Raw genomic sequence first — 57671 nt, 5'->3', positions numbered from 1 at the left:
ATCCGCAAGACGGTGGATGGGACATGGCGGGTGTCCAATCCGCGGATTGCGCAGCAATATCGCCTGAATATCGGAACGATTGTCGAAGCGCCGGAGCTGAACGTCCGGCTCACACGCGGCGGTAAAAAGGCCGGCGCCTATGGTGGCCGGGTTCTGGGCCGGATCGAAGAATATTTTCTGGAGACGATGACACCGGGCGATACTTTCCTTTTTGCCGGAAAGGTGTTGCGCTTCGAAGGCATTCGCGAAAACGAATGCATCACGACCAATGCCGCCGGACAGGATGCGAAGATACCGGTCTATGCAGGCGGAAAATTTCCGCTTTCGACCTATCTCGCTTCGCAGGTGCGGGCCATGCTGGCTGACCGCACACGCTGGCAGTTTTTGCCCGAGCAGGTGCGTGAATGGCTGGAAGTACAGGAATTCAAATCCGCTCTGCCGCGTACCGATGAATTGCTGATCGAGACTTTTCCGCGTGGCGGACGGTTCTACATGGTGGCCTATCCGTTTGAGGGCAGGCTTGCCCATCAGACGCTTGGCATGTTGCTAACGCGCCGACTGGAGCGTATGGACGCACATCCGCTGGGCTTCGTCGCCACCGATTATTCGCTGGGTCTGTGGGGGCTCAAGGATATGGGCGCGATGATCCGCTCCGGCTCGCTCAATCTCACACGCCTGTTCGATGAGGATATGCTGGGCGACGATCTCGAAGCATGGCTCGACGAAAGCTATCTTTTAAAGCGTACTTTCCGCAATTGTGCCGTCATTTCCGGCTTGATCGAGCGGCGTCATCCGGGATTGGAAAAGACTGGGCGGCAGGTGACCGTTTCCACCGATCTGATCTATGACGTCCTGCGCGGCCATGAACCGGACCATATCTTGTTGCAGGCGACACGGGCGGATGCAGCGACAGGACTTCTCGATATCAAGCGCCTCGGCGACATGCTGGCGCGCGTGAAAGGACATCTCTTGCACAAGCCGCTTGATCGTATTTCCCCGCTGGCCCTGCCGGTGATGCTGGAAATCGGGCGCGAACGTGTGGCGGGCGAGGGCGATGAAATGCTGCTCGAGGAAACGGCCGATGATCTCATCCGCGAGGCAATGGAATGAGGACGGGGGGAATGAGGACGGGGGAATGAGGATCGGGAAATGAGAACCGCTGTCTGGAGCAATGGCGAGGCTTATAGTCTGGCGCATATGGAAGTGCGCGGGATTGCTGCCGTTTGCGACCCTTCAGGCGCGCTTTTCCTGCCGGATATGAACATGCTGGTCGTATCCGATCTGCATCTTGAAAAGGGCTCGTCCTTTGCGCGACGCGGGCAACTCATCCCGCCTTACGACACGGCGGCTACGCTCGACATGCTGGCTGCGGCGGTTGCCCGTTACCAGCCGAAAACGATCATCAGCCTCGGCGACAGTTTTCACGATCCCAAAGCCAGCGAACGTCTGCCGTCGCTTTATGCCATTCGGCTGAAATCGCTGATGGAACACCGCGACTGGTTCTGGATCACCGGCAATCACGATCCTGAACGTCCGGTCGGTCTGCCGGGCGATTGTGTGGAAGAGTTGGCGATCGGACCGCTGGTGTTCCGACACGAACCCTCGCGCAAGCTTGGGCAGGGCGAGATCGCGGGCCACTTGCATCCGGCTGCGCGTATCGTACGGCGCGGGCGCTCGGTGCGCCGCCCCTGTTTCGTCAGCGATGGCGAAAGGCTGATCATGCCCGCCTTTGGCGCCTATACCGGCGCGCTCAATGTACTGGATCGCGCTTTTCGCGGCCTTTTCGTGGATGAAACACTACGTGCTTATATGTTGGGGCAGGGCAAGGTCTATCCAATTGCCCGTGGCGCACTACATGGCGGGTGAGTTTTTGTAAGTACGCATTATCCGACGCATCGAAGCGGGATCAGAAATCAGTCCAGTGAACTGATTTCCCCGCGTAGGCGCTTCGCACTTTTGCTGGAAATGCTCTAGTCCTTCCGGAACAGGATACGTCCGAACCAGCCTGTGAAGACCGCAAGGAAAACCGCGAACAAACCATAGAGCAGGCTATATTGGTGGGCGGCGTTATAGACGCTTTGTTCCAGACCGGCCTTGACGATTTCGAGGCTGGCATTGGCCTCGCGCAGAAAGACGCCATTACGAAACAGGAGTGCGCGCGCTTTGTGCCTCCCCACCGGAACATTGGCGGGCAGGTTCAACGTTGCGCGAAACAGGGTGCGAGACACGAATTCCACGCCGCCGATGCGCTGGCTATAAAGCCCCTGCCGGATCTTCATTTCGCGAAGTTCGGTGCCGAATTTTGGAATATTGCCTGAAAGGCTCGAAGGGTCTTCCGGGTTCAGATAGAAATTGCGAACCCCGACTGAAAGCTGGCGGTAGATTTTTTCATCCGCAATATCCTGCAGGTTGCGCGTCGAGGCGAGCGAATAAGACAGCGGAACGCCGAGAAAGGTTTCGGAGCTGGCATTGATCCAGACGCCCAGATAACGCTCCTTCTTGCGCACCACAAGATTACGCTCCGGTCCTTGCAAGACCACAACGATATCGTAGCGTCCCTGCCGCTGGATCATCGGATCGGCATTGTCCAGCGCGCCGAAAATCGTCAAATCCGTGCCACCGAAATTGGAGGTAATGGCGATGGTTTCGGTCGAAAGGCCAATATCGATGGTTTCTTCCGCAGGGGTTTGCAATTGCGGCACCGTGTTGCCGTCACCGCTGGCGTTGACCTGCGCAAAAGCTGCGCTCGCGATCAGCGATAGCGCGATTGCCGAAGTGAGAGCAGCGGCCCGCATCTCAAAAATCCGCTATCGTGATCGAGAACAGATTATCCGGCCGCACGAACAGGCCAAAAGCGAGGCGTAGCGCGACGGCCAGAACCAGCAGCGCCAGCAAAAGCCGCAACTGCTCGCCGCGCAGCTTCTGTCCGGCGCGCGCGCCATATTGCGCACCGATCACGCCACCCACCATCAGCAGGAAGGCTAGCACGATATCGATGGATTGGTTCGTCGTTGCCTGCATGACAGTGGTGAAGGCGGTGACGAATGTGATCTGAAAGAGTGAGGTGCCCACGACCACATTGGTCGGCACATGCAGCAGATAGATCAGCGCGGGCACCATGATGAAGCCGCCGCCGACGCCCATCACCGACGACAACAGGCCGATAAAGAATCCGATGCCGAGAACCGGGATGATGCTGACATAGATCGTCGAGGCGCGGAACCGCATCTTGAATGGCAGCTTGTGGATCCATGTGTGCTGGCCGGGGCGGCGCACCGCGCCGCCTTTCTTGACCCGCCGCAAAGCGCGCAGGCTTTCCACCAGCATCAGCCCGCCGACGCTGCCGAGGAAAAACACATAGAGGATCGAAACGATCAGATCGAGCTGACCCAGTTCGCGCAGCCACGAGAAGACGAAAATACCGAGCAGCGATCCGACAATACCGCCAGCCACGAGAAACAGGCCGAGCTTGATATCCAGCGTTCGCCGTTTGAAGTGGACGAGCGCGCCGGAAACGGACGAAGCGATAACCTGATTGGCGCCAGTCGCAACGGCGATGGCAGGTGGAATATTGTAAAAGATCAGGAGTGGCGTGATCAGAAAGCCGCCGCCAACACCAAACAATCCGGAAAGAAAGCCAACCGCAGCGCCCATGCTGAGCAGAACCAGCATGTTGACCGATAATTCTGCAATGGGAAGATAAATACCCAATTCCGAACCCGGCTCTGACGGACGCATACGCTCTACGGCCCGCTGCGGTCGCGCAATTCCGCGAGGCCTGTTCGCCTACCGTCTTGCGCTGCCAGGACCGTTAAGTCAAACGCCGATTGTCATTACGGTTACCTTGCGCCGGACGTGTTACTTTCCTGCAATGGTATGCCACGTTTAGCGGCATTTTCTGAACTCTGTGCGACAAATCTTACGTGTTCTTCTGCAACAGCAGCTGAACCAGCTTCTGATCGACATTACCGGTCGGCTGCAGACCATTGGCCTTCTGGAACGAGGCAATGGCCGTGCGGGTCTTGCCGCCCATCACGCCGTCAGCGGTGCCGACATCATAGCCGTTCTTCTGAAGGATGAGCTGGATGTTACGAACCGCCTTTTTCATGTCGACCGAGCCGGTGGTGGTTGGCTTGGCTTCCGTCCATGCATCCGGCACATCAATGGAGTTGGTGGCTTCGTTCAGCGGCTTCGGCTTCCAGGACTGGACAGCGGCCTTAGCCTGCTCCAGTTGTTCCGGCTTTAGCGCTTCGGCAATCTGATCGCGCTTCTGTGCCGCGTCCTTGTCACCGGAATTGGCGGCAAGCGCAAACCACTTGTAGCTCTCTTCCAGATTGACCGGAATGCCGAGACCCTTGGCGGCGAGAATGCCAAGATTGAACTGGCTGTCCTTCACGCCGAGATCGGCAGCTTCGGTAAACCAGCGAGCGGCGGACGTATTGTCCGGCGCGCCATTCGCGCCGGTTGCAAACAGAACGGCGAGATTGTGCATCGCGCTTGCATTGCCCTGCTGCGCGGAGAGCTGGTACCAGGTCTTGGCCTTGTCCAGATCGCGGGGCATGCCGAGGCCTTTTTCATTGAAATTGCCAAGGCGATACTGTGCCGGGGCAAAGCCCTGACCGGCGGAAATGTCATACCACTGCGCGGCTTTGTTAAAGTCAGCGGTAACACCGCGACCTTCCATATAGCGGTTGCCGATTTCGAACAGGGCGCGTGCATCGCCCTTGGCGGCGGCTTCGCGCAGAGCTGCCGGGCCAGCTTCTTCCGGAATGGCCGGGATAGCGACCTGAGCCTGTGCCGAAGGCGAAGCGGCCTGTTCAGGGGCAGAGACTTCGACCGGCGTGGTCGGCGCGCTGGCGATCACCGTTTCAATGGTGGGTGACTGGTCCGATGCAGCAGGCGCTTCGGCCTTTTCCTGACGCGGCTCGGTAACTTGTGGTGTCTCGGTCTGGACCGGTGCTTCAGCCTGTACCGGAGCCTGCGGTGCTGCTGGCGTTTCGACGGCAGGTGTTTCCGGCTGAGGAGCCAGATCGACAGTCGCGTCGGTCGGTTCATCGCGGGTAAGGAACGCACTGCCGACTTGCAGACCTGCCATGGCGATCATGACAGCGCCAATTGCCATCAGGATCGGCTTGCGCTGACGCTGCATAATGTCGCCGACGGACTTTTTCTTCTTACCTGCGCCCTTTGCGGAACCCTTCTGGAGATGCTCGGATTCAGCGGCGGCAAGCTGCGCGGCGCGGCGGGCCGCGGTGATGAAATCAACCTTGCCGTTGGCTGCCAGAGCAGCATCGGCTGCATCTTCGCGCTGGCGGCGTTCTTCACGCACGCGCTTCATGATGGAGTTGAGGTCGGGCATGTGATCGCCGCCAAACCGGGCGTCTGGTTCGTTCTCGACGATTGGCTCGACAGCGGCCATTTCGCTTTCGAAAGCCGGGGCATCGGTCTTGTCAAAGCTTTCGGCCTTGAGATCGTTGTCGGTATTGAGATCGTTCTTCTCGGTGCGACGTCCGCGCATGGCCTTGGCAAGACCACCGAACAGCGACGACTTGCCAGAGGCTTCGCCAGTCGGTGCGGTCACAACGGCGCTTTCGCCCTGAATGGTTGCGAAGGCGGCTTCGGCAGCAGCCGTCGCAGGCGAGCGAGGGGTGTTCAGGCGTGGTGCATTGGTGTCCGGAGCAGCAAAGCGTGGTGCCGCTTCCTCGGCCAAAGCCATTGCCGGGCGTGTATCGTCTTCACGCTTGTCGAGGCTGCGATTGGCGAAGCTGTCAGCGTTGACGCTCTGGCTGCCCATATCCTGTTCAAGCCGGGACAGGCGATCCACAATCTTGACCAGCGTGTCGTGAACGGCTTCAAAGGTCTTGCTGTTGCGCTCGTCCGTGTTGCGGGCCAGCATTTCCAGCGACTTCATATCGTCGGCGAGCTGACGGGCAATGGCCGTATCGCCCTGATTGCCATGCTGGAGAACCCGCGCGACAGCGCTTTCCGCAGCTTCGCGGGCCGCATCCAGAACCGTTTCGCGGTTCGTCGTGATAGAGCGCTCGATGGAGTCGAGGCGCGGCTTGATCTGGGCGAGCTCGGCTACCGGCTGGGCGAGATGGTGGGCGATATTGGCGATCTGGTCTTCCAGATTGCGGATCGCTTCGCTGTCAGCCAGATTTGGCATTTCATATTGCGGCGCTTGCAGCAATCCGAGAGAAATCTGCTGCGAAATATCGTCAAGACGTCCTTCGAGCGTATGGATGGCGTCGCTGTCGATGGAGCGGTTGCCATATTGCGCGTCCAGACGTTCGGTCAGTTCTGCAAAGCGGCGGTCAATGGTGTCGAGAACGGCAGGGTCGGGCTCATGGCTGCGGCGTTCGGCATTTTCCAGCTTCTGACCAATGGCTTCGAGGCGCGCCTCAACGCTGCGATAATCGGACTGGCTCAGATTTTCCGTAACCTTGGCAACCTGATTGGCCAGAAGGCTGATCTGATGCGCAAGCTGCTCGGCAATCCGGTCGGGCAGGGCCTGTCCGGTGGAGAGCACGTCTATGCGCTGCGAAAGATCGCTGAGCTTCTGGAACAAGACATCGGAGTTCTGGCGGGAAGCCGAACCGTCGATCTGGTCTGCAAGCTCGGCAAGACGCTTCTCGATGCGTTCCAGACGGCGCGCATCTTCCTGATCAGGGCGCTGTGCGCGGCTGGTTGCGATGATCGCGCGGCTGATCTCATCCAGCCGGGTGTCGATCTGGTTCAGCATGTCCTGCTCGAAAGGCGCGGCATTCTGCGGGTTCAGCGCATCTTCGATGGAATGAGTCAGGCGACCAATCCGCTCTTCAATCGCGCTGAAAGCGTGGGACTGCGGCAGGGTGCCGATGGCTTCGCGCATCTGCTCCAGGCGCGAGCCGATAGCATTCAAGGCCGGGTTAACGGCATCGTGACGCTTTTCGAAAGCCTGCATCTGCTCGTCGAAGCGATCCCAGCGGTTGTCGAGACGGCGCAGGGTTTCTTCACGGGCAAGCGTGTGAACAGTGCGGTTCAATTCGTCGAACTGACGGCGCAGAGCCTGTGCATTGGCTTCGCTGCTGCGTTCCGCAAGCAGGTGGACGCTTTCGCTAAGACGATCGAAATCGTCACTCATACGCTGCGAGAAACCTTCTTCGCTGGCAGCGCGCTGCATACGCGACATTTCGCGGCTGGCGTCGCTGATTTCGCTGCTTGATGCGAAACGCGGCTGTGCCTGTTCCTGCTGCTGGCGCTGGCTGTCACGACGGCGGCGCAGATTATCGGCGATCTCTGCGAGACCAGCTGCTGTGTCGTCGGCATAGCGCGGGGCGGCGGGCTGGTGAGCGGCAAAGGAGGGTGCGTTCGGATGCGGTGCTTCGGGTGCGTCCTGTTCCAGCTCCATCAGACGGCGCTCAAGACCGGCAAGGGTGCGGTCGAGCTCCCGCATGGCTGCGGACGCGGGACGGCGCTCGCGATGCGCGTTCAAATCATCAATTCTGGAACGCGAACCGGAAGCTAGCTCTGGATTTGCCATGAGAAATTCACTTTTCCAAATGATAAGGGTCGCCGGACGCAAATTCAGGAACGCAGAACCGCAGAAACTTGCTGCACCTACATTTGTACAAACGTAGTAAACAAGTCGTTAATATGCGGGTTTTCAGCTTGTTTTTGAACGCAATTTGTCCGGTCTGATGGCCTGAGCAGGTGTGGTAGGCACCAAATTGCCCGGGTTCGGAAGTGACCGGGTCTGTCATGACAGTATGGGCAACCAGAATCGACGGGCTGGCCCGGTCATTTTGTGACCGAAGCTTTGTCCTGAGTCGGTTCTCAACGAGGTTCTATCGCGCTCCGGTGCGGTGGACGGGCGTTTCCGGGGGCGGAAACAGGGATGAATATGAGTGAAACGGCCATTGAGCCTGTAACGATAGCGGAGCTCCTGACCGGGAGCAGCTTGAAGGTCAGAGAAGAAAACCAGCAACGCAGCCAATTGTTCAGAATTGGCGATCTTGCGCACGAATTCGGGCTTTCGTTGCGCGCGTTACGTTTCTACGAGGATAAGGGATTGCTGAGCCCAAGGCGGGCCGGGGTCACGCGTCTTTATGACCGTGAAGACCACACACGCCTGCGTCTCATTTTGTTCGGTCGTCAGATCGGCTTTACGCTCGCAGAGACGAAACAGCTTATCGATCTCTGGAAAGAAGGCGCAAGCGATCTGAGCCAGCTCGACGACTTGCGTGCGACGCTTTCCGGAAAACTCGGTGAACTTGAGAAAAAGAAGCTCGAAATCGACCGTTCGATAGAGGAGCTGAAAACGCTTCTGAGACGGCTGTTGGCGTCGTCGACGTAAGCAGTGAATGACATGCCGCCCTTTCGCGGGGGCGAAAAGGCGGCCTTTGTCTTTTATGCGACGTCTTCGACCTGATCGAGATAATCGCCATAGCCTGCCGCTTCCATCTCTGCTTTCGGAACGAAGCGTAGGGAGGCGGAATTGATGCAATAACGCAGACCGCCACGGTCCACCGGGCCGTCCGGGAAGACGTGTCCGAGATGGCTGTCGCCATGGGCTGAACGCACTTCGGTGCGAACCATGCCGTGCGACATATCATTCAATTCGCTGACATTGGCGGGTTCAATCGGCTTGGTGAAGCTTGGCCAGCCGCAATGGGATTCGTATTTGTCGCTGGAAGCAAATAGCGGCTCGCCGGAAACGATATCGACGTAAATGCCGGCTTCCTTATTATAGAGATATTCGCCCGTTCCCGGGCGTTCCGTGCCGCTTTCCTGCGTAACGCGATACTGTTCCGGTGACAGCTTGGCGATGGCCTCCGGATTCTTGCTGTAGCTCATGGGTATACTCCCTGTCATTCGGCTTGAATCTAGGCCGTCCGGGACAACTATTCCAGAGGGCGGCACAGGAATTTGAAGTGTTTCAGCTGTCCTGCGGGACCAGAGCGAATTCCGCTGTACGCGTGACTTCCTGAAGCACGAAAAGCGCATTTTCCAGCGATTGCCGGTCGATCTTTTCAAGAAGCTCGGCGCGAATGTGATGGGTCACATCCTGAAGTTCGCGAACCTGCTCCTGCCCTTCCGCGGTCAGCTCGATGCGCTTGGCGCGACGGTCGCCTTCCACAGGAACACGGCGGATAAGCTCCTGTTTTTCAAGGCCATCCAGCAGGCGAACAACGGAGGGATGCTCGATTTCCAATGCATCGGCCAGTTCGCGCTGGTTCCAGTCGCGGTCCTGCGCAAGCAACAGCATCACACGGGCGCGTGACAGTGTGAGGCCAAGCGCGCGGACGCGTGAATCAAAAAGGTTGCGCATTTTTCGGGCCGCAGTGGATAGGCCCATGGTGAACGCAGCGTGCAGTTCCTGTTTTGGGTCGTACATTACTTAGCAATCTAAAATATGGGTGTGCTATATATATAGCGATCCCCGGCATGATCGCAAGGGCATGGCTGGTTCATGCCAGCTTTCAGTAAATCTGAAATGACAACGTTTGTACAATTTTGCTTTACGTACCTCAGATCGAAAGTTAAGCTCCCAATTGTGAGGCTTTGGGAGGAGTTCACGTGCGATCTGATTATCAGGATCAATGGCTGGGAGGCTTTGGCCGCAAGCGTGGCGCATCGAATGGTGCGCGCTTATGATTTCGGCTGCAAAAACCAATAAAGCGGCGCTTCTTGAAGCTCGATCCTTGTCGAAATCTTTCGGCCCTGTGCAGGTGCTGAAGAATATCAATCTGCAGATTTACGGCGGCGAAGTTCACGCGATCATCGGCGAAAATGGCGCCGGAAAATCGACGCTGATGAAGCTTCTTGCGGGCAATGAACGCCCGACAGCGGGTGAAATCCACATTGATGGCAAGCCAATCGCGTTTGCCAATCCGGTTGAGGCGGAAGCGCAGGGCATCGTTCTTGTACATCAGGAAATATTGCTCGCGCCCGATCTGACGGTTGCGCAGAATATTTACCTCGGCCGAGAGCTGACGAACGGCATTACCGTCAACGACCGTGCTATGCGTGAGGGTGCACGCAAGGCAATCCGGGATCTCGGTGCGGACATCGATCCTGATGCGGTGGTCGGCAGCCTGTCGATAGCACAGCGTCAGCTGGTACAGATTGCGCGTGTTCTGCTGGTACCGCACCGCGTGGTGATCTTCGACGAGCCGACAGCATCGCTGACGCCGGTTGAAACGGAAGCCTTGTTGAAGGTTATTCGAGACATACGCGCCAAGGGCGTTGCCATCCTCTACATTTCGCATCGTTTGCCGGAAGTGAAGGAAATTTCCGACCGGGTAACGGTGTTGCGTGACGGTACGCTTGTTGCTGCGCATCTGGCGTCAGAGCTTCAGCCCGCTGATATGGCGCGGCTGATGGTCGGGCGCGATGTGGCGAAGCTTTACCCTGACCGCACAACGCAGCATGGCGGTGAGGCCGTGCTGGAAGTCAGCGGCTTTTCCGTGCCCGGCCATGTGAAGGAAGCGAGTTTCCGCCTCAACAGAGGTGAAATACTCGGCTTCGCAGGGCTGGTTGGTGCAGGGCGTACTGAACTGATGGAAGGTGTCGTGGGTCTGCGTCCCGGTAAGGGGGACGTGCGCCATAACGGCAAGCCCGCGCATTTCCGCGATGCCCATGACAGTCTGACGGCAGGCATCGCTTATCTGAGCGAAGACCGCAAAGGTAAGGGGCTGTTGTTGACCAAGGATCTGGGCATCAACCTGACGCTTGCCTCGCTGAAAAAATTTGTCAGCCGCTTCCAGATCGACCGCAACAGGGAGCGGGTGGCGCTGGATGATGCGATCCGCGATTTCGACATTCGTACAGGGAGCAAGGATATTCTGGCCGGGCAATTGTCCGGCGGTAACCAGCAGAAGCTGCTTCTGGCCAAGATGATGATGCTCGATCCCTCTATCGTCATCATCGACGAGCCGACCCGCGGCATCGATGTCGGGACCAAGGAACAGATTTATCAGTTCATCGCCAATCTGGCGGACGAGGGCCGTTCGATCATTGTTGTGTCATCGGAAATGCCGGAACTGATCGGTATTTGCGACCGTATCGTCGTGATGCGTGAAGGACGTATCGCCGGGGAAGTCACGGGCGAGCGGATGACAGAACATGACATCGTCGTTCTGGCGACCGGCGTTGATGCAGCAGAAGCGGCCTGAACGGCAATAAACAGAAAAAGACAATGAGTGGGAATTCAATGACACAGGTTGCGACTGACAAAAGCCGGGCGCCGAAAACGTCCAAGGACTGGGACCTGAGAGCCATCGCGCCGTTCATCGCGCTCGCCCTGTTGCTCGTTCTGGGAACAGTCGCCAATCCCAATTTCATCAGCATCGACAATCTGCTGAATGTCGCCACGCGCAGCGCTTTCATTGCCATTATCGCGCTCGGCGCGACCTATGTGATCTCGTCTGGCGGGCTCGATCTTTCCGTTGGCGCAATGGTCGCCTTTGTGGCCGGCATCATGATCCTGTTCATGAATAGCGGCGTCATTGCCGATCCGGTGCTGATGCTGATCGCCGCCGTCATGTTGGCGGTTGTGGTCGGCGCGGCCTGTGGTCTCCTGAACGGGTTGATTACGACAGTTGGCGGGATTGAACCTTTCATCGCAACGCTTGGTACGATGGGCATCTATCGCGGCCTGACGACATGGCTGTCGCAGGGCGGCGCGATTACGCTTCGAAACCCGGAGATACAGTCGCTCTATCGCCCGGCCTATTTCGGTACGGTTTTGGGCGTGCCAGTGCCGGTGATCGCCATTTTCGTCACGGCGGCGATTGCAGCCTTCGTCCTCTATCGCACGCGTTATGGACGTCATGTGATTGCGGTCGGCTCCAGCGAGGATGTTGCCCGTTATTCCGGCATTTCGGTCAAGCGCGTGCGCACGATAGCTTATGTTGTTCAAGGGCTCTGTGTGGCGGTTGCCGTGCTGCTTTACGTGCCGCGTCTGGGGTCTACATCGGCCACGACCGGCATCCTTTGGGAGTTGCAGGCCATCACGGCTGTTGTGGTTGGCGGAACGGCGCTGCGCGGCGGTGTCGCCCGGGTTTGGGGGACGATCTGCGGCGCGTTCATTCTGGAGATCGTCGGCAACATCATGCTGCTGTCGAATTTCGTCAGCGAATATCTGATCGGGGCCATTCAGGGCGCGATCATCATCATCGCCATGCTGGTGCAGCGGTCACTGTCACGGCGATGACATACAGGAATTGGCGGGATTGCAGGGGCGATTCCGGCAAAAGGGGTATGTCTCCCGAAACCGGATACGGTGCTGGGAACAAGGCATGCGTCCATTGAAAGAGACAAGCCCCGTTTTTTGGGAGGAAAACATGCGAAGGAAATTTTTGGGCGTTGCTTTCGCCGCTTTGGCTGCAAGCGCCATGGCATTTACCAGTGTTGCCAGCGCGCAGGACAAGAAGGTCACCATCGGCGTTTCAATTCCGGCTGCCGACCATGGCTGGACGGCAGGCGTCGTCTATCACGCCGAGCGCGTGGCAAAGCTTCTGATGCAGGAGCATCCGGGTTTGAACGTTATCGTCAAGACCTCGCCGGATGCGGCCAATCAGGCCAATGCCTTGCAGGATCTGGCGGTACAGGGCCTCGATGCTCTGGTGGTGCTGCCGTCTGACCCGGATCCACTGGTCAATGCGATCAAGGAAATCAAGGACAAGGGCACGTTTGTGGCGCTTGTTGACCGTGCGCCGAGCAACAATGACAACTCGATCCGCGATCTTTATGTCGCCGGTAACAATCCGGCGCTTGGTCAGGTCGCAGGCGAATATATCAAGAAGACCACCCCGGATGCGCAGGTTGTCGTTATTCGCGGGATGCCGATCCCGATTGATCAGCAGCGTCAGGACGGCTTCGACAAGGGCATTGAAGGCTCCAACGTCAAGATTCTTGACCGTCAATACGGCAACTGGAACCGCGACGACGCTTTCCGCGTGATGCAGGACTTTCTGACCAAATATCCGAAGATCGACGTGGTCTGGTGTCAGGATGACGACATGGCTGTGGGCGTGCTCGAAGCCATCAAGCAGGCCAACCGCAGCGACATTCAGTACATCGTTGCTGGTGCTGGTTCCAAGGACATGATCAAGAAAGTCATGGACGGCGACAAGCTGGTGCCGGTCGACGTGCTCTATCCGCCTGCGATGGTGGGCACAGCCATGCAGCTCACCGCCGGTCATTTTTATGACCAGACTCCGGTCAGCGGCAATTACATCCTCGATGCAACGCTCGTCACGAAAGACAATGCCGAGCAGTTCTACTTCCCGGATTCGCCATTCTGATCCGTTGCGTGCGCCCGCCATTTTGGCGGGCGCATTCCATTCTGGGGCCCGGTTTGATCTGACTACATCAGATCGGTACTCTAACTATTTGTTTTGAGGCACATTTTACTCGACACCACGTCATTCTTTTCGGGATGTGCTTTTCTGGAGGAGTTTCGATGAAGACGATCAAGGGGCCGGGGATTTTCCTCGGGCAGTTCGCCGGCGATGCAGCGCCGTTCAACACATGGGACGGCATAACCAAATGGGCCGCCGAAAAAGGTTATCTCGGCGTGCAGGTGCCCACCTGGGCAAGCCAACTGATCGATCTTAAAAAAGCTTCCGAATCAAAGGATTATTGCGACGAATTCGCCGGTGTGGCGAAGGAAAACGGGGTGGTTGTCACCGAGCTTTCCACCCATCTGCAAGGCCAGCTTGTTGCTGTTCATCCGGCCTATGACGAAGCCTTTGACGGCTTTGCCGTGCCGGAAGTGCGCGGCAATCCCAAGGCCCGACAGGCCTGGGCCGTCGAACAGGTCAAGATGGCAATCAAGGCATCGCGCAATCTCGGCATTGGTGCACATGCGACCTTTTCGGGCGCGCTTGCATGGCCGTTTATCTATCCATGGCCGCAGCGACCTGCCGGTCTTGTCGAAACGGCGTTTGACGAACTCGCACGCCGCTGGACGCCGATCCTCGACCATGCTGACGAGCATGGCGTCGATATCTGCTACGAAATTCATCCGGGCGAAGACCTGCATGACGGCGTGACATTCGAGATGTTTCTGGAGCGTGTGAAGAACCATCCGCGCGCCAACATGCTCTACGACCCGTCGCATTATGTGCTGCAATGTCTCGATTATCTCGACAATATCGACATTTACAAAGACCGGATCAGGATGTTCCACGTCAAGGACGCGGAGTTCAATCCGACCGGACGACAGGGCGTCTATGGCGGCTATCAGGGCTGGGTCAATCGTGCCGGACGTTTCCGCTCGCTGGGTGACGGGCAGGTTGATTTTGGCGCTGTCTTCTCCAAAATGGCCGCGAATGATTTCGACGGCTGGGCCGTGGTCGAATGGGAATGCGCGTTGAAGCACCCGGAAGACGGCGCACGCGAAGGCGCAGAATTCGTAAAGGCGCATATCATACGCGTCACCGACAAGGCATTTGATGATTTTGCATCGGGCGGCACCGATGATGCTGCCAATCGCCGTATGCTGGGTCTTTGAGACGAAATGAGGAATACATGACGATTGAAGCCAAAACCAAGGAAACTGCAACGCCGCGCATCCGTCTCGGCATGGTTGGCGGCGGAGCGGGTGCCTTCATTGGCGGCGTGCACCGCATGGCGTCACGGCTCGACAACCGGTTCGAACTGGTTGCGGGCGCACTCTCCTCATCGCCGGAAAAGGCGCAAGCCTCGGGGCATGAACTGGGGCTGGCGGCAGACCGGATTTATTCGGACTTCCGGGAGATGGCGATCCGTGAAGCACGATTGAAAAATGGCATTGAAGCCGTTTCCATCGTGACGCCCAACCATGTTCACTACGAAGCCGCGAAAGAGTTCCTGAAGCGCGGCATTCATGTCATTTGCGACAAGCCTCTGACCTCCACGCTGGCCGATGCCAAAAAGCTGAAAAAGGCTGCTGATGAGAGCGGTGCGCTGTTCGTGTTGACCCATAACTATACGGGTTATCCGATGGTGCGGCAGGCCCGTGCTATGGCGGCCAGTGGTGAACTCGGCGATCTGCGGGTCGTGCAGGTGGAATATGCGCAGGACTGGCTGACGGAAGCCGTCGAAGCCACCGGCGCGAAGGGTGCTGTCTGGCGGACCGATCCGGCCCAATCCGGCCTTGGCGGCGCCACGGGTGACATTGGCACCCATGCCTTCAATCTGGCCTCCTTCGTGACTGGACTGACACTCGATAGTCTGGCCGCCGACCTCGACAGTTTCGTCGCGGGGCGTCGTCTTGACGACAATGCTCATGTGATGTTGCGATTTGCGGGTGGCGCGAAAGGCATGCTCTGGTGCAGTCAGGTTGCTCCCGGTAATGAAAATGCGCTTCGTCTGCGTGTCTATGGCACAAAGGGCGGCATTGAATGGGCGCAGGAAGACCCGAACCGGCTATGGTTTACCCCCTTCGGTGGCGAAAAGCGGCTCATCACGCGCGGCGGAGCCGGTGCCGGGCCCGAAGCTGCGCGGGTAACGCGTGTGCCTGCCGGTCATCCGGAAGGTTATCTTGAGGCTTTTGCGACGATCTATACCGAAGCGGCCAATGCCATTGAGGCGCATCGCGAAGGCAAAAAGCCGGACAGTGCGGTGGTTTACCCGACCGTTGACGATGGGCTGCTGGGCGTGAGCTTTATCGACGCTTGCGTACGCTCGTCCAAGAGAAATGGCGCCTGGGTCAGTCTCTGACGGCTTGCCGAAAATGTTGTGGGGCGACCGTGGCGCGGTCGCTCCGCCGTAGAAAAACCATTTTAATTTCATTTTTGTAAGCGAACGCTTGCGAAGGCGTATTGGTCATATTGATCTGCCTGTTTTGCGGCAGGTCCTGCAAAAAGCCGCTTGAGACATACGCCATGCAGAAATTCCGTCCCACAATCGCCAGCGGCCCATTGTGCCTTCTGACGGTGCTTTATGTTTTCATCTTCACCAATGCTTCGTTCTGGCACGCAATAGGTTCTTACTATGCGGATTCGCCTTGGAAACTCGCAGGCATAGCGGCAGCTCTTCTGCTGCTACATACCGCTCTGCTTCTGATCTTTTCTGCGAAATATGTCATCAAGCCGATCCTGATCCTGTTTGTCCTGATCGCAGCTGGCGGTTCCTATTTCACCGATACATTCGGGACGATCATCGACAAATATGTGGTCGAGGCTGCGCTGACGACAACGCAGGCCGAGTCCGGTGCGCTGCTGACGCCGAGCTTTGCATGGCACATGCTGCTGTTCGGCGTGGTGCCGTCGCTGCTGATTGTCTGGGTGCGGGTCAAACACCGGCCTTTGCTGGGCAAGGTGGCGGTCAATACCGGCATTATCCTTGCCTGCCTGCTGGCGACGATCGCCATATTGGGCGTTAATTACGCAGCCTATTCGTCGATGTTCCGTGAACATAATGCCGACATCATGCAGAAGCTGATGCCGGGAACCCCGATCACCAGCACGGTTCAATATGTGGCGCATACGATCAAGAACCGCGACATACCAATGGAGCCGCTTGGACTGGATGCCAAGCAGACGGCAACGAAACTGCCTGCGGATAAAAAGCTGCTGACGATTGTGGTTGTCGGCGAAACCGCACGCGCGCAGAATTTTAGCCTCAACGGCTATTCGCGGGAAACCAACCCGGAATTGAAGCAGCGTAATGTCGTTGCTTTCACAGACACGACGAGCTGCGGAACGGAAACTTCTGTTTCGGTGCCGTGCATGTTCTCACCTTTCACGCGGGAGGAGTTTTCAAACACCAAGTTCCGTGGATCGGAAAATCTGATGGACGTGCTGCAACATGCGGGCGTGCAGGTTGCATGGTATGAAAACAATACCGGCAGCAAGGGCGTTGCCGAACGCATCAAGTTGATCGACCTGCAAAACGCCAAGGACACGCGTTACTGCGAGGGTGGCGAATGTATCGATCAGATTCTGGTCGACAGTCTGGATAAGGAACTGAAAGAGCTGACGGGTAATGCCACCATTGTCCTGCATATGACAGGCAGTCATGGCCCGGCTTATTACCGCCGCTATCCGGAAGAATTTGCGAAGTTCAAGCCCGATTGCCGCTCGAACGACTTTGCCAAGTGCTCGCATGAAGAGATTGTCAATGCCTATGACAATTCGATCCTCTATACGGATCACATCCTGTCGGAAGTCATCGATCTGCTGAAAGCGAACGAAGACAAGTTTGCTTCATCGATGATCTACATGTCCGACCACGGGGAATCTCTTGGCGAAGACGGTCTTTATCTCCATGCAGCGCCTTATTTTATCGCGCCATCACAGCAGACCCATGTGCCGTTCATCACGTGGTTTGCGCCGGAATATGCCTCCGACACGGGCCTTGATGTCGATTGCCTGAGGAAGACCGTTGCCGAACCATCATCGCATGACAATCTGTTCCATACCGTGCTTGGGATGATGCAAATCAAGACAACGGTTTATGATCAAAAGCTCGACCGCTTTGCCGCCTGTCGCACGCCTCATAGCGTGGCGTTGAACTAAATCCAAAACCTCGCCGGAAGGCGGGGTTTTGTTATCCAGTCTAGTGGATTGAATTTGACGTTTGAATCCCGGCTGTCACATAAGCTGCTTCAATCGTCAAATTCGAAAAATCCACTAGATACATATAGTTGCTAGTGGTCTTTTTGATTCCAACATTTGCTCAGCGCTTGGAACTCAGGGGTGAAAATGTTGGAATCAGCCCATTAGCCAGCCAGTGAATGCAGGGCCGGGTAGAGTGCGCGATAGCGCTGATAGGCTTCGTCATAAGCGGAGAGAAGCGCCTGTTCAGGCTCGATAGTGCGAGCGGTGCGCGGCGGCGTGCAAATTGCGAACGGATCGGCCCCGCTGGCCGCAATCAGCCCCAGACGCGCCGCGCCGAAGGCAGCGCCAAAATCGCCTTCTTCCGGCAGCGAAACGGGCGTGTTCAGCGCTGTGGCAATGGACTTCAACCAATAGGTAGAGCGGGAGCCGCCACCGACCGCAATGAGAGAATGGATTTCCGTGCCTGCGGATTGAAGCGCGGCGAGACTATCGCGGATGGCAAAGGAGACGCCTTCCAGAACGGCCTGTGTCATGGCGTTTCGGTCGGTTTCATGCTCCAGACCGTTAAAGCTGCCGCGAATTTTCGCGTCATTATAAGGCGTACGCTCGCCGGACAGATAGGGTAGGAAGGTTACACTGCCGGGCGCTTTTACGGTGTCGCCCAGTTCCTGATCGAGCACATGCGGCGTTGCGCCGACAACGCGCGCGAACCAGTCAAGCGCGCTTGCCGCCGAGAGAATTACGCCCATCTGATGCCATGTGCCAGGCAGCGCGTGGCAAAAGGCATGGACGGCACTTTCAGGCTTTGGCTGATAGGCGCCATTGGCGGCAAACAAGACGCCGGACGTGCCAAGCGACACGAAAGCATGGCCGGGTTTCACCGTTCCCATGCCGCAAGCCGAGGCGGCGTTATCGCCTGCGCCGCCTGCGACCACAGGGCGACCGTCGATGCCCCAACGCACTGCCAGCTCCGCACGCAACTGTCCCGTAGCGTCGCTGCCTTCCGCAAGTCGTGGCATCTGGCTTTCGGTCAGTCCGGTCTTTGCAAGCAATTCGGATGACCAGTGACGTCCGCCGGTGTCAAGCCAGCTTGTTCCGGCTGAATCCGACATGTCTGATACGTGTTCGCCAGTCAGCCAGAGGCGCAAATAATCCTTCGGCAACAGGATCTTGCGCGTCTTGGCGAAAGTTTCGGGTTCATTGCGGGCAACCCACACGAGTTTGGGTGCGGTAAAGCCGGGAAAGACGATATTGCCGGTAATAGTGCGGAAGGCTGAATCAGCATCAAGCTCTGCGGCCTCACGATAGCTTCTCGTGTCGTTCCAGAGGATACAGGGGCGCAGCACTTGATCGGCATCGTCCAGCAATGTCGCGCCGTGCATCTGGCCTGAAAGGCCGATGCCTTTGATGGCTCCGAATTCTTTCGGATGAGTTCTCCGCAAGGCGTCTATAGCGGTTTCAGTGGCGCTGATCCATTGGGAGGGGTTCTGTTCGCTCCAGCCCGGATGCGGGCGGAATACGTCCAGTTCGCCATGCGCCGAGCCGACAAGCCGCTGATTGTCGTCGATCAGAAGCGCTTTGACGCCGGATGTTCCAAGATCGAGGCCGAGATACATGGTTGCTCCTGTCGGAAGTTCACGATGGCCAACGGTTTAGCAGAACTGCGGCAGGTTATCTTTGAGAAAGATTTCGATGCGAATATGTTCCTGCCCGGCAATAATCGGCAGCCGATCGGCAGAGGCTTTCAGGATGCGAATGGCGCTGCGAATTTCATGCCCGGCATCCTGTGCCAGAACGCCATGCACCAGCCCTTGTTCCAGCGCCTGCGAGGTCGCGTCGTCGCGCTCATGGGCGATCACCAGAGGACGCTTTCCGGCATGGGTGGCAAGCGCACGAAGCAATCCGCCATTGCCAGCGCCAAGGCTGTAAATGCCCGCAATATCGTTGCGTTCGCGAAGCAGGGTGCGCACCAGATTTTCCACCCGCGCATCTTCATCGAGCCCTTCAAGGGCAGGGAGGATGGAGCGTTCGGGGAAATTGTTCCGCATAGCCGAGGTGAAACCATCGAAGCGCTCGCGATGATCACGCACCTTCAACGAGCCGGTCAGAATGGCGATGACGCCTTCGGTTCCATTCGCGAAAAGACCGAGAAGTCGAGCAGCCGTGCGTCCGGCCGCAGTATTATCCACGCCGACATAGTGTTCGCGGGCCGAGTGGCCGAGATCAGAAACCAGCGTCACGGCATGCACGCCGCTTGCGCGCAGCCGGTCGCAGGCCGCCCGAACCGGATCGGTATCGAGCGCGACGAAAGCCACGCCGTCAGGTTTGCGTAGGGCGCTGGCGTCGAGCGCCGCGACCAGTGCAACCTCATCAAATGCAGGAACCAGAATGAGATTTATCGAGACGCGCTCGGCCAGCGCTCGCTCAGTCGCGATAGCGATCTCTTCGCGAAGGCTCAGCATGAAGGTGTTGTCATTGTCGGGCACAATGAAATCGAACTGATAAAGCCGGCTGCGCGCCAGATTGGCGGCTCCCACATCGCGGACATAGCCAAGCGTATTCATGGCATCCACCACCCGCTCACGGGTTTTGGATCGGACGCCAGGACGGTCGTTCAAAACGCGATCAACCGTGGCGAGGCTGACGCCCGCAGTGCGCGCTATATCATGAACGGTGGGTTTCATTCCTGCTCCTCCAAACAAACCATAGGAGCAAAGATGAGGTACGTAAATCAAAAAATTTCAGCTTCGATTTTCGTTGCGATATCAATAGGGTTTAGCAAGGAACTGAAATTGCGTGCAGCGGAATGAGCGAGGCGTTGACAAGAGAAAGGGCGGCCTTGGCCGCCCGATCGTATGGCTTGAAATCAGTCCCAATAAGGGCGCGGTCTGTGGCGCGGTGGCCGGTCCCGATATTCGTCGCGCCAATGGTGACGACGCCAGTCTCTCGGTGGCGGTCCCCAGCCCCAGCGTGGCGGAGGCGGTGGACCCCAGCCCCAACCGGGAGGTGGTGGTGGGCGGCGATAGCCGGGAACGCATACACCGTCATAGGTCATGCGCCAGCCGCGACCGCAGCGGTAATCAGCCTTTTGCACCAGTCCGGATTGCACGGTTGCTTGCAGATTGCTGATCGGGGTAGCTTCGGCATTAAAGGCGAATACAGCCAGTGCCGCAGCTAAAGAAAGTACCGACACTCTCATGCCGTTTCTCCATATCGTTTAACGGCCTCAGTCTGATCTTGCATTTGGGACTATTCGCGGCAGCTGAAATCAATTTGCCTGTACGGCGGTTATAATCGCGCTACCAGTGAGTCATCTGACTATTGGCCGCCCAATCGTTTCATGGTCTTCTTCAATGTCGAAACGCTTTGATAACCCGCTTCGACGCTGGCGATGGCAAGCGGCATGCCTTCTGCGCGTTTGCGCATGACATGGGATACACGCAGACGCTGCCGCCATTCGACAAAGCTCATGCCTGTCTGGAGACGGAATTTGCGCGTCATGGTGCGACGGCTCATGCCGACTTCGTCCGCCCAGTCATCAATTGTGAGGTCGAGGCCGGGATTGTCGAGCAGGCTGCGGCAGAGCTTGCGCAATTGCTTGTCGGTCGGAAGCGAAACGACATAGGGCTGCTCCTGTGCCGAGCGAACCTCGTCCAGAATAAGCGCTGTCAGATGTTGGCCGCGTCCGTTTTCATCATAAAGCACCGGTTCCTCAGCCAGAGCCTGCACGCTGGCGTCCAACAGGGGAGAAACTTTCAGAACGCGCGTCGGCTCCCAGTGCTCGCGCAAGACCGATTCTTCTATAAAGACGGCATGCATTTCCACTGCGCCATAAATGTCGACAGTGTGTGGCACATCGGGCGGAAGAAGCACGGCATAGCCGCTCGGCAGCATGAAAGCGCCATCTTCTGTCTGCGCCGTCATATAGCCACTATTGCTATAGAGAAGTTCGCCGCGCCGGTGACTATGCCAGCCGGACGAGGCGCTTTTCTTATAGTCGCGCCGCATCACCGCCAGAGGGCGTGCAATGTCCTGATAGTCGATGGCGTGTTTCGGTCGCGTGCGAATTTCCATTTTGGCCCAATTTGACTGAAATTGTCATATTTAAATGGAATTGCAAAATTTTGACCCGAATGCAACTCAGATTGGCCTGACTCACCAAACGGTCCCGAATATATTCGCTCGCGCAACACATTGAATTGTGTGAGTAAATTAGAATTATTCTGAATTCTGGACTTACGCAACAATAAAAAATAATCGCTATAACCGCTGCTTTGACGGGCCGCGGGCAGTAGCCGTTTTGCAGAAAACGGCAGGAGAACAGGGTTGAAGACGAGCAGGGACACCGTGCGTAACACAGATCGCATTCACAACAGCGGGCACGCCGGATCGCTGCTCAAAACCGTGCTTCTCGGAAGCGTGGCGCTTGGCGCCGTCGCGGTTCCGGCGATGGCGCAGGATACGGGCGTTATTCAGCTCAACACCATCGAGGTGCAGACCTCCGGTGACAAGGGACCTCGCGTCCCGGTCAAGGGTTACATCGCCGAGTATAGCCGCGCAGCCACCAAGAGCGACACGCCGATCCGTGAAACACCGCAATCGATTTCTGTCGTCACACGCGACAACATGAATGATCGCGCTGTTTCGTCGGTGAGTGAAGCGCTGCTTTACAGCGCTAATGTGAATGGTCAGCGTTACGGCGCGGATGTGCGCTCGGATTACTACACTATTCGCGGCTTCCCGGCTGATCTCTATCTGGATGGTATCCGCAGTCCGCAGATCGCCAACCAGACCGGCGGCTATTCGGGCTTTGTGGTCGAACCCTATTCGCTCGAAAGCGTGGAAGTTCTGCGCGGTCCAAGTTCCGCGCTGTTCGGCCAGAGCAATGTCGGTGGTATCGTCAACATGGTCAGCAAGCAGCCACAGGCTGAAGCGTCCAATGAAGCCTATCTGCGCGGTGGCAGTTTCCAGCGCAAGGAATTCGGTTTCGATCTGACAGGTCCGATCAACAACGATCCGCGTTTCACCTATCGCCTCAACGGCATGATCCGCGATGCCGATACGTCTTACGATCTGGGCAAGAACAACCGTATTGCGATCAATCCGAGCTTCGCCTGGCGTCCGGATGCTGATACCAGCCTGATTGTTTCTGGCGGCTATCTCAAGGATGATCTGGGGCAGGCGGGTGTGATCATTCCGGCTTATGGCAGCGTGTTGCCGAACCCGACCGGCCAGAGCATTCCGCGCGATTTTACCGATGGTGATCCGCGCAGCGCGACCTATAAGAAAGAAATCGGCTATGTCGGTTATCAGTTCGAGCATCGTTTCAACGATACGTTCACGCTGCGTCAGAACTTCCGCTATTCGCATCTGAAGACCGATTACCGCAACCTGTTTGCAGGCGTGCTGCCAACCAGTGGCTGGAATGGCACAACGCTGCCGCGCACCAATTATCTGGCCCAGCCGGAACTCGATGCCATCGCCTTCGATACGCAGCTTGAATCACGCTTCGATACGGGGCCGCTGGAGCACACTTTGCTGGTCGGCGTCGATCAGCAATGGCAGCGTCTCGACAATTATACCGGCTCGGCGACCGGTCCGTCGCAGGACCTGTTCAACCCGACCTTCAATCAGCCGCTGACGCCGGTCAAGGCCACGACGCGCCTTCTTCAAAACCAGTATCAGACCGGCATTTATGTGCAGGATCAGATCGAGGCAGGCAATCTGCGCGTGACGCTTGGCGGTCGCAAGGACTTTGTGAAGGTTGATTCCGAGCAGACGACGCTCTCGTCGGGCCGCACGGTTGACTACGAACAGGACCCGGAAAAGTTCACGGGTCGCGCGGGCGTAGCCTATGTGTTCGACAGTGGCTTTGTGCCTTACGCGCTTTATTCGACTTCATTCCTGCCGACGCTGACACTGGCGGATACGCCGCTCAAGCCAACCACCGGCACGTTGAAGGAAGTGGGCGTGAAATATGCCCCGGAAGGTGCGAATTACAGCGTAACGCTTTCGGCTTTCGAAGCTGAACAGCAGAATGTCGTCAATCGTATTTCCGGCGTCTATTATCAGACGGACGAAGTGCGGGTGCGCGGCGTCGAGCTGGAAGGCACTGCCCAATTGTGGGATCGCCTGAACCTGACGGCTGCGATGAGCTTCCAGGACCCGGAAGTCAGCGAAAGCCAGACCCCGGCCCAGGTTGGCAAGCTGCCTTACACCGTGCCGAAGGACCAGCAGTCGCTGTTTGTAAGCTATAACGTGCCGCTTCCGAACAATATCGATGGCAATCTCGTTCTCGGCGGCGGCGTGCGCCGCATCGGCAAGACCGCAGGCGACACGCTGAATACGTTCTTCGTACCGTCCTACACGCTGGTTGATGCCTTCTTGCGCTATGATCTTGGCAACTATCGCCTTCAGGTGAATGCCTATAATCTTGGCGACAAGAAATATGTGGCAGGCTGTAATTCGACCAGCCAGTGCTATTACGGGCAGGGCCGCTCCATCGTGGCGACAACGAGTGTGAAATGGTAGTGAGTTTCTCACGACGTGAATTTCTTGTGGGGGCGGCTTTGGCCGCCCTTACGTCTTCCGTTCGGGCTGAAGCGCCGCACAAGATCGTAACCCTTGAATGGGCGGAAACGGAAATTGCGCTTTCGCTCGGCATTCGCCCGCTGGGTGTCGCCGATCTGGCGGGCTATCGCCAATGGGTCAATATCGAGAATGATGGGCTCGCCGATGCGACCGATGTCGGTGGGCGACAACAGCCGAGCCTCGAAGCGCTGACGCGGCTGAAGCCGGAGTTGATCCTGACCTCCGCGCTGCGCCACAAGGCGATTGCCGAGCGCCTCGAGGCCATTGCGCCGACTGTGCTGCTGGATGGCGCGTCCGATAGCGCCGATCTCTATCAGGATATGAAATCAAATCTCGCCGCTGCCGCAACCGCTCTCGAACGCGAGGCGGAAGGCAAGGCCGAATGGCAATCTTTCGAAGATGGTCTGTCAGCGGCACGGGCGAAACTTTCCGGCCCACTGCCTGTCGTGATTGCGCAGCCCTTGCCCGGCGTGGCGCGATTGAGAATATTCACGACCAATTCGGCAGTGATGAAAACACTGGTGCAGGCTGGTTTCTCGGAAGTAGTTGACCGTGGCGTGCAGCCGTTTGGCTTTACGACCTTTGGGCTGGAGGAGCTTGCGTCCCTCAGCCCGGAAACACGGCTTTGCCTGTTGGATGAAGCGACGCCGAAGGAATTGACGGAAAGCGCTATCTGGCCGGTCCTGCCGGTGGTCAGCGCTGGCCATATTTATCATCTCGGAGGTGATATCTGGCCTTTCGGCTCGACGCGCTCCATGGCGCGGCTGGTCGAGCGGGCCTTATCGGCGCTCACCGCCTGATGCATAAAAAAGCCCCGGTTAAACCAGGGCTTTGTTGTTTCAGGCGACGGCGCGGGCGCATTCAGCGAGAATACGCAGCACTTCGGCACGCTCCTCGATTTGCGGCATATGTCCGCAACGCTGGAAGATATGCACTCCAACTTTTCCGGGCAGGCCATGGGCATGGCTGACAGGAATAACCCGATCTTCCGCACCGAAGATGAGCCGCACAGGGATCGGCAATCCGGCGATAGCCGACCGGACGTCGAAGGTCTGGGTGCTGTCCGTGAAGAACCGTTCTGCAATGGCGCTTTGCGCGGCACGCAATTCGGTATCGGCAGCTTGAGCGACCGTGGCATTGATGAAAGGCCGCGTGAGCAGGCTTTCGTCGCTGACAAGGAGCTTCAGCCACGGCGTAATGCTCGCCTCGCTTTTTGCGGCGATCAGGCCCTTGGTGAAGGCGCCGTTGATCTCGGGGCCGAGACCAGCGGACGAAATCAACACCAGCGAGCGCACGTCGACGATGCCACGCGCTGCAACAGTTGCGGCAACGCCGCCACCGAAGGAATGGCCGCCAAGCAGGCAGGCATTCACGCCAAAGGCGGCGAGTGTGGCTTCAACAGCTTCAGCGATAGCATCGATGCTATCCGGCACCGCACGCGTGGACGCTCCATGACCCGGAAGGTCAAGCGCCAGAACCGGGTGGCCGAGTGTCGCCCCTGCGAGCAGACCGCGCCACGAATTGAGATCGGCGGCGAAGCCATGGATCAGGACAATCGGCAGTTTTCCAGCTTCACCTTCACGCAGCCAAACGGCATTGAGCGGGGCTGCGGAACCTGCGGAGAAGGTCGCCACAGGTTTGGACAGCGGAGCCGATACTGGAGCCGAAGGCTGTGCCGGTGCGACAGCAGCCGGGGCAGAGCCAATCTTCGCCTCGACATCCTTTTTCTGCACACGTCCCTTGGGACCGGAACCCGCAATCGCCTCCAGATCGATACCGGCCTCGCGGGCCAGCCGGCGTGCAAGCGGCGTTGCACGCACGGCTGTGTCCTGAGCGGCAGCGCCTTGGGAGACAGAAATGACCGGTTCGACAGGTTGGGGTGCAGCCTCCCGAACCGGTACAGGCGCGCTCTGCGAGGGAGCAGGCTGCGCATCGGCGGTGAGCTCAACGGATGGTGGTGTTTTGCGCTCTTCGCCTTCTTCGTAAATCCAGGCGACAGCCTGACCGACTGGCACCACCGTGCCTTCGGCGGCTGTCACATTACCGAGAATGCCGCTGGCCGGTGCGTCCACTTCCATGGCCGCCTTATCCGTTTCGATCTCGAACAGGAGCTGGCCTTTCGTGACGGTATCGCCATCCTTGGCGTACCAGCGCGAAATCTGGCCGGTCTCCATATCCATGTCGACTTTCGGCAGGATGACTTCCACTGCCATGGTTAGCGCACTCCCTTGGCAAGATCGCGGGCGCTCTTGAGTATGTCGGGCACCTGCGGCACGGTCGCGCGTTCCAGATCCGGGTTGTACGGAATTGGTGTTTCTGCGCCGCCAAGACGCACGATGGGGGCGTCGAGATAATCGAAAGCATCGCTTTCAGCGACGATGGCCGAGATTTCTGCACCAATGCCGAGCGTTTTCACGGCTTCATAGACGCAAAGCAGCTTGGAGGTCTTCTTGACGCTCTTGATGATCGTGTCGCGGTCAATCGGGCGCACGGTGCGCAGATCGATGACTTCGACGTCGATGCCTTCCTTGGCCAGTTCCGCTGCCGCATCCAGCGCCTTGTGCACCATGATGGCGGTCGCGACGATGGTGAGATCGCGGCCTTCGCGCACCACTTCGGCCTTGCCGATCGGTACGGTATAGTAGCCTTCAGGCACTGGGCCTTTCATCTTGTAAAGCAACTTGTGCTCGAAGATCATGACCGGATCTGGGTCTTCAACGGCTGCAAGCAGCATTCCCTTGACGTCATGCGGCGTGGATGGCTGCAAGACTTTCAGTCCGGGCACATGGCCGAGCCAGGCTTCGAGGCTCTGGCTGTGCTGTGCAGCGGCACCCGTGCCGGAACCGGCAGGAAAGCGCATGACCAGAGGCACCGAAACCGCACCGCCCAGCATGTAGCGGATTTTTGCGGCCTGATTGACGATCTGTTCCATGGCCAGAGCGGCAAAGTCGGAGAACTGGAATTCGAAGATCGGGCGCATGCCGGTGAGCGCTGCGCCGACGGCGACGCCAGCGCCGCCCAGTTCGGAAATAGGCGTGTCCATGACGCGGTCTTCACCGAAGCGATGCACGAGATCGCCGGTTACCTGAAACGCGCCGCCATAGACGCCGATGTCCTCGCCCATCAAGAAAACGCGGTCGTCGCGCTCCATGGCAATCGCCATGGCTTCCTGAATGGCTTGCGAATAGCTCAACTCGCGGATTGTGGTGTCCATGATCAGATTTCGTCCGTATATACGTCGCGGGTCAGGTTGGTGAGGTCGGGAGAAGGACTGTTCTTCGCGAATTCAATCGCGTTAGCGATTTCCTTCTCGACATTGGCTCGAATGGCTTCGATCTCCTTGTCGTCGATCACGCCATAAGCCTTCAGATCAGCCTCGAAATGCGCGATAGGATCGCGATTATTCGCCCAATCCTCGATCTCTTCCTTGGTGCGATAGCGGTTGCGGTCGCTCTTCGAATGACCGCGCAGTCGGTAGGTCTTGTTTTCGATCAGCGAAGGGCCTTCGCCGCGCCGTGCACGTTCCACCGCCTCGTTGATGGCCTCGGCCACGTCGGAGAGGTTGTTGCCGTCCACGACCTTGCCCGGCATGTTGTAGGCCGAGGCACGGTCCGCGACATTGGCCACCGCCGTTGAACGCTTGGTTGAAGTGGACATGCCATAGCCGTTGTTTTCGCAGACGAAAACGACCGGCAGCTTCCAGACGGAAGCCATGTTGAGCGCTTCATGGAAAGCGCCTTCATTGTTGGCGCCATCACCGAAGAACGACACAACAACCTTGTTGTTCTTCTGCTTCTTGGCGGAAAGGGCAGCACCGACTGCGATCGGAATACCGCCGCCGACAATGCCATTGGCGCCGAGATTGCCCTTGGAAACGTCGGCAATGTGCATCGAGCCGCCGCGGCCCTTGCAATAGCCGGTTTCCTTGCCAAAGAACTCGGCAAACATGCGCTTCACATCTGCGCCCTTGGCGATGCAATGACCATGGCCGCGATGGGTCGAGGTGATCATGTCATCTTCGGTCAACGGCAAGCAGGAACCCATGGCGCTTGCTTCCTGTCCAATCGACAGGTGCATCGTGCCGTGGATGAAACCGCGCGTGTAGCTTTCTTCCGCGCCTTCTTCGAAGCGGCGGATGAGATACATCTTGTGCAGCGCTTCCTTCAGCTGTTCCGGAGAATAGGTACGGAAAGCGAAGGGCAGGTTGTGGCGATCTGCGGCCTGCGCATCAATCTTTCTGGCTTGAACCATGGTGCGGCTCCTTATGCTCCGTAAACGAGCTTGTCCTGGCGGGCGCGCAGTTCGGCAATCTTCGAACCCGGCGCGACGGCTGCATTGTCATAGGTGATGAGTTCGCCCTTCTTGATCGGCTTCGTCACGCTGCCGCCCTGAAGAAGGCCGCAGGGAATGGCATGCGCGGTACGCGCTTCGCCAGACGTCATGATCCAGGCGCGGTAGCAATATTCGCCGATGGCATCGAGCTTTTCGCCCGGCTGCATGTCCTTCTTGGCGACTGCGCAGACTTCGGCAACGGGCTTGGCCAGCGGCACCATATCCGGCTTGCCGTAAAGAACGACGCGGGCGCAGGTCAGCGGAACTTCGAGCGAGGTCAGGTGATATGGACGGTGGAAGGTGAAATAGGGGCCTTTGCCCATTTTCAGATCTTCCATGCGTTCGGAAACGCGCGGATGCGACATGTCGGCGACAACGAAGACGCCGGGCGCAACACCCTTGCCGATGGAATAATCCACCACGCCGACCTTCGACAGCACGCCGCCATCCTTTTCCGGAATCAGTGTCTTGTTGAGCTGGTCGAGCGTTGCGGCAGGGCCGTGCATGCCCGGCTTGTCGGGCACAAGGCCGGTAGCATTGGCGATGGCTGCCATTTCAACCATGGTCTTGGAGCCGTCGACGAACTCAACCAGCATACGCACATTCATGTTGCGGCGCTTGGCTTCTTCCAGATAGTCATCGGGAATGGCGTCGATATTGAGCGGATTGTTCTTGCCCTTGCCAGCGGCAACGATGGGGTGACCCATGGCGGAAACGAATTCGATCAGTTCCATGCAGGAAGACGGCTCGTCGCCAGCGCCGAGCGAATAGGTAACGCCCAGACGGTCGGCCTCAGCCTTGAGGTAAGCGCCGATGGTGACGTCGGCTTCGACATTCATCATGACGAGATGCTTGCCATGTTCCATGGCGCGCAGACCGATTTCCGCGCCGACAGCCGGAACGCCGGTGGCGTCGATCACGACGTCGATCAAATCATTTTCGAGGATCAGATTGGCATTGTCCGTAACGGCGACCTTGCCGCCTTCCATGGCCGAGGTCAGTTCGGAGGCGTTCGAAACTTCCTTGCCGTGACCTTCTTCCTGATAGGCGATATCAACTGCTTTCAAAGCGTTTGGAACGCGCAGTTCGGAAATGGCGCCAATTTCGATGCCAGGCATATGCGCCACGCGCGTTACGATATCGGTGCCCATTTCGCCGGAGCCAATCAGCCCGATACGGATCGGCCGCCCGCTGTCCGCACGCGCCTGCATATCACGTGCCAAGCCCGTCAACGCCACATTCGTCGCCATCTTTTCCTCCTGATGTTCCTCCAGGCGCCTTCACGCCTCTCTTCCAATAGTCGATAATGAACATTTGTTTCCAAGTCAATACGAGTGTACATTTATCACACTCGTCGAACCTGTTATTCCTTACCGCGCTTTAACGCTTGTGAACAAACATTGGTCTGATATAAAAAACAAATGTTCTGCCTGGTGTTTCAAAATGCAACACAACAAAATCGATTGTGGGGGCATACGGCGCGGAACTTGATACAAGCGTTCGAACGGCCTGGCATTCGTTGGAGAATGACTGGGGGGAGGAGAAAACTATGGACGCATTTCTAAGCGGCCTGAAATCTGCCATCGATACGTTGGGAGCGACGGTCCTGCTCCCCATCGTCATCTTCATTATTGCCGTGGTTCTTGGCGCAAAGGTGGGCAAAGCCTTCCGTGCGGCCGTTACCATCGGCGTTGCCTTTATCGGTATCAACCTCGTTCTGGGGCTGATGTTCACCTCCATTGGCGAGGTGGCTCAGGCCATCGTTACCAATACAGGCATCAAGCGCGACATCGTTGATGTTGGCTGGCCTTCGGCTGCCGCCATCGCTTTCGGTTCGTCCGTGGGCCTCTGGGTGATTCCGGTCGGCATTCTGGTCAATATCGTGCTGCTTTTGATGCGCTGGACCCGCACACTCAATGTCGATGTGTGGAATTTCTGGCACTTTGCCTTTGTCGGCTCGCTCGTCGTCGCCGCAACGGACAATCTGGCCTATGGCATTATCGTTGCAGCCCTCGTTGCCGCTCTGTCGCTTCTGTTTGCAGACTGGTCGGCACGCGCCGTGCAGCAGTTCTATGGCGTTCCGGGCGTTTCGGTGCCGCATCTGGCATCGGCGCAGATTCTGCCGATTGCTATCGTGCTCAACTGGATCATGGATCGCATTCCTGGCATCAACAAGATCCACATCAGCACCGAAACCATCGAGCGTCGCTTCGGCGTCTTCGGTGAGCCTGTGGTTCTGGGGCTGATCATCGGTCTCGTGCTCGGTCTGATCGCTTTCTACAATGCAGGCGATTTTGGCCATGTGCTGGCCAAGGTGCTCGGCACCGGCATGACGCTTGCCGCCGTGATGCTGCTTCTGCCGCGCATGGTCAAAATCCTGATGGAAGGCCTGCTGCCGGTTTCTGACGCCGCACAGGAATTCGTGCGCAAGCGCACTGGCGACCGCGAACTGCTGGTTGGTCTCGATTCGGCAATCCTGATCGGCCACCCGGCTGCAATCTCGTCGTCGCTGATCCTCGTGCCTATCGCGATCATCCTGTCGGTGATTCTGCCGGGCAACCGCGTCATCCTGTTCGCCGATCTTGCGGTTATCCCGTTCATCGTCGCCATGACTGCGCCGCTGTTGAAGGGCAATGTGTTCCGCATGGTTGTCGTCGGTACCGTGACACTCGCCATCGGCTTCTATGTGGCCAATGCGCTGGCTCCGCTCTTCACGAGTGCTGCCGTTGCGTCCGGCTTCAAACTGCCGGAAAACGCGCTGCAGATCACTTCTGTTGTCGACGGCTTCCTGTGGGTGCCTTATGTCATCATCGCCGCAATTCAGTGGATGGGCGTTGTTGGCATTGCGGCTCTCGCAGTTGTCATCGCAGTGCTGTTCATTCTCTATCGTCGCAACACCGATGGTTGGGAACGGGCAGCCGGTGCAGAAGACGAGCCGGCCGAGCAGAACAACTGGTAAGGCACAAAAGCAATACTGGCCGCATACCGGAGAGGTATGCGGCTATCTGAAATGGAGGATGGAATGGCGAACGGCCTGATGGCTTTTCTCGACCCTGAAGCGATAGAGCTGCAGAGCGAGGCCAAAACCAATGAGGAGATCATCCGTGTTCTGGCAGCAAAGCTGGAACGGCTCGGCTATGTAAAGCCAAGCTATGCGGATGCGGTCGTGAAGCGGGAACAGACCATGCCAACCGGTCTGCCGCTGGAGCGCGAAGAAAACGTCGCCGTTCCGCATACTGATCCTGAGCATGTCCTGAAAGCGGGCATCGCTTTCGCTACGCTGAAATCTCCCGTCATCTTTTCCAATATGGAAGATCCGGAAGAGGAAGTGCCTGTCGGTTTTGTTTTCCTGCTTGCCATCAATGACAAGGACAAGCAGATCGAGACCTTGCAACAGGTTATGGCGACGATTCAAAATGAGGACGCGCTGGACAATTTAAAGAATGCGCGCACGCTCGCTGACGTTGAAGTTGTGCTGGGCTAATCGGAGGAAACAAAATGGCCAAAATGAAAACGATTCTCTTTGCCTGCGGCACCGGCGTGGCAACATCCACCGCCGTGAATGCCGCCGTGACCGAAGAAATGAAAAAGCGCGGGCTGACCTTCAATGCGCAGCAGGCCAAGGCTACCGAGGTGCCCTCACTGGCTGACAATGTCGATTTCATCGTCTCGACGACGCCGATTTCCGCCGCAGTCGAAAAGCGGGTGATCAAGGGTCTCGCTTTCCTGACCGGTATCGGCAAGGACAAGGTTCTGGACGAAATCGAAGCCGAACTGCGCAAGTAATTTCGCCGAAGCGACTTTGGCTGAATTGAATAGAGCGCTTTCGTGTAAGATCACGAAAGCGCTCTATCTGTTTGTATTATCTGTATTTTACGCTTCAGTTCGGAACGGAATGACCGATGCGGCGGAGCATTTCGGCGGCGCTTTCCTCGTCGGTTATGAAAACCGTTGGACGCAGAAGCTTCATCGCGCCCAGAAGCGCTTCGATCTTTTCCGTGCCGCCGGATGTGAGGAGACGTTGCGGCGTTTTCTGCAAGCTTTCGATGCTGGCAGACATGACGCGTTCATGCACAGGATCATCAACGATACGGCCATCGGCGTCGTAGAAGTGGAACAGAACGTCACCGACTGCGCCATTGGCGAGCAATGATTGCTTTTGCTGGTCATCCACAAGACCCACGCGGTACGATGTGCTGCTGGCCGTTTCGATGCCGCCGATGCTGAGTAGCACCATGTCGAGATCTTCGGCCATGTCCAGAACCGTATTGAGACCACAGCGCTCGATCAATGCGGTTCGGGTCTCCTTGCTGTCCACAAGGGCAGGCGCGGGGATAAGGTAGCCTTCGCCTTGCAGCATTTGCGCGAATTGCCAGGCAAATTCCGGCGGGTTGGAGCGTCGTGGCTGCACAATGCCGCCCAGCAGCGAAATGACCTTCAGATCGTTCACCGGGCGCGAGCCGATATGCTGCAAGGTGCTGGACAAGGTGCGGCCCCAGCCGACGCCAATGCGCATGCCATGCTGGATTTTTTCCGACAGATAGGCACCTGTAGCAGCACTGATCGGCGGAATCGGATCGGTGTCGGCGGAGGAAAGCGGCGCGACAATGGCCTGTTCCAGACCGAAGGCCTTTTCAAGGGCCGCTTCCAGCGCCGTCAATGCCGAAAGCTTGCCTTCGATGGTGATCTTCACCTCATTGCGGGCGCGCGCATCGGCAAGGAGACGCACGATGGTAACACGACCGACACCCAGCGCATCGGCAATATCGCTCTGGGTCATCTGCTCGACGTAATACATCCACGCCGCACGGGTTCTGAGGCGGCTGGTGCGGTTTTCCGCTGCAACGCCTTCGGATCCTACCAGAAGGTCGTTGGTTTCAGCTGCGTTCCGTTTCCCCTTGGCGGTCTTTTTCAAATCGATTCCCCAAAATTCTTACAGTTTGCGTCTTTGTGAATATGGAACCTATTGCTTTTCCCGGACGAGGAAAACAATACTTCTTTTGTATCGGTTAAGATACGATTGTTGGCCTAGCAAGGAGCGAAGAGATCAGTCATGCTGCGCACACTTTCTGATGAAATCGCTGTCAGTCTGAAAGACCGTCTGCGGGACGTGCGCTATGTCATACGGCGCGCCCGGCAAACTGCGCGTGCGCCAGAAAACAGTCTGCCTGCACCGGAAGCTCTGCTGGGCCACGCCGCAGGCGTGATGGATACCGCGCTGACCGCTGCCGAAGCGATCTCGATTTCGTTCATCTCGTCTGAGCCGGCCAAACATCATGACACGCCGCAGATGCGCAGCCTTTCCTTCTATTTTGGCTCCGGCGCGGAAGGCGCACGCGGTTTCCGCAGCGATATGTATTATTTCCTCAAGGGGACGATGCGCCGTTACGGACTCGAAAATGCGCTGATCCACGAAGCGGCTTTTTCCGTGATCCACGGGCGTCTGCTGCGCAAACATGCGGACGCTCTGCGTGATGCCGCAACGGTTGCGCAGGCGCTGACCGCGCTGTTTTTGGAGTCTCTGGCTGAAAGGCCTGTGCGCTCGATGTCGTCTGAAGCCTCGTGTGACCCGGAAAATCTGCGCAAGGCGGAAGTTATCGGGCTTGCCGCCGCTTGCCTGTCCTGCGGGCTGGCGACTGTAAAGCCTGCCGATCTGGCCGATATCGATCCGCTGGAAAGCGTGTTCATGGTGCTGGAAGCACGGTATGAGCGGCTGGTGGTTGCGGCGGAGACCCGCGACGCGAAGAAGCTCGAAACCCTCTTCGCGACGCTGATCGCCCATTTGCCTTAACCGAGGCGGTTCATGCGCCGAACAGGTCAGCGATGATCTTCTTGGCACGGGGAATGGAAGCTGGGCTCATGCTGAGCTCGGTCAATCCCATGCGGATAAATTCCGGAATGAGATCCGGCTTGCCTGCTGCTTCCCCGCACATGCCCACCATGATGCCCGCCGATGTGGCCGCTTTCGCAGTCATTTCAATGGCCGCCATCACGGCTGGATGGTGCACGTCGTTCAGCTTTGCCACCGTCGGGTTGAGCCGGTCTGCCGCCATCACATATTGCGTCAGATCGTTGGTGCCGATGGAGAAGAACGCGGATTCCTTGGCCAGTTGATCGGCGGCAAAAACCGCTGCCGGTGTTTCGATCATCACGCCGAGTTCAAACGAGCCGTAAGGCTTGCCTTCCGCTGACAGCTCGCGCTCGCATTCGGCAATAAGAACCTTTGTCGCCCGGATTTCCTCAATATCGGAAACCATCGGCAGCATGACCTTCAGATTGCCATGCACGGCAGCGCGAAGCAGGGCGCGCAATTGCGGCTTGAACACTTCCGGGCGGTCAAGGCACATGCGGATGCCACGCCAGCCGAGGAAGGGGTTTTCCTCTTCAGGGAACTCAATGCCGGCGACGGGCTTGTCACCGCCGATATCGAGTGTGCGGACAATGACGGACTGTGGTGCAAAAGCCCGCAGAAGCGCTGCATAGGTTTCCATCTGCATGTCTTCAGACGGCAAATGGATATGCTTCATGAACAGAAGTTCGGTGCGGAAAAGGCCGATGCCCATCGCGCCAGCAGTCTGTGCCGCTTCGATTTCCTCCAAAGCGCCGAGATTGGCCGCAACCTCAATCGTCACGCCATCGGCACGCCGCGGAATGAAATCACGATACTTGTCCAGCGCACGCTGTTCTTCCGTGGCTTTTGCAATGCGGCTTTCGATATCAGCCAGAACGGTGGCATCCGGATCCTGATGAACAATACCGGCGCTGCCGTCGACAGCGACCTTGCGCGCCGTCTTCAGCGTATGAACGGCGTCGCCAAGCCCAAGCACCGCCGGGATTCCGTGCGTGCGTGCAATGATGGCGACATGCGAGGTCGCACCGCCATGGCCGCAAACCACGCCGCGAATGCGCTTCAGCGGTGCGCGCGCCAGATCCCAGGCGCCAATGTCTTCGGCAATCAGAATGGCACCGTCCGGTAGACCGTCGAGATTGAGATCTTCCTGACCGAGCAAAGCGAGGCATATCTGCCGGCTGATCGCGTGCACATCATCAGCACGCGCATTGAGATAAGGATCGTCGAGGCTTGCAAATTGCTGGGCGACCGTCGAGGCGGCACCGAGTGTTGCAGAGACGGCATCCATCCCGCCGCGAATGAGCGCAAGTGCTTCATCCCGCAGGCTGTCGTCGGAAGCAATGTCCTTCAACGCGGCAACGATACCGCGATCGCTTTCGGCCAGATCGCCACGCGCGAGCGAATGCTCCATCCGTTCCTGCACAGTCGCGACGGCCGCCTCATAACGGCTGATCTCCGGTTCGATTTCGTCTGCTGCCAACTTGCCGGTTCCCGGCGTGATTTCGGCTGGGAAAAACGGAAACGCCTCACCAAGCGAAAGACCTTCGCTGGCTGCAACGCCCTTGATCTGCCCTTCTGGCAACGCTGTAACCGCAGCGTTTGCGACCGGAGCGACAACGACGGGAGCAGCTTCTGCGACGGCAGCAACCGCGGCACCCTCGTTTTCCTCAAGACCCGCGCGCGGGTTTTCGAGATAGCCGATCAGCGCTTCCAGCGCTTCAATTGCGTCGGCCCCTTCGGCACGCACGGTGACTTCGTCATTTTCCTTAACGCCGAGCAGCATGAGTTTGACGGAGCTTTTCGCGCTGACGCTTTTGCCGCTCTTTGCGATCTCGATATTACACTCGAACCCCTTGGCGAGCTTGACGAAACGGGTTGCGGGGCGCGCATGCAGCCCTTCATGCACCCGGACGATGGTGGAGCGTTCCATTTGAGAGCCTTGGATCATGAATGCTTCTTGAGATCAGTCGCTGATGACGATCGTATGTCCTTCGCGCAGCACAGCAACCAGAGCGGCGCCATCAACTTCGCTGGCACAGATTTCGCCCGGGCGATCGGTCGAGTCGGCGCCGGTAAACGATATCACCACGTGACCGATGTCACGCACTTTCTGCCAGGCGCTTGTTCCGACAGCCGTAATGCGTGCCGTCAGCTCGCCAATGGCGATGAGCGCGCCAACCGGCGGTGCGGCTTCCTGCGGGCCGTCTTCGACGGCGTGCATTACCGAGACTTCTGCCAGCTCAGGCGGGGAACCCTCGGCAAACAGGATCAGAACGCCGCCTTCGGCGAGATCAGCCACTTCGGGACCGATTGCGGTGATCCGTGTCTTGAGATGTATCGGCATGGCGGCAGTCCTTTTCAATTTCACTCAACCGACACCCTCCAATTATTGGGGAGATGAGGATGTCGAATATTAAAAGGCAGATATTTGAGCGTATCCCGAAAAATGTGAAACGGTTTTCGGAAAAGATGCGCGTTAAAACAGAGGATTAGAGAAACGGCTCGCCGCTTTGATGCGGCGAGCCAATATGCGTCAAAGCACGGCGAGGCTGACGAGCCAGGCGATGAGCACCGAGACAGGGCCCATGATCTGGCGGCTGATCAGGATCGCAGGCACGCCGATTTCGATCGTCTTCGGCTTGGCTTCACCGAGCGCCAGACCCACCGGCACGAAGTCGCAACCGACCTGCGTGTTGTAGGCGAAGAGCGCGGGCAGGGCCATTGCCGGAGCGATGGTGCCATTGGCAATCTGCGGGCCGATAATTGCCACACCCACCACCTGTGCGATGACCGCGCCCGGTCCGAGGATCGGAGACAGGAATGGCAGACCGCAGATGGCCGACAGAATGAGCAGGCCGATGATATTGTTGGCGAGCGGTCCCATTGGCTGGGCGAGAATATCGCCGATGCCGGTGTAGAGAATGAGACCGATCAGCATCGTCACGAACGCCATGAATGGCAGAACGTTGCGGATGACCTGATCGATGGTGCGACGACCAGCATTGAAGAAAATGCCGACGACGCGACCCATGGCGCGACCGATGCGGCTGATAAAGCCGACCATGCCACCATCGTTCGAGGTATCAACAGGTGCTGCTGGCTTTTCTTCGGCCTTGGCGGCGGCAGCTCCAATGGAAGCAGCGGCAGCCGGAGCCTCGGAGCCATCGGCAGGAACGACATTTTCGGGTTTCACGCCGGAGACATAAATGTCTTCGGTGATGAACTGCGCCAGCGGGCCTGACTGGCCGACGGGCGTCAGATTGACGGTCGGAATGCGCTTGCGTGGATAGACGCCGCAACGTGCGGTGCCGCCGCAATCAACCACGACGACGGCCATTTCGCTTTCAATGGGCGGTGCACGGAAACCGTCTACGGCTTCGCCCCCGGTCATTTCGGCGATCTGCTTGGCAAGCGGATGAATGCCGCCGCCGGTCACGGATACGATCTTGTTGCGCTGCTCGGTCGGCTGAATGACGAGCGGGCCGCCCCAACCACCGGAACCGTGAGAAATTTTGACTGACTTATAGGTCTTGGCCATGATGTCCTCCCGCGCGCCTTAGAGCTCGACGCCCTGACGGCGCGCCATGATGGCGGTGATGCGTTCGGTGAGCATGCCCTTGAGCAGGATCACGACGAGGCCGACGAGGGCGTACCAGATGGCCACATTGATGTGATATCCATTGGGCACGGCACCTTTCTTTTCCAGCTCAAGCAGAGCCACGAGCACGCCACCCCAGACGAAATATTCGCCGGGATTGATATGCGGGAAGAGGCCAAGCGGCGGATGCACATAGGACACTGCCGCGTCGTAGAAGGCAGGCTTGTGCTTTTCCTCAAGGAACGAACCGAAGGTATAGGCCATCGGGTTGGTCAGGAAGAACACTGACAGGACCGGCAGAACCGTATAACGGGTCAGCGCGATGCGGCCCGCGCCCTGAGCAAGACCATGCACGCGCTTTTCACCGACCAGTTCAGTGATTGCGTAGAAGGCGGTCATCAGAACCACCAGCGTCGGAATGATGCCGGTCACGAAACCGGAAAACACTTCACCGCCCTTCTGGAAGATGCCGATGAAGTGCTTGCCGATAGAGGCAAGCCAGCCCAGCTGTTCTTCCTGCGTGACGTGTTGCAGACGCTCCTTGAACTGATCGACAGTCAGATTGTCCGCGCCGGTCGCCTGTGCGAGCTGCACAAGGTTATTGCTGCCGTGTTCGACGGCGAGCTTGCCGTGAAACACTGCATCCGTTGCCATGTTGGCTGCCATCTGGCTGGCCACATGCAAGGATTGTAAGGTCGTATCGGCGCCTTGCGCCAGCATTGCAGCTATAGACATTTCTCCTCCTCGCCGCCCGTCCTCGTCGGGCGATACCCCTTGAGCATTTCCACCCGCCAGGACATTGGAAGTGCTCTATCTGTTTGTTTTGCCCCACATCTTGTCCGAAAACGTTGCACAGTTTTCGGGATGCGCCTGTTTGTTTACCTGCTTCCAGATTGGACACGCACTCAGGCGTGTGCCAGTTTCAGTCCTTCGAGAGACGCGCCGTCGGATTGTTCCCTGATGCGGTCGATCTGGTCCATCGCCTGCTTTGCGGCAGCATTGACGGGCGATTTTTCGAGCGCTTCCTGTTCGCGCCGCAAGGCGTTGAGCGGCATGCCTTCATAGGCTTCCTGCCGCTTGAATTTCGCAAACACGGTTCGCCCGCTCATTTCCAGGAAACGGCGGACTTTCAGGTCGCGGTCGACCACAATCATGACAATGACGCCTTTGCCGAAGCGCCCGCGCACATGGCCCGCACCGACGAATCCGTCAGAGTAGCGGGATGTGACGCCTTTCAGCACGTCGGAGTAATGGCGCATCTGAAACCAGACGCCCAGCGATTGGACTCCCCATAAAAGAGCCAAAGCCAGTAAAGCCCATTGCCAGATAGCCATTTTCTCCTCCTCCACCGGAGGCTTGATGCGTCTTCAGGCGCCGCCAGTCTCCGTCTCTTCACAGAACATTTGTTTTCTTAAATGTCAATATGTATAATTATGAGGTAAATATCGTCGGGCGGACAAGCTGACAACTGCTGTTGTTTCGCATATGGTCTGTCGGCGTTGGAGGCGTGGAATATGGATTTGCTTTTGAAGAACCAGATGGCATCGATGCCGGACTTGCGACGCCGCTTGCGGCAGTTGCGCTGGTTCAGGGCGACGTTTCGCAAACACGCCAGCCTTCTCCACGATGTTTATGGTGTCGATTACGATATCGACGAGCAGAAACTGACGGAAGCTTTTCTGAACTGGGTTGAGCTGGTCGAGCAAAACAAGCGTTATGCCAAGGTGGACCGCAAGGATTTCATCACCTTTGCCGCCGGTCTTGTTCTGCGTGAACTGATCCGCCTGTCGCCTGCCAGAGCGCTATCGATCCCGAAGGCAACCGAGGGTGAGAACACGCCGCAACACGATATTATCGCTTTCTGGCCAGAGGGCTTCCTCTACACCAACTACTGCATCTGCGCGATTGCCGCAGTGCAGGAGCAGGAATTTGGCGTGGCGCAGGATATCGACGCCTGTGCGGATGATCTGCGGACCTGGTGGTCTTACCGGGAAAACGTGGCCGACATGCCGGGCTATGCAATAGCCTTCCTCGACAAGTTTTTGGGCGGCGAGCCAAACTGGGTCATGCCCGATCTGGCATCGGCCCGCGTGGCGGTACAGCGCGCGCTTGGCGCGCAAAATCCGTCAGGCGCGATAAAGGGTTAGTACTTTTGGCAACCCGGCCCGTCAGCTTGACGGGCGCGGAGGCAAACCAGCGCGAGCGCGCATCTTGTCGAGCAAGGCTGCTGCAATCGGCTCGTAATTTTCGTCGAAGTGGTGGCCGCCAGCCAGTTTCATGACTTCCATGCCCTTCAGCTCTTTTGCCGTGCAGGCGGTGTCTTCTTCCTCTTCGCCGTAGACGCAGACGACGCGGTCGAGCGGAATGCTGGAAATTGCCGGAACGACATCCTTGTCGCCATCCATGCCAAGCCAGCCCTCGATGGAAACCTGGAAGGTCGTCGTGGTTTCGACGCCAAGCAGCCCGATCATTCTGGTGCGGTCCTGAATGGACGGATCGAGATACTTCCATGCGAAGGGGAATGTGTCGGCCCCGAAGGAATAGCCGAGCACGGCAACGGGCAATTTGCCTGTCGGGTCGGCCTTCTTGATCATGGCCGTCGTGTCTTTGGCGATTTCTTCCGGTGTGCGTTCCGACCAGAAATAACGCAGCGAATCAACGCCGATGATATGCACGCCATTCGCCTGAAGCCATTCGCCGATGGACTTGTCGAGATCGCGCCAGCCGCCGTCACCGGAATAGAACACCGCGACCATATCGCCATTGCCGCCCTTGGCGGGAAGATCGACAATCGGCAAAGCTTCGTTCTTGGCGTCCTGATCGGCCATGGCGACGATATTATCCACCGCCATTTTCATGCGCGTCGGGAAATCCTTCCCGCTCTGGAGAACGGCGATATTCTTTTGCCGGGCTTCGACCGGGTTGTTGGTTTCGCCTCCGGGAGGGCTCATCACCAGCGCAGGTGCTGGTATCTCGGCATCATAGGCATAGGTGAAGGCGCCATCCGGTGTCTTCGTCGCGGCTGCCTTTTCCGTGCAGGAGCGCAGGCGGGTCTTGGCGGGAGCCGGGTCGAGTGAGACAGCGCCTGCAATGGTCGCATCTGGCGAATCCGAAGCGGCGGCATAGGCGATGGTCGCGCCTTGTCCGATGCCGGTCAGCACTGGATGGAAATAGACGTCGAGATCGAGCCCGCGCAGTGCTTCCTTGGCAATGGCCTCAAAATCGGAGTCGAGATAGTTGCACTCGCCGTCTTCCTTATCGAGCGAAGCGCGCCAAGGGCCAAGTTCAACCGGCAGAACGATCATGTTCTTGGCCAGCAGCGCATCCGTATAGGCGCGTTCCTTTTCGCCGATGCCGGCCTCGTCGCTGAGCAGGATCGTAAGCCCGACCGGGTCACCGTTTGGCATATAAACCGGGATGTTCGACAACCGTTCGGCGCTCGCATGAATGACCGGCTCTTCGGAACCCGTGAGCTTGGTCCACATGCGGGCGATCTTGCCGGTATGCAGCGAGCCGTAAACGCCCGCTGCTCCCAACAGCGCAAGCCCGACCACGGTAAAGAGGACGCGTTCTTTCTTCATTTACGGATGAACTCCAATGGGCTGCCATTAATCAGGGTTGTCGCATCGAGCAAGGCGCGTGGTGTTTCCAGTCCGCCGGGGCAGACCATGTAATGCGGGGTCCAGACAGGATCGAATTTCTCCTTGAAGGCCTTCAATCCGTCGAAATGATAGAGATCGGCACCGCGCTTATAGATGAAGGAACCGAGCCGGTTCCAGCGCGAGGCGAGCCTGCTGCCGCTCAAACCGGAAAGCGGGGCCGCGCCGAGATTGAACCATTTGTAACCTTCGGCCTTGCTGGTCATCAAAAGCTTGGCGAACAGCGCATCCATCAGCAGCTTATGCACATTGGGCATATAACGCATCAGGTCCACGGTAATTTCGTGCTTGTCGGCACCGCGCCACAAATTGGCGAAAGCGACGATCTCGCCTTCATGTTTCAACACGGCGACGTCGAAGCGCTTCATATAGTCGTCGTCGAAATAGCCCAGAGAAAAGCCTTTTTCGCTGCCGGACTTGAAGTCGAGCCAGGCGTCGGAAATTTCACGCAGACGCGGAATGAGCGGTGCAACTTCGGCAGCCGGGATGATTTCGAAGGTGAAGCCATCCTTGTCGATCTTGCGGTCGGCATAGCGGAATGGCTGTCGGCGTGGTCCTTCGAGCGAGAAGTCAGTCAGGTTCACGCGGGCGACTTCGCCCAGTTTCAGCGCGACCAGTCCCATATCCAGAAACAGCGGCAGGCTTTGCGGGCCAACGCCGTAGAAAACAGTGCGAACGGCCAATTTGTCTGCAAGCGCATGAAACGACCATGCCGCTTCCTTGCCGGTTTCAGGATTGCCAATCGGCTCGCCGAGCGCGATCAGACTGCCGCCGGACTGGGCATACATGATGAACGCGCTGTTATCCGGTGCCATCAGGAATTGCTTGTCGCCCAGCATGGCCAGTGCGGCATCTGTGTGCGGGCATTCCGCAACCAGATTTGGAACGGCTTCCGGGATCGAATAATCGACCTTGCGCCTGCGGTGGCTGTTTCGGTTGATGATCGAATGCAGGCCGACAGCGGCGACCAGCGCAAAGACCAGCACGGTCGCACGGAGGAAGCGGGGCGCGTTGCCGCTCCACGCAAAGTCCCACCACAGGTCGCTTGAATATTCGACATGGCGATAGACAAAGAAGCCAAGCCATGTGGAAACAAGCACTGTCGTGCCGACGGTGGTGATCCAGTTCCAGCTTAGCTCGAATGGTCCGGATATCGGGCGGCGATAGAAGGAATCGCGGAAGCTCCAGAGCGTCGCGGCGAAGATGCAGAGAATGACGGCTTCTTCCCAGTCGAGGCCCTTGGCGAGCGAAAATACAGCGCCGCTGAGCAGAAGCGCCATGGCCGCCACCCATGCCCGCTCCAGCCGCTTGGAAAGGCCGCGCGCAACGATCAGCAGCGCGACACCCACGAGGCTTGCCGCCAGATGCGACATTTCCATCAGGAATTCTGGCACGATGTCGGAGAGCAGTTCGACGCGATAGCGCAAATTGGGCGTTGCGCCTGAAATCAGCAGGATGATGCCGCCCAGAAAGATGATGCCAGCGGAAAGGCTCGGCACCAGCGGCTCGAACAGCCGTTTGGCGAAGGCCGCCTGCTTGCCCAGCATCTGCCGCCGCCGCATGGCTTCCCAGACGAGAATACCGGCAGTAGCGACGACCAGCGGCATGACCGTGTAAATGATACGATAAGCGAGCAGGGCGGCAATGGCATCCGGCTTTCCGCCAAGGCCCAATCCGGCGATGATGGTCGCCTCAAAAGCGCCGAGGCCCCCGGGCGCGTGGCTGGCAATGCCCAGAACAATGGCGATCACATAGACAAGCGCGAAGACCGCAAAGCTTGGCACTGCTCCGGAAGGCATGAGGACGTAGAGGGTGGCCGCAGCAGCGCCGACATCGACCAGTCCGGCACAGATCTGGATCAGCGCGCCCCTGGAGTTGGGAAGGCGGAGGCTGAACGAGCCTATTCTGACGCTGCGTTCACCATGCGACAGCCAGTAGATGAGCCAGCCAATACCGCCGAGGATGACGACGCCAGCAATGATATCAATGCGCGAATCGATGGTGGACAGCCACGGAACGTCTTGCGGGTCGATGAGGAGTGCAGCGCCGACCATGATGATCAGCGCGAACCAGATCGCAAACCACGATGTACCGACAATCTTGCCGATATCGGCAAGGCTGACGCCTTCGGCGGCATAGATGCGGTATCGCAGAGCACCGCCGGTCAGAAGCGAAAAGCCAAGCGCATTGGAAATCGCATAGCCCGCAGCACCGGCGACGGCAGCAATGCGGCGCGGTATTTGATTGGGCGCGATGGTATCGACTGCGACGACGTCGTAAAGGGCGACGGCCGCATAGCTCAGTATTGTGAAGAATACGGCCAGCGCCAGCGTCGTCCAGGAAATGCTATGCAGCGCCGCCAGCGTTTCCGAACGCGACGTATGCTGGAGCATTGTCTCCAGAACATAAATCGCCAACAGTGCGATGGCGATGCCCGCTACCGGAAAAAGAAAATGCTGGTATCGTCTCACCCAGCCAAAAGGTCCGGGCGATACTGTTGTCGGGATGGAAGGTGCATCATCATCAATCAAGCTCATCGGTGCATCGTTCCGTTGGAGCAATCAAATAATTTATATTAAGGCGCGGAATGATCCTGATTTAGGGCAAACTTGTGATCTAACGAGATGTTCCATTGAAAATATTCAATGGTAATCACAACTTGGTCTATATAAGCCTTCGGATAGCCGGGGCAGCAAGCAATTTGACGAACGAATGAGGTTATCGTGCTCGATGTTTCCTATATGACGGCGGCTGGTGCGGGGGCTCTGTCCTTTCTGTCGCCCTGCGTTTTGCCGCTTGTGCCGCCTTATCTTTGTTACATGGCTGGTGTGAGCGTCGAGGACTTTCGCGCCGATAAAGCCGCCCGGGTCGCCGCCGAGCCTTCAGCCCGCCGTTCACTCGCCTTTGCCGCAATCTGCTTCGTGCTCGGTTTTACCACTGTTTTCGTAGCGCTTGGCGCTGGTGCATCGTCCATCGGCGCATTCCTGCGCGCATGGCAGCAGGAGATCGCCATTGTCGCCGGTCTTGTGATTATACTGATGGGCCTCAATTTCCTGGGGCTGCTGCGCCTGTCGTTCCTGTCACGCGAGGCGCGCTTTCAGGCGCGCAATGCCCCGGCTTCGCCGCTTGGCGCCTATGTCATGGGGCTGGCCTTCGCCTTCGGCTGGACACCGTGTATCGGCCCGGTTCTCGGCCCGATCCTGACACTGGCTGGCGGCAGCAGCACCGTTGGCGAGGGCGCGCTTCTGCTTGCAGTCTATTCGCTGGGGCTTGGTATTCCGTTCTTGATCGCAGCACTCTTTTCCGGCGCCTTCATGCGCTTCCTGTCCCGCTTCCGCGTGCATCTCGGCAAGGTGGAAAAGGCAATGGGCGCGCTGCTGGTTGTTGCAGGCGTTCTGTTCCTGACAGGCGGTATGCAATCCTTCTCATTCTGGCTACTGGAGACGTTCCCGGTCCTCGGGCGGCTTGGCTAAATCCGTAAGCTTCCTTATACGCTTTCGTGATAAAGCGGATGAACACCACGTATTTCTGGACAATGTCATGACAGATCGTACTTGCCTTTCCATCGTGCTTGCTGCCGGCGAAGGCACGCGCATGAAATCCAGCTTGCCGAAAGTGTTGCATGCGGTCGCGGGATTGCCGCTGGTCTGTCATGTTGTCAAAGCCGTGCAGGGAACAGGCAAGAGTGATGTCGCGCTGGTCGTTGGACGCGGTGCGGAAGATGTGCGCGGCGCGGTCGAGAAGATCGCAGGCCCTGTTTCAGCATTCGAACAGACAGAACGTCTCGGTACGGCCCATGCCGTGCTTGCTGCACGTGAGGCGATAGCAAATGGTTATGACGATCTGCTGATCGTGTTCGGCGATACGCCGCTGATTGAAGCGGAGTCCCTGCAAGCCGCGCGTGCGCGCCTGGCCGACGGTGCGGATATCGTGGTGATCGGCTTCCGCCCGGCCAGCCCGCATGGATACGGTCGCCTGATCGAGGAAGGTGACCAACTGGTCGCTATTGTCGAGGAGAAGGAAGCAACTGACGCCCAGAAGCAGATCGGCTTCTGCAATGGGGGCTTGATGGCCGTGCGCGGACGCCAGGCATTGGCACTGCTGGATGCCGTTGGCAATGATAACGCCAAGGGCGAATATTACCTCACCGATATTGTTGCCATTGCACATGGCAAGGGCCTCAACGTAACGGCTATCGAAGTGCCGGTCGATAATGTCATCGGCATCAACAATCGCGCAGAACTCGCGGAAGCCGAGGCCATCTGGCAGAACCGCAAGCGCCGTGAAATGATGCTGGCCGGTGTGACATTGATTGCGCCCGAAACGGTGTTCTTCAGCCATGACACGCTGGTGGAAGCCGATGTGATTATTGAGCCCAACGTGTTTTTCGGTCCCGGCGTGCATATTGCGTCGGGTGCGCTCATTCATTCCTTCTCACATATGGAAGGCGCGAATGTTGGTTCCAATGCCGAAATCGGGCCTTTCGCGCGTCTGCGTCCCGGCGCGAAGCTTGGCGAGAAAACCAAGGTTGGCAATTTCTGCGAAGTGAAGAATGCCGATGTGCGCAAGGGCGCCAAGATCAATCACCTGACCTATATCGGTGACGCGACCGTCGGCGCATCCAGCAATATCGGGGCAGGGACGATTACCTGCAATTACGACGGCTACAATAAGTATAAGACGATCATTGGCGAAAACGCCTTTATCGGCTCCAATTCCTCTTTGGTGGCCCCGGTGGAAATAGGCGACAACGCCTATATCGCTTCGGGCAGCACGATCACCGACAATGTTCCGGCTGATGCGCTGGCTTTCGGTCGCGCGCGACAGGAAACCAAGGAAGGTCGGGGAAAGATCCTGCGGGAGAAGTATGCCGTCATCAAAGCGGCTAAAACCTCATCGAAGTAAATCGACTATCAGACGACCCGAGTGGTTACAGCTCGTCTTGCTGTTCTGCTCTGGAATCTTTAAACCGGCTGGCAAAAGCAAACGACCCAGATCTGGAGCAGATGCATGTGTGGAATTATCGGTATTATCGGCAAGGATGAAGTCGCGCCGCTTCTGGTCGATGCTCTGAAACGACTGGAATATCGCGGCTACGATTCAGCCGGTATTGCGACCTTGCAGGGCGGCAAGCTCGACCGTCGCCGTGCCGAAGGCAAGCTGGTCAATCTGGAAAAGCGTCTGGCCGGTGAACCGCTTCCCGGCGTGATCGGCATCGGTCATACACGCTGGGCCACGCATGGCAAGCCGGTGGAGCGCAATGCGCATCCGCATATTACCGAACGCCTCGCGGTGGTTCATAACGGCATTATCGAAAATTTTGCCGAACTGCGCGCTATGCTCGAAGCCGAAGGCCGCAAGTTCCAGACCGAAACCGATACGGAAGCCGTTGCGCATCTCGTGACGCGTGAACTGGATAAGGGCAAATCGCCGATTGAAGCCGTCCGTGATTGCCTGCCGCTGCTTCATGGTGCTTTCGCACTGGCATTCCTGTTTGAAGGCGATGAAGAACTGCTCATTGGCGCCCGTCAGGGACCGCCGCTCGCTGTCGGCTATGGCGATGGTGAAATGTTCCTCGGTTCAGACGCGATTGCGCTGTCGCCCTTCACCGATACCATTGCCTATCTGGAAGATGGCGACTGGGCTGTGCTGACCCGCAAGGGCGTCACCATTTATGACGAGAGCAACAATCGGGTCGAGCGCGCGATCCAGAAGACGCAAACCGCAAATATGCTCGTTTCCAAGGGCAATCATCGTCACTTCATGCAGAAGGAGATGTTTGAGCAGCCGGAAGTGATCTCGCACACGCTGGCCAATTATCTCGATTTCACCACTGGCAAGGTGCGCCAGGAAGCTGTTGGCGTCGATTTCAGCAAGGTGGATCGTCTGACGATCTCGGCTTGCGGCACGGCCTTCTATGCCGCATCGGTCGGCAAATACTGGTTCGAACAGATTGCCCGTCTGCCTGTCGATAGCGATATCGCATCGGAATTCCGTTATCGCGAAATGCCGCTGTCGAAGGATTCGCTGGCGATGTTTGTTTCGCAGTCCGGCGAAACGGCGGATACGCTGGCGTCACTGCGTTATTGCAAGTCGCAGGGCTTGAAGATTGCCGCTGTCGTCAATGTCACTGGTTCGACCATTGCTCGTGAATCCGATGCGGTGTTTCCGACGCTTGCGGGGCCGGAAATTGGCGTTGCTTCTACCAAAGCCTTCACCTGTCAGCTTTCGGCCATGGCGTCGCTCGCCATTGCTGCCGCCAAGGCGCGTGGCGCGATTGACGATGCGCGCGAGCAGGAACTGGTACGCCAGCTCTCCGAAGCGCCGCGTTTCCTCAATCAGGTGCTGAAGCTGGAAGACGAGATCGCTGCTATTTGCCATGAGCTGGCCAAGGTCAATCACGTCCTCTATCTGGGGCGTGGCACGTCCTTCCCGCTCGCGATGGAAGGCGCGCTGAAGCTCAAGGAAATCTCCTATATTCACGCCGAAGGCTATGCCGCTGGCGAGTTGAAGCATGGACCTATCGCCCTGATTGACGAAGCCATGCCGGTTATCGTGATTGCGCCGTCCGATCGCCTTTATGAAAAGACGGTCTCCAACATGCAGGAAGTGGCGGCCCGTGGCGGTCGYATCATCCTGATCACSGAYAAGAAGGGYGCGGAAAGCGCCAGCGTCGATACGATGGCGACCATCGTCCTCCCGGACGTGCCGGAATTCATCACGCCGCTGGTCTACGCCCTGCCGATCCAGATGCTGGCCTATCACACCGCTGTCTTGATGGGCACGGACGTCGATCAGCCTCGCAATCTGGCAAAATCGGTCACGGTTGAATAAAATCAAGATAGGGAGGAATTGTAGCTTTCCGGGCTGTTCAATTCTTCAAATATATGCATTATGTCTAAATAGTGACCAATTGTTTGGGTGACTGGTTAAAATTTAGAGAATTTTTAAACTAAACGCCTCTGACGGAGGCAAAGACAAGAGAATTGAACTGTCCTGGCGGCCCTTTGGAAAGTAAAATTGTCCGCTTGATTTGATATAATCTCAAGATTCAATATTTTAAAGTTAGAAAATGGACACTCCAGCATCGCGCTCCCAGACGTTTCCAACATTGAATCCCTTAAAGATGATCAAAAATATAGCTGGTCATATGGGGTTGATTATTAGTTTAGCTCAACGTGAAGTGATGGGGCGCTATCGAGGCTCAATATTGGGTCTGCTTTGGTCATTTCTCAATCCGCTGTTAATGTTAGCGGTTTATACATTTGTATTTAGCGTTGTGTTTAAGGCGAGGTGGGCTGGTGGATCCGAAACCAAAACGGAATTTGCACTTGCGCTTTTCACAGGCTTAATGATCTTTAATCTGTTTGCCGAGTGCGCAATCCGCGCCCCGGGCCTCGTTCTCTCTAACGTCAATTACGTAAAGAAAGTAATATTCCCTCTCGAAGTCCTTCCCGTGGTTTCGCTGGTTTCTGCTTTATTCCATTATGTCATAAGTTTAATTGTTTGGGTTGTTTTCTATATTGCATTTTTCGGCGTTCCAAATATTTACATATTTCTACTACCTTTAGCCATTCTCCCATTCTGCTTATTTATCCTTGGCACAACATGGTTTTTGTCTTCGTTAGGCGTTTACTTGCGAGATATTGCGCAAATTGTGGGCGTCCTAACAACAATGTTGATGTTTTTGTCGCCTATATTTTATCCGGTCAATGCGCTACCGGAAATCTATCGGCCGTTTATGGAGCTTAGTCCTCTCACTGCCGTGGTTGTGCAAGTGCGTGATCTGCTGCTCTGGGGGAAAGGCATGGATTGGTTTGGCTGGATGAACCAATTAATATTGTCATGTGTGGTCGCCTGGTTGGGGTTTGCCTGGTTTCAAAAAACACGGAAAGGTTTTGCAGATGTCCTCTGACTTTGCGATCGCAGTCAACAACCTTTCCAAACGCTACGAGATTTATTCGAAACCCAGTGATCGATTGGCCCAGTTCCTGTCATTGGGAAAAAAGCGATATTTTCAGGAGTTTTGGGCACTCCGAAACGTGTCCTTTGCGGTTCCAAAAGGCGAAACCGTTGGAATTTTAGGACGCAACGGCAGCGGCAAAAGCACGCTTTTACAGCTTATAGCAGGGACCTTGATGCCAACTGCCGGCACCGTCGTTACGAATGGTGTATTGGCCGCTTTGCTAGAGCTCGGGTCTGGCTTTAATCCGGAATTTACAGGCAGGGAGAATGTTTATCTCAACGGTGCTATTTTAGGATTTACCCGGGAGCAAATGGATGAGCGTTTTGATAAGATAGCGCGTTTTGCCGATATTGGCTTCCATCTGGATCAGCCTGTGAAAACCTATTCCAGTGGCATGGCCGTTCGGCTTGCTTTTGCCGTGCAGGCGTGCATTGAACCTCAGATCCTGATTGTGGATGAGGCGTTATCGGTCGGTGACGAAAAATTCCAACGAAAATGTTTCGATTATATAGAACGCCTACGTGCGGATGGATGCTCTATTCTTTTGGTAACTCACTCAACCGCAACCGTCGAAAAATTTTGTCAAAAAGCTATCCTGATGCATCAAGGAGAAGTTCACGGCATTGGTGAGGCAAAAGAAATCGTCGATCAATACCATGCCTTGTTATATTCGGATGAGAATGTTTATCTCAACTATATTCGTGGCAATGCAAAAAATGATCACGTTCAGGAGGGCGCACCTGATGTGCAGAATCAAGAGATCCAAAGCCGTGAAAGCGAAGATGGAACATCAGTCAATTCGTTGGCTATTATCCGGAAATGGGGGCTTTTTGATGCGACTGGTACGAGCAAAGACAATTTTCGCCCGGCTGATCGCGTAACGATCAGCTTTACTGCTGATGTTTTAAGAGATGTAAAAGAGCTACAAGCTGGTATCTTGATACGCACGGTAGAAGGAGTGAGCGTTTTTGGAACCAGCACTTTATATTTTGAAAAAAATATTATTAACGCCAAAGCGGGCGGGAGTATACAATTTGACTTTAACATCGAACTTAATCTTTGCGCGGGCACCTATTTTATAACGCTCGCTCTGGCTGATGCGATATCGCATGCCGACATGCAGTATCTCGATCGCCGAACCGACGTCATGGTTTTTAAAGTCAGTCAGCCACGATTGAAAGCAAGTGGCATTGCGATGTTAAAGACCGCTATATCGACTAGTTTTCACGATGGCTCTTTATGAAATCTCTTCTGATTCTCACTGATCAGTATACTGTTGGTGGTCTGGAAACCCACATTAATGGCGAAATTCGCCGCCTTACGGCTCAGGGGTGGAAAATCCATCTGGCTATCGGGAAGCAGTTTGACAAGGACTTCATTCCAGATGGTGTAGCCTCTATCACAAGTGGCTTTGATTTCGGCCCTGCCCAATCTGTGGCTGGTTTGTGGCAAACAATTTGTTCTTTGCGGGAACTTATCCGTCTCAATGAGATTGACGTCGTTCATGCGCATCCTTTCTTTGCTATTTTCGCAGGTTTTATCGCTGCTGAATTCGAGAATACTGGATTCGCCTTGACGTTACACGGACCTGCCTCGCTCGCGAGTTATGGGCCATTCCACGAATTTCTTCTCAAACAGATCATATTACCACACACACCGCTCGTCTTGGCGGTATCCGAAGAAGTGGCGGCGATGGCCGCCCCTTATGTACCAGCCCGCGCGCTAAAAATATTTCGTAATTCCATAGACCTGTCCGCGTTTATTGATCCAACACCTGATCATGAGCCGTTAGACAGGCGGTGGCTGGTGGTTTCCCGTTTGGACGAGCAGAAGATTACGGGAATCTTTGAATTTGCAGTCATTTCCAAAGCTTTGGGTTTGCCCGGCATTGTGATTGTTGGTGACGGGCCTGCGCATGCAATATTGCAAGAAAAGCTCAACGCAAACCAGTTGGGTGAATTCGTCGAATTCCTCGGAACGCGACTTGACGTACCGTCCTTTGCACAAAGGTTTGAAGGTGTTGCAGGAATGGGCCGCGTCGTTCTTGAAGGGGTCGCTTTGAAAAAGCCCGTCATCCTTATTGGGTATGATGGGGTAAAAGGCCTGCTTCAGCCTTCGAATTTCCGCTCGGCAATGCGAGCCAATTTTTCCGGACGATCTCTGCCGAATGTGAATGAAGATAGCTTTCCTAAGGACGTTCCACTCTCGCAATGGGGGGCACAATTTACGGAAGCGCTATATTCGCTCGCCCACAAAGAGTGCGACGAGCGTTTACAATGGGCAAAATTCGAAAAATGGGCGCATAAACTAACGGCACCTTCCCGGACAATTTTTCATGGCCTATTCCACGATAACACAAATTCTCTCAGTAAAATAGAAGAGCCATTCTTTGAATCGCTGACCGTGATTGAAACGCTTGCGGATTTGGTTAACAGCCAGGAATATTTTAACCCTGCTCTGGCGAGTAGCTATGAATTAGCTCGTCAACGCATGGTAGATTATAAATATAAATCGGAGATAGAACAACAAAAAACACAGATTTTTCTCCTGCAGGAAGAACTGCAGAGAGAAAAAGAAGGGGCAAAAGAAGCAATGCGGGTGGGAAAAATGTTCGAAATATCATCCCAAGAAGCACTGGAAGCTCTTCGTCATTTAGAAGAAAAAGTTAGGTTACTTGAAAGCAATTTAAAAGAAAAGACAGAGTTATTGAAACAATACGAATTATATCGCGCCGATAAAGAAAACTACATAGCCGCTCTTAAAGTGGACATAGATACCCTTCAGGCAGAGATTGTTACTTTAAAGAGCGGTTGGTCTGGTATGTTCCGAAACGTCCGGCGACGCTTGCAGAAGATTCCTTTCTATGGCAGGCGCCTTTATGAAATCTGGGATACTTCGGGATTTATGGGCGTTTTGACTGTTGTGAGACGTCGGCTGCGCACCACCACAAGCGTACATGTTCATCCACAGCACTGGTCTTCTCCAACCATGCCAGGGTTATATGCGCAAACTGGCATTGATACCGCGCCAACTATCTGGTCTCGTACAGATGAGCTGGTTATTATTACCGGTGTCCCATACGACGACATTGGGGGCGGACAACGTGCAGCCCAATTAGCACGTTGTGCGTTGAAAGCGGGGCGTAAAGTAAAATATATATACATCTTCAAGAAGTTTGACTTCGAACTTCAAAGCCATGTCGATTCCAGGGTCGACATTCATGGATTGGAGCATTTGCATATTGATGCAACGTCTCCGCTTGAGATCATGAGCGGGGTGTCAAGCAATGCCACACTCCTTGTCGAGTTTCCGCATCCTCGCGTTGTCGAATATATCACATTATTTAATAGTCGCGGCCTGCGTACAGTGTTCGAATTAATAGATGACTGGGAAACGAGCCTGGGAACCGGGTGGTTTGATCGGGACGTTTACAGAAATATCGTATCAATGGCGCAAACCGTCATTGGTACAGCGAAGATTCTTGTTAAACAATTGAAGAAGCTAGGCCGACAGGATGCAATTTATCTGCCGAATGCGGCAAATGAATATATATTTGATAGCTATAAAAAGCATGACAGGCCTATAGACCTACCCTTCAACTACAAAAAGATAGGCCTTTACTTCGGGTCCCTCTATGGCGATTGGTTTGCGTGGGATTATCTCGAGGCTGCAGCGAAGGCTAACCCGGAATACGGATTTGTTCTGATCGGAGATCGTCCGTCTGGCGTGAACATGCCAGACAATGTTCACATGATTGGCGCTCGCAACATCGACGAGTTGCCCGGTTATTTACAATATTCTGATTTTGCACTTTTACCGTTTTCTCCCGGTAAAATCTCGGATGCGGTTTCTCCAATCAAAGTATTTGAGTATTTATTTGTCGGCAAGCCGGTGGTTGCAACACGGCTACCAGAAATTATTGGTTATCCTGGCGTTGATATTGCCGACAGCCCCACGGAATTCGCCGCACTATGCACGAAAGTCAATGACACTAAAACCGACCAGGCTCTTACGGAAAAATTCATCTCTGAAAATTCATGGTTCACGCGCCTGGACAAGATCATCAACGTCGAACACAGAACCAGGTTCAAAAATCGTGTTAGCGTCGTTATATTGATCCATAATAATAAGAAAATAATCGGTCGCTGCCTTGAATCTATCCAACATCATTGCAAAGCTTATATCAAGGAAATCATCGTGGTAGACAATGCAAGCACCGATGGGGGTGCGGAATTTGTCGCTGAACATTTCCCTAAAGTCAAACTTTTAAGCAACCCGGAGAACGGATGTTCATCCGGCCGGAATTTAGGGGCTCGTCACGCTTCGGGAGACTATTTGGTATTCTTTGACTCAGATCAATGGTTTACCACATCCTGTTCTTTTGAAGAAGCATTGACGATTCTGGACATGAATGCCGGCATTGGTGCAATTGGATGGGGCGGCGGCTGGTTTGATGCGGGCAGATCCGATCTTGGCGGCATGATTGCCGATTACAGCCCCAATCGAGGCATGAATGAGATTGCAATCAAAAAGGGTTACAGATCAGATATCGGCTATCTTGGTACATGCGGATTTTTCATGCCCAAATCGGTATTCGATGCAATTGACGGGTTTGATTGCGCCTACGATCCAACCTGTTTCGAAGATACAGATCTGTCTTTTCAAATTAAAAAGTTGGGATTGAAGATATGCCATCGCGACTTGACCGGCATTCGTCATCAACCTCATCAAACAACCGGCGCGAATTCAGGATCGAGCGCCTATCGAGAACTATTTATGCGAAATGCGGCCTATTTCAAGAATAAATGGAAAAGCAACCCAGATTTCTATGTAGATTACGTAGATTGAAATTGATCTAAGATAATTACCTATATTTTTTGCCGAAATTTTCGTCAATTTTTCTTATTTATATAGTGGTCGATCCCCACTAGAGATTTTTTAAAGAACGGCACCGTCAACAATCATTGTCGAAAATTTTCTCTCTTTTACTTAAAGATATTAAAAGGAAAATATTGTGGTTAAGATATTGACAGTCGTGGGAACTCGACCTGAAGCAATCAAAATGGCTCCTGTTATTTTAGGCCTGCAGAAAGAACCTTGGGCAGAAGTTCGTGTTCTGGCGACCGCACAACATCGACAGATGCTTGATCAGGTTTTGGATTTCTTTGCGATCAGTCCTGATATAGATCTTAACATCATGCGACCGAACCAGGCATTGACAACGCTCACGGCGCGTTTGTTGCAGGATCTCGATAATGTATTGTTGGCTGAAAAACCAGATGTCGTGCTCGTGCAAGGCGACACGACCACAGTTATGACCGTTGCCATGGCCTGTTTCTACCACCGCATTGCGATCGGCCATGTGGAAGCGGGGCTGCGAACCTGGGATATTCAAAATCCTTTTCCCGAAGAAGCCAATCGGGTAATCACGGGCAAGCTCACCACATGGCATTTTGCGCCCACTCAAGGATCAAGGCAAAATCTTTTGAAGGACGGGGTCGATGACGAGAAAATTATTGTCACCGGCAATACCGTCATCGATGCGTTGTATATGGCCACAAAACGCGAACTCTCAACCGGTATCCCCTTGGACAACGCAAGAAGAATGGTCCTTGTAACCTCGCATCGGCGGGAAAATTTTGGGGAACCAATCCGCAACATCTGTCGTGCTTTGCGTCACCTGGCACAAAAAAATCCCGATGTGCAATTCCTTTATCCGGTACATCCCAATCCCAATGTTAGAGATGTGGCGCATGAATTCTTGTCATCACTTGATAATTTTATCCTTTGCCATCCTTTGGACTATGCTCCCTTTGTCGCTGCGATGAAGCAAGCGTATCTGATCATTACGGATTCTGGCGGTGTTCAGGAAGAAGCGCCCGCCTTGGGTAAACCCGTGGTCGTATTGCGCGACGAAACAGAACGTCCCGAAGCAGTGGAAGAGGGCGTGGTCAAGCTTGTAGGACCAAATTACGACCGTATTGTTGCCCAGGTACAGCTACTGCTCGATGATAAAGCGGCCTACGCCGCTATGGCACGCGGCGTATCTCCTTATGGGGATGGTAAATCCACGGAACGTATTATTGAAACGATCAGGAAACATTTTGCTTGAAAAATCTGATATATTTATCCCCTGTTCCCTGGGCGAGTTTTGCACAGCGCCCGCAAAAATTCGTCAATTGGTTTCACGCGCAATATGGAGGAGAGGTCCTATGGATTGAACCATACGCAACCCGCTTTCCGTCATGGCACGATTTGAAACGCGCACGTCACACTCCTGTGGAATCTCATTCCGCTCAGGTGCCGTCCTGGCTTACGCGCATCAAGGTATCAAGCATTCCAATCGAGCCATTGCCGGGGTCTGCCTGGCTTAATCAGTACTTGTGGAAACGTGTTATTGGCGCAGCTGTCGATTTTGCCAATGTTGGAGATTGCTCGCTCGTAATTGGTAAGCCTTCTGTCCTGGCAATTACGCTAATGAAAACTTTGCCAGATATCTTTGCTGTCTATGATGCCATGGACGACTTTCCTGCCTTCTATCGTGGTTTGTCACGACAGGCTATGAGATGGCGGGAAGCCCAAGTCATGGCGAAGGCCGACGAAGTGTGGACATCCAGCACAGTATTATATGACCGTGTAAATCTCTCTCCCAGGAAAATGCGACTGATTAAAAATGGTCTGGATGCGGCCGCCGTCGAGGCGATCAAACCGATTGAAGCAAATCCGGATCAGAAAGTTTTTGGTTATATCGGTACAATAGGCGCGTGGTTTGACTGGGACATGGTTATTGCATTGGCACGCGCAGCGCCCAACGATATCGTACGTATCATTGGTCCAATCTTTAAAGCGCCACCCAAAAATCTGCCCGCAAACATAGAGCTCTTGCCCCCTTGTGAGCATGCGCTAGCAATGGAGTATATGGGGGGTATGGATGTAGGGCTTATTCCATTTTTGAAGAACGAACTGACGGCATCCGTCGATCCAATAAAATACTACGAATATCGGGCATTGGGGATGCCTGTCATCTCGACAGCTTTTGGAGAGATGCTAAACCATGGCTCAGATGAAGATACGTTTTTGGTGAATGGTTTGGGAGAAATTGCGTGCACTGTTAATAAAGCTCGGGCATCTATTCGATCTAAACGATTGGACATAGCATTCGTGCAAGCCAACTCCTGGGACGCCCGCTTTAATCAAACAATGTCTAAATTATAGCGACGACGGTGGCATTGGGCCCCCAGGGCTGGTTACCGTCATAAGATACGGTGATTTTTGATACACCGGCCATTTTTGTATGTTACGGAGTGAAAAGGGTCGCCTTCATTTTTATATATGAGATTACCAGATTGACGCATACATGTTTCTATTTTTTCAACGTCCCATTTAAGTGAGTATTTATAGATTATCTCCGGCGCTGATCCAGCGCTAACAGTGCCTACATATCCTTTAACCTCCTTGTCAGGAAATAATCTGGACAGCTGGGCAGCAAGCGAATGATAAAATCCGTTACCTGAGTAACAAACAATCAGCCTGATCAATTTGACATCCGCTATGTTTTCTTTTTTATCCAAAAGATGCTTTAACTTGATTGCATCAAGCGGACCACTTGGGGAATTCATAATAAATCTAGGTCCGGGATTATTAATCGCCCCACCATGGGCGGAAACATTTAAACGTAATTTTCCTTTATGATTATCATTATATGTATAATAGCTATTACTTGGATCTCTATGGGAAGGAAAGAAACTTAAATTATACAAAAAATGGCTCCGCATTGTTCAGCATCGGATTCTAGATTTTTCAGTATTCCGTCCTGGAGCATTATTTTGAATCATGGAAGCGATATAACAATAATTCATACTTGCTGACGGCGGACAATATTGTCCGCCGTTCTTCTTTTTATCCAGGATAGCTAGAGCGATTCCGATTAAAACGGAATCGCTCTAGCTATTTGTTTTTACGCATTATCCTACGCAAAACCGCTACGCACTTTTGCTGGAAATGCTCTAGAAGGGATTTCTGCTTCCGGTTATTCCCACTTGACGCGGAAGCCGAGATTGCTCGAGACCGAATAGCTCTTGCCATTCTCAAGACCCATGGCCCCGAACAATTTGCCATAGACGGCATATTTGTCGTTCAACCA

The 57671-nt window shown here is 55.9% G+C and carries 46 protein-coding genes (1 of these 46 only partly in view); 24 read left to right on the top strand and 22 right to left on the bottom strand.

The features are described 5' to 3' along the window. On the top strand, positions 1-1110 hold the 3' end of the coding sequence (locus tag ACTJKP_RS19530) for a ligase-associated DNA damage response DEXH box helicase (RefSeq protein ID WP_440631839.1). 1407 nt of this gene lie to the left of the window's left edge; only the last 1110 of its 2517 coding nucleotides appear in the window; its start codon lies beyond the left edge, outside the window; the stop codon is at positions 1108-1110. Between the two features lie 39 nt (positions 1111-1149). Continuing rightward, positions 1150-1866 carry a ligase-associated DNA damage response endonuclease PdeM gene (gene pdeM, locus ACTJKP_RS19525; RefSeq protein ID WP_440631838.1) on the top strand — a complete coding sequence of 239 codons (717 nt, stop codon included), beginning with the start codon at positions 1150-1152 and terminating at the stop codon, positions 1864-1866. A gap of 104 nt (positions 1867-1970) precedes the next feature. Here the strand turns inward: pdeM and ACTJKP_RS19520 are convergent, their stop codons facing one another. From ACTJKP_RS19520 to ACTJKP_RS19510, 3 genes are all read right to left on the bottom strand, one after another. Continuing rightward, positions 1971-2795, bottom strand: coding sequence for a TIGR02186 family protein (locus ACTJKP_RS19520; RefSeq protein WP_078340313.1), 825 nt, complete (start codon positions 2793-2795; stop codon positions 1971-1973). A gap of 1 nt (position 2796) precedes the next feature. Then, the gene (locus ACTJKP_RS19515; RefSeq protein WP_280992874.1) at positions 2797-3672 is read right to left on the bottom strand and encodes a sulfite exporter TauE/SafE family protein; all 876 of its coding nucleotides are present in this window, start codon (positions 3670-3672) and stop codon (positions 2797-2799) included. 247 nt (positions 3673-3919) lie between these two features. Next, complete coding sequence (locus tag ACTJKP_RS19510) at positions 3920-7522, bottom strand: peptidoglycan-binding protein (RefSeq protein WP_440631837.1); 3603 nt, start codon at positions 7520-7522, stop codon at positions 3920-3922. A gap of 360 nt (positions 7523-7882) precedes the next feature. On the opposite strand from ACTJKP_RS19510, the gene ACTJKP_RS19505 reads away from it, so the two are divergent. Then, entirely contained in the window at positions 7883-8335 is a 453-nt protein-coding gene (locus ACTJKP_RS19505; protein WP_440631851.1) for a MerR family transcriptional regulator, read from the top strand. Between the two features lie 53 nt (positions 8336-8388). Here the strand turns inward: ACTJKP_RS19505 and msrB are convergent, their stop codons facing one another. Together msrB and ACTJKP_RS19495 are read right to left on the bottom strand one after the other, a co-directional pair. Next, positions 8389-8835, bottom strand: coding sequence for a peptide-methionine (R)-S-oxide reductase MsrB (gene msrB / locus ACTJKP_RS19500; RefSeq protein WP_440631836.1), 447 nt, complete (start codon positions 8833-8835; stop codon positions 8389-8391). Between the two features lie 82 nt (positions 8836-8917). Next, on the bottom strand, positions 8918-9376 hold the full coding sequence (locus ACTJKP_RS19495; protein WP_138783746.1) for a MarR family winged helix-turn-helix transcriptional regulator: 459 nt from the start codon (positions 9374-9376) through the stop codon (positions 8918-8920). Positions 9377-9632: 256 nt separating this feature from the next. Between ACTJKP_RS19495 and ACTJKP_RS19490 the strand changes: the two genes are divergently transcribed. The 6 genes from ACTJKP_RS19490 to ACTJKP_RS19465 all read left to right on the top strand — a co-directional run bounded on the left by ACTJKP_RS19490 (position 9633) and on the right by ACTJKP_RS19465 (position 17489). Beyond that, the gene (locus ACTJKP_RS19490) at positions 9633-11156 is read left to right on the top strand and encodes a sugar ABC transporter ATP-binding protein (protein WP_440631835.1); all 1524 of its coding nucleotides are present in this window, start codon (positions 9633-9635) and stop codon (positions 11154-11156) included. Between the two features lie 38 nt (positions 11157-11194). Further along, positions 11195-12196, top strand: coding sequence for an ABC transporter permease (locus ACTJKP_RS19485; RefSeq protein ID WP_440631850.1), 1002 nt, complete (start codon positions 11195-11197; stop codon positions 12194-12196). A 130-nt stretch (positions 12197-12326) separates the two neighbouring features. Continuing rightward, complete coding sequence (locus ACTJKP_RS19480) at positions 12327-13289, top strand: substrate-binding domain-containing protein (RefSeq protein WP_078340318.1); 963 nt, start codon at positions 12327-12329, stop codon at positions 13287-13289. A gap of 158 nt (positions 13290-13447) precedes the next feature. After that, positions 13448-14500: a sugar phosphate isomerase/epimerase family protein gene (locus ACTJKP_RS19475; protein ID WP_440631834.1), complete on the top strand. Its 1053-nt coding sequence runs from the start codon at positions 13448-13450 to the stop codon at positions 14498-14500. 17 nt (positions 14501-14517) lie between these two features. Next, positions 14518-15690 carry a Gfo/Idh/MocA family protein gene (locus ACTJKP_RS19470; protein ID WP_440631833.1) on the top strand — a complete coding sequence of 391 codons (1173 nt, stop codon included), beginning with the start codon at positions 14518-14520 and terminating at the stop codon, positions 15688-15690. Positions 15691-15854: 164 nt separating this feature from the next. Beyond that, positions 15855-17489 (top strand): phosphoethanolamine transferase, encoded by a 1635-nt coding sequence (locus ACTJKP_RS19465; protein ID WP_440631832.1) that lies wholly within the window; start codon positions 15855-15857, stop codon positions 17487-17489. 203 nt (positions 17490-17692) lie between these two features. Here the strand turns inward: ACTJKP_RS19465 and xylB are convergent, their stop codons facing one another. The 4 genes from xylB to ACTJKP_RS19445 all read right to left on the bottom strand — a co-directional run bounded on the left by xylB (position 17693) and on the right by ACTJKP_RS19445 (position 21605). Beyond that, positions 17693-19147: a xylulokinase gene (gene xylB, locus ACTJKP_RS19460; protein WP_440631831.1), complete on the bottom strand. Its 1455-nt coding sequence runs from the start codon at positions 19145-19147 to the stop codon at positions 17693-17695. 36 nt (positions 19148-19183) lie between these two features. Next, positions 19184-20215 (bottom strand): LacI family DNA-binding transcriptional regulator, encoded by a 1032-nt coding sequence (locus tag ACTJKP_RS19455; RefSeq protein WP_440631830.1) that lies wholly within the window; start codon positions 20213-20215, stop codon positions 19184-19186. 182 nt (positions 20216-20397) lie between these two features. Further along, on the bottom strand, positions 20398-20730 hold the full coding sequence (locus ACTJKP_RS19450; protein WP_440631829.1) for a hypothetical protein: 333 nt from the start codon (positions 20728-20730) through the stop codon (positions 20398-20400). Positions 20731-20849: 119 nt separating this feature from the next. Further along, positions 20850-21605 (bottom strand): helix-turn-helix domain-containing protein, encoded by a 756-nt coding sequence (locus tag ACTJKP_RS19445; protein ID WP_440631828.1) that lies wholly within the window; start codon positions 21603-21605, stop codon positions 20850-20852. 252 nt (positions 21606-21857) lie between these two features. Here ACTJKP_RS19445 and ACTJKP_RS19440 point away from each other — a divergent pair, with 252 nt between their 5' ends. Both ACTJKP_RS19440 and ACTJKP_RS19435 read left to right on the top strand, forming a co-directional pair. Then, positions 21858-24062 (top strand): TonB-dependent siderophore receptor, encoded by a 2205-nt coding sequence (locus ACTJKP_RS19440; RefSeq protein WP_440631827.1) that lies wholly within the window; start codon positions 21858-21860, stop codon positions 24060-24062. Then, positions 24056-24922, top strand: a complete 867-nt coding sequence (locus ACTJKP_RS19435) for an iron-siderophore ABC transporter substrate-binding protein (RefSeq protein WP_440631826.1) — start codon at positions 24056-24058, stop codon at positions 24920-24922. Before ACTJKP_RS19440 ends, ACTJKP_RS19435 begins: the two co-directional genes overlap by 7 nt. Positions 24923-24961: 39 nt before the next feature. On the opposite strand, the gene ACTJKP_RS19430 is transcribed toward ACTJKP_RS19435, so the two are convergent. The 4 genes from ACTJKP_RS19430 to ACTJKP_RS19415 are packed head-to-tail and all read right to left on the bottom strand — an operon-like array spanning position 24962 to position 29704. Continuing rightward, positions 24962-26335 carry an acetoin dehydrogenase dihydrolipoyllysine-residue acetyltransferase subunit gene (locus ACTJKP_RS19430; protein ID WP_440631825.1) on the bottom strand — a complete coding sequence of 458 codons (1374 nt, stop codon included), beginning with the start codon at positions 26333-26335 and terminating at the stop codon, positions 24962-24964. 2 nt (positions 26336-26337) lie between these two features. Then, positions 26338-27336, bottom strand: coding sequence for an alpha-ketoacid dehydrogenase subunit beta (locus tag ACTJKP_RS19425; RefSeq protein ID WP_078340327.1), 999 nt, complete (start codon positions 27334-27336; stop codon positions 26338-26340). A 2-nt stretch (positions 27337-27338) separates the two neighbouring features. Next, on the bottom strand, positions 27339-28373 hold the full coding sequence (locus ACTJKP_RS19420; protein WP_440631824.1) for a thiamine pyrophosphate-dependent dehydrogenase E1 component subunit alpha: 1035 nt from the start codon (positions 28371-28373) through the stop codon (positions 27339-27341). Between the two features lie 11 nt (positions 28374-28384). Continuing rightward, the gene (locus ACTJKP_RS19415; RefSeq protein WP_078340329.1) at positions 28385-29704 is read right to left on the bottom strand and encodes an NAD(P)H-dependent oxidoreductase; all 1320 of its coding nucleotides are present in this window, start codon (positions 29702-29704) and stop codon (positions 28385-28387) included. Between the two features lie 299 nt (positions 29705-30003). Between ACTJKP_RS19415 and ACTJKP_RS19410 the strand changes: the two genes are divergently transcribed. From ACTJKP_RS19410 to ACTJKP_RS19400, 3 genes are all read left to right on the top strand, one after another. Continuing rightward, on the top strand, positions 30004-31413 hold the full coding sequence (locus tag ACTJKP_RS19410) for a PTS galactitol transporter subunit IIC (protein WP_440631823.1): 1410 nt from the start codon (positions 30004-30006) through the stop codon (positions 31411-31413). Between the two features lie 63 nt (positions 31414-31476). Then, a complete protein-coding gene (locus ACTJKP_RS19405; protein WP_151589103.1) occupies positions 31477-31938 on the top strand; it encodes a PTS sugar transporter subunit IIA in 462 nt (153 codons plus the stop codon). Between the two features lie 14 nt (positions 31939-31952). Beyond that, positions 31953-32240, top strand: a complete 288-nt coding sequence (locus ACTJKP_RS19400) for a PTS sugar transporter subunit IIB (RefSeq protein WP_078340332.1) — start codon at positions 31953-31955, stop codon at positions 32238-32240. A 94-nt stretch (positions 32241-32334) separates the two neighbouring features. Here the strand turns inward: ACTJKP_RS19400 and ACTJKP_RS19395 are convergent, their stop codons facing one another. Next, positions 32335-33369 carry a sugar-binding transcriptional regulator gene (locus tag ACTJKP_RS19395; protein ID WP_078340333.1) on the bottom strand — a complete coding sequence of 345 codons (1035 nt, stop codon included), beginning with the start codon at positions 33367-33369 and terminating at the stop codon, positions 32335-32337. Between the two features lie 138 nt (positions 33370-33507). Here ACTJKP_RS19395 and ACTJKP_RS19390 point away from each other — a divergent pair, with 138 nt between their 5' ends. Continuing rightward, on the top strand, positions 33508-34245 hold the full coding sequence (locus tag ACTJKP_RS19390; RefSeq protein ID WP_440631822.1) for a hypothetical protein: 738 nt from the start codon (positions 33508-33510) through the stop codon (positions 34243-34245). 10 nt (positions 34246-34255) lie between these two features. On the opposite strand, the gene ptsP is transcribed toward ACTJKP_RS19390, so the two are convergent. From ptsP to ACTJKP_RS19365, 5 genes are all read right to left on the bottom strand, one after another. After that, complete coding sequence (gene ptsP / locus ACTJKP_RS19385; protein ID WP_440631849.1) at positions 34256-36235, bottom strand: phosphoenolpyruvate--protein phosphotransferase; 1980 nt, start codon at positions 36233-36235, stop codon at positions 34256-34258. Between the two features lie 33 nt (positions 36236-36268). After that, positions 36269-36649, bottom strand: a complete 381-nt coding sequence (locus tag ACTJKP_RS19380) for a PTS glucitol/sorbitol transporter subunit IIA (RefSeq protein ID WP_440631821.1) — start codon at positions 36647-36649, stop codon at positions 36269-36271. Positions 36650-36838: 189 nt separating this feature from the next. Continuing rightward, on the bottom strand, positions 36839-37843 hold the full coding sequence (gene srlE, locus ACTJKP_RS19375; RefSeq protein ID WP_440631820.1) for a PTS glucitol/sorbitol transporter subunit IIB: 1005 nt from the start codon (positions 37841-37843) through the stop codon (positions 36839-36841). Between the two features lie 18 nt (positions 37844-37861). Continuing rightward, positions 37862-38638 (bottom strand): PTS glucitol/sorbitol transporter subunit IIC, encoded by a 777-nt coding sequence (gene srlA, locus ACTJKP_RS19370; protein ID WP_113533482.1) that lies wholly within the window; start codon positions 38636-38638, stop codon positions 37862-37864. Positions 38639-38808: 170 nt separating this feature from the next. Then, positions 38809-39237, bottom strand: a complete 429-nt coding sequence (locus ACTJKP_RS19365; RefSeq protein WP_078340339.1) for a transcriptional regulator GutM — start codon at positions 39235-39237, stop codon at positions 38809-38811. Positions 39238-39417: 180 nt separating this feature from the next. Here ACTJKP_RS19365 and ACTJKP_RS19360 point away from each other — a divergent pair, with 180 nt between their 5' ends. Beyond that, positions 39418-40050, top strand: coding sequence for a hypothetical protein (locus ACTJKP_RS19360; RefSeq protein ID WP_078340340.1), 633 nt, complete (start codon positions 39418-39420; stop codon positions 40048-40050). A 21-nt stretch (positions 40051-40071) separates the two neighbouring features. Here the strand turns inward: ACTJKP_RS19360 and ACTJKP_RS19355 are convergent, their stop codons facing one another. Both ACTJKP_RS19355 and mprF read right to left on the bottom strand, forming a co-directional pair. Further along, the gene (locus ACTJKP_RS19355) at positions 40072-41484 is read right to left on the bottom strand and encodes an AcvB/VirJ family lysyl-phosphatidylglycerol hydrolase (RefSeq protein ID WP_440631819.1); all 1413 of its coding nucleotides are present in this window, start codon (positions 41482-41484) and stop codon (positions 40072-40074) included. Further along, complete coding sequence (gene mprF, locus ACTJKP_RS19350) at positions 41481-44099, bottom strand: bifunctional lysylphosphatidylglycerol flippase/synthetase MprF (RefSeq protein WP_440631818.1); 2619 nt, start codon at positions 44097-44099, stop codon at positions 41481-41483. The genes ACTJKP_RS19355 and mprF overlap by 4 nt, the downstream gene beginning before the upstream one ends. Positions 44100-44285: 186 nt before the next feature. Between mprF and ACTJKP_RS19345 the strand changes: the two genes are divergently transcribed. The 8 genes from ACTJKP_RS19345 (at position 44286) to ACTJKP_RS19310 (ending at position 56743) form a co-directional block, all read left to right on the top strand. Next, positions 44286-45035: a cytochrome c biogenesis CcdA family protein gene (locus ACTJKP_RS19345; protein WP_182520610.1), complete on the top strand. Its 750-nt coding sequence runs from the start codon at positions 44286-44288 to the stop codon at positions 45033-45035. Between the two features lie 67 nt (positions 45036-45102). Further along, entirely contained in the window at positions 45103-46467 is a 1365-nt protein-coding gene (gene glmU / locus ACTJKP_RS19340) for a bifunctional UDP-N-acetylglucosamine diphosphorylase/glucosamine-1-phosphate N-acetyltransferase GlmU (RefSeq protein ID WP_440631817.1), read from the top strand. Between the two features lie 105 nt (positions 46468-46572). Further along, on the top strand, positions 46573-48396 hold the full coding sequence (gene glmS, locus ACTJKP_RS19335; protein WP_440631816.1) for a glutamine--fructose-6-phosphate transaminase (isomerizing): 1824 nt from the start codon (positions 46573-46575) through the stop codon (positions 48394-48396). 238 nt (positions 48397-48634) lie between these two features. After that, positions 48635-49477, top strand: coding sequence for an ABC transporter permease (locus ACTJKP_RS19330; protein ID WP_440631815.1), 843 nt, complete (start codon positions 48635-48637; stop codon positions 49475-49477). Next, positions 49467-50771 carry an ABC transporter ATP-binding protein gene (locus ACTJKP_RS19325; protein WP_440631814.1) on the top strand — a complete coding sequence of 435 codons (1305 nt, stop codon included), beginning with the start codon at positions 49467-49469 and terminating at the stop codon, positions 50769-50771. Before ACTJKP_RS19330 ends, ACTJKP_RS19325 begins: the two co-directional genes overlap by 11 nt. Beyond that, positions 50768-54376, top strand: a complete 3609-nt coding sequence (locus ACTJKP_RS19320; RefSeq protein WP_440631813.1) for a glycosyltransferase — start codon at positions 50768-50770, stop codon at positions 54374-54376. The genes ACTJKP_RS19325 and ACTJKP_RS19320 overlap by 4 nt, the downstream gene beginning before the upstream one ends. Positions 54377-54542: 166 nt before the next feature. After that, a complete protein-coding gene (gene wecB, locus ACTJKP_RS19315) occupies positions 54543-55640 on the top strand; it encodes a non-hydrolyzing UDP-N-acetylglucosamine 2-epimerase (protein ID WP_440631812.1) in 1098 nt (365 codons plus the stop codon). Beyond that, positions 55637-56743, top strand: a complete 1107-nt coding sequence (locus ACTJKP_RS19310; RefSeq protein ID WP_440631811.1) for a hypothetical protein — start codon at positions 55637-55639, stop codon at positions 56741-56743. The genes wecB and ACTJKP_RS19310 overlap by 4 nt, the downstream gene beginning before the upstream one ends. Before the next feature lie 38 nt (positions 56744-56781). Here ACTJKP_RS19310 and ACTJKP_RS19305 read toward each other — a convergent pair whose 3' ends face one another. Continuing rightward, positions 56782-57288 carry a hypothetical protein gene (locus tag ACTJKP_RS19305; protein WP_440631810.1) on the bottom strand — a complete coding sequence of 169 codons (507 nt, stop codon included), beginning with the start codon at positions 57286-57288 and terminating at the stop codon, positions 56782-56784. Positions 57289-57671: the final 383 nt, after the last annotated feature.

The sequence above is a fragment of the Brucella sp. 22210 genome (genome assembly GCF_052045675.1).
Lineage (GTDB): Bacteria > Pseudomonadota > Alphaproteobacteria > Rhizobiales > Rhizobiaceae > Brucella.
Note: the sequence above shows the minus strand (reverse complement) of the source record. Positions and strands in the feature narration are given on the sequence as shown.

Excerpts from the sequence above, each read along its gene's own strand:
- pdeM (WP_440631838.1), top strand. The coding sequence starts at position 1,150 with ATGAGAACCGCTGTCTGGAGCAATGGCGAGGCTTATAGTCTGGCGCAT.
- ACTJKP_RS19520 (WP_078340313.1), bottom strand. The coding sequence starts at position 2,795 with ATGCGGGCCGCTGCTCTCACTTCGGCAATCGCGCTATCGCTGATCGCG.
- ACTJKP_RS19515 (WP_280992874.1), bottom strand. The coding sequence starts at position 3,672 with ATGCTGGTTCTGCTCAGCATGGGCGCTGCGGTTGGCTTTCTTTCCGGA.
- ACTJKP_RS19510 (WP_440631837.1), bottom strand. The coding sequence starts at position 7,522 with ATGGCAAATCCAGAGCTAGCTTCCGGTTCGCGTTCCAGAATTGATGAT.
- ACTJKP_RS19505 (WP_440631851.1), top strand. The coding sequence starts at position 7,883 with ATGAGTGAAACGGCCATTGAGCCTGTAACGATAGCGGAGCTCCTGACC.
- msrB (WP_440631836.1), bottom strand. The coding sequence starts at position 8,835 with ATGAGCTACAGCAAGAATCCGGAGGCCATCGCCAAGCTGTCACCGGAA.
- ACTJKP_RS19495 (WP_138783746.1), bottom strand. The coding sequence starts at position 9,376 with ATGTACGACCCAAAACAGGAACTGCACGCTGCGTTCACCATGGGCCTA.
- ACTJKP_RS19490 (WP_440631835.1), top strand. The coding sequence starts at position 9,633 with ATGATTTCGGCTGCAAAAACCAATAAAGCGGCGCTTCTTGAAGCTCGA.
- ACTJKP_RS19485 (WP_440631850.1), top strand. The coding sequence starts at position 11,195 with ATGACACAGGTTGCGACTGACAAAAGCCGGGCGCCGAAAACGTCCAAG.
- ACTJKP_RS19480 (WP_078340318.1), top strand. The coding sequence starts at position 12,327 with ATGCGAAGGAAATTTTTGGGCGTTGCTTTCGCCGCTTTGGCTGCAAGC.
- ACTJKP_RS19475 (WP_440631834.1), top strand. The coding sequence starts at position 13,448 with ATGAAGACGATCAAGGGGCCGGGGATTTTCCTCGGGCAGTTCGCCGGC.
- ACTJKP_RS19470 (WP_440631833.1), top strand. The coding sequence starts at position 14,518 with ATGACGATTGAAGCCAAAACCAAGGAAACTGCAACGCCGCGCATCCGT.
- ACTJKP_RS19465 (WP_440631832.1), top strand. The coding sequence starts at position 15,855 with ATGCAGAAATTCCGTCCCACAATCGCCAGCGGCCCATTGTGCCTTCTG.
- xylB (WP_440631831.1), bottom strand. The coding sequence starts at position 19,147 with ATGTATCTCGGCCTCGATCTTGGAACATCCGGCGTCAAAGCGCTTCTG.
- ACTJKP_RS19455 (WP_440631830.1), bottom strand. The coding sequence starts at position 20,215 with ATGAAACCCACCGTTCATGATATAGCGCGCACTGCGGGCGTCAGCCTC.
- ACTJKP_RS19450 (WP_440631829.1), bottom strand. The coding sequence starts at position 20,730 with ATGAGAGTGTCGGTACTTTCTTTAGCTGCGGCACTGGCTGTATTCGCC.
- ACTJKP_RS19445 (WP_440631828.1), bottom strand. The coding sequence starts at position 21,605 with ATGGAAATTCGCACGCGACCGAAACACGCCATCGACTATCAGGACATT.
- ACTJKP_RS19435 (WP_440631826.1), top strand. The coding sequence starts at position 24,056 with ATGGTAGTGAGTTTCTCACGACGTGAATTTCTTGTGGGGGCGGCTTTG.
- ACTJKP_RS19430 (WP_440631825.1), bottom strand. The coding sequence starts at position 26,335 with ATGGCAGTGGAAGTCATCCTGCCGAAAGTCGACATGGATATGGAGACC.
- ACTJKP_RS19425 (WP_078340327.1), bottom strand. The coding sequence starts at position 27,336 with ATGGACACCACAATCCGCGAGTTGAGCTATTCGCAAGCCATTCAGGAA.
- ACTJKP_RS19420 (WP_440631824.1), bottom strand. The coding sequence starts at position 28,373 with ATGGTTCAAGCCAGAAAGATTGATGCGCAGGCCGCAGATCGCCACAAC.
- ACTJKP_RS19415 (WP_078340329.1), bottom strand. The coding sequence starts at position 29,704 with ATGGCGACGAATGTGGCGTTGACGGGCTTGGCACGTGATATGCAGGCG.
- ACTJKP_RS19410 (WP_440631823.1), top strand. The coding sequence starts at position 30,004 with ATGGACGCATTTCTAAGCGGCCTGAAATCTGCCATCGATACGTTGGGA.
- ACTJKP_RS19405 (WP_151589103.1), top strand. The coding sequence starts at position 31,477 with ATGGCGAACGGCCTGATGGCTTTTCTCGACCCTGAAGCGATAGAGCTG.
- ACTJKP_RS19400 (WP_078340332.1), top strand. The coding sequence starts at position 31,953 with ATGGCCAAAATGAAAACGATTCTCTTTGCCTGCGGCACCGGCGTGGCA.
- ACTJKP_RS19390 (WP_440631822.1), top strand. The coding sequence starts at position 33,508 with ATGCTGCGCACACTTTCTGATGAAATCGCTGTCAGTCTGAAAGACCGT.
- ptsP (WP_440631849.1), bottom strand. The coding sequence starts at position 36,235 with ATGGAACGCTCCACCATCGTCCGGGTGCATGAAGGGCTGCATGCGCGC.
- ACTJKP_RS19380 (WP_440631821.1), bottom strand. The coding sequence starts at position 36,649 with ATGCCGATACATCTCAAGACACGGATCACCGCAATCGGTCCCGAAGTG.
- srlE (WP_440631820.1), bottom strand. The coding sequence starts at position 37,843 with ATGGCCAAGACCTATAAGTCAGTCAAAATTTCTCACGGTTCCGGTGGT.
- srlA (WP_113533482.1), bottom strand. The coding sequence starts at position 38,638 with ATGTCTATAGCTGCAATGCTGGCGCAAGGCGCCGATACGACCTTACAA.
- ACTJKP_RS19365 (WP_078340339.1), bottom strand. The coding sequence starts at position 39,237 with ATGGCTATCTGGCAATGGGCTTTACTGGCTTTGGCTCTTTTATGGGGA.
- ACTJKP_RS19360 (WP_078340340.1), top strand. The coding sequence starts at position 39,418 with ATGGATTTGCTTTTGAAGAACCAGATGGCATCGATGCCGGACTTGCGA.
- ACTJKP_RS19355 (WP_440631819.1), bottom strand. The coding sequence starts at position 41,484 with ATGAAGAAAGAACGCGTCCTCTTTACCGTGGTCGGGCTTGCGCTGTTG.
- mprF (WP_440631818.1), bottom strand. The coding sequence starts at position 44,099 with ATGAGCTTGATTGATGATGATGCACCTTCCATCCCGACAACAGTATCG.
- glmU (WP_440631817.1), top strand. The coding sequence starts at position 45,103 with ATGACAGATCGTACTTGCCTTTCCATCGTGCTTGCTGCCGGCGAAGGC.
- ACTJKP_RS19330 (WP_440631815.1), top strand. The coding sequence starts at position 48,635 with ATGGACACTCCAGCATCGCGCTCCCAGACGTTTCCAACATTGAATCCC.
- ACTJKP_RS19325 (WP_440631814.1), top strand. The coding sequence starts at position 49,467 with ATGTCCTCTGACTTTGCGATCGCAGTCAACAACCTTTCCAAACGCTAC.
- ACTJKP_RS19320 (WP_440631813.1), top strand. The coding sequence starts at position 50,768 with ATGAAATCTCTTCTGATTCTCACTGATCAGTATACTGTTGGTGGTCTG.